Below are 57,321 nucleotides of genomic sequence, written 5' to 3' on the forward strand. Positions count from 1 at the left end.
GTGGTAGTTTCCCCCAATGGTTCCAAACAGGCTAAGCAATATCTGCCTTTTGGGTCAGACCAGAGTCAATATCCAGAGGAATTATGGCGTTGGTTGGATGAAACGTCAGAGCGAACTGGTAGCGAGTTCATTGCTATCCCCCATAACTCCAATGTGTCCAAAGGGTACATGTTTGCAGAAACCACTCTGCGTGGTGAGCCGATCGACACACAGTATGCACGAACGCGCATGCGCTGGGAGCCCCTGGTTGAGATGACGCAAATAAAAGGGGATTCCGAGACGCACTCACAGCTTTCACCTATGGATCCCTTTGCTGACTTCGAAAATTATCCTTTCTACTTACAAGCTGATCCAGAAGCTTATCGTGTAGCTAAAGGCGACTATGTGCGCTCTGGCTTAAGGGCTGGTTTGGAGATTGGAGAGAAAATAGGGATGAATCCCTATAAGTTTGGATTGATTGGGTCCACCGATTCTCATACCGGTATATCGAGTGCTGAAGAGGGAAACTTCTGGGGTAAATTTGCTCATGATTCAATTCCGGAGGGCAAGCGGAAAAATACTGTCATAGGCGGAACCAAAGCAACTGGTTGGAATATGTCAGCTTCTGGTCTTGCTGCAGTTTGGGCCGAGGAAAATACACGAGAAAGCCTGTTTGCCGCTTTTAAGCGTCGTGAGGTTTATGCAACTACAGGGCCGAGAATTCAAGTGCGTGTTTTTGCAGGTTGGAGTTTCCCAAAGCATGCAATAGATGCAGAAAATATTGCTGAATTGGGTTATTCCCATGGAGTGCCTATGGGGGGGGATTTAACCAGGCCCCAAGCTTCAGATAAGTCGATACAATTACTGATACGTGCTGTTAAAGATCCCAAAGGAGCAAATCTTGATAGAGTCCAAGTTGTAAAGTCATGGCTCGACGAGGGAGGGCACAGCCATGAGCAGATCTTTAACGTAGCCTGGTCTGGCCAGCGGTCCCTGGATAACAGAGGTCAATTACCTCCGGTGGGTGATACTGTTGACCGCGAGACAGGCCTTTATACCAATACCCTGGGTTCTATCGAGTTGTCCACGTTATGGCAGGATCCAGGCTTTGATATGAACCAGAGGGCTTTTTATTATGTTCGTGTTTTACAGATTCCAACGCCGCGACACTCCCTTTACGATGCGGTGGCAGCAAAAGAAATCAACCATGGAAGAGTTCAGATACCCTCTGAAGGCCCGGCAATTATTCAGGAGCGTGCCTATACCTCACCTATTTGGTATACGCCGTAGCTAATCAATGAATAAAGTCTGATGGTACAGTGAGGCGATCATTGCTTAACCTTATTAGTTTAGTAGTTGTAGAGGTTTTTAGTGGGAGGCTTAAATGCTGAAGAATTTGGGAGGACTGGGTAGAGATCCATTGGTACATTTTTTGGCTATCGCTTTGTTTCTATTTGTTGGTATTGAGCTGGTGGATCCAAAGGCAGGAGCATCGGATCAAACGAATATTCTACATTTGAATGAAGATTTGTTAATTGAATATATTCAATATCAAAAAAAAACATTCAACCCGAGGTTTGCCAGGACTTACTGGCAGAGCTTGGCCCCCTCTGATCGATCAGACTTGATTCATGACTATATTAGGGAGGAAGTGCTTTACCGCGAGGCTATGAATCTTGGCCTTCAGGATAATGATCAGATCATACGTCGTCGCCTTATTCAAAAGCTTGAGTATGTTACAGATGGCTTTGTTGGTGATATTAATGTTTCCCGGCAGGATTTAGAGCAGTACTTTTGGCTTCATCAGGAAGAGTACCGGATTGAAGCTTCTGTGACTTTCACTCATGTTTTTTTTGATTTCAGGAATCAATTTAATAACAGTCTAGAGGAGGTAGCTTTACAGACCTTGGATCACCTTTTGGAAAAGTCAGTGGCTTTTGAAAAATCCGCAGGGTATGGAGATAGATTTATATTTCACCGAAATTATGTGGCGCGAACGCGTCAACTGGTAGCTAGTCATATGGGGGAGGATATGACCCGGAAAATATTTCAGTTGCCAATAAACACTTGGTCCGGGCCTTATCAATCCCCTTATGGATTGCATTTAGTATTGGTGGTTGAGAATAATCCCAGTCGCCTGCCAAATTTTCAAGAGGTTGCTCCTCTGGTATTAGAAGACTATCGCCGTCAAAGAATGGATGATATGAGGCGACGTAAGATACAGGAATTGATTGCTCAATATCGAGTTGAATGGGATCTTTCAATACAGGATTTGTCTGCGGATTTTACCTATGTTAAATAGATATTCCTGCAGGTTAAGATTAATTATTTTAATTTTTCTGGTGGGTGGAATCTATGGTCGTCCTGGCTTTGCCCATGAAGGGAGGCCAATTTATATTCAATTGCAGGAGGTCTCAGAAAAAGTCTATAGTTTACGATGGAAGATCCCTCCCGTGATGGAGCCGGGTACTGAGCCCGATATTTACTTAAAGGGTGCAGGCTGTCAAAAAATCTCTGGAGTTGAGGTTCCTCGTCATTCTGCTGTAAAAATGTATCAGTGCCAATCTCTAAGCTTCAATACTATTAAAAGCCCTACTACCGATTTACAAATATATCTTGTATACCCTGTTGCAAATCCAGTGCTATCTACCTTGATTCACTTTGAAAGGATAAATGGGGATGCTGTCCACCTTTTTAATGGCCCAGGTGTATTGGAAGTAAATCTGCCTGCTGATTTGTCTGCCTGGGAATGTGTGAGGCAGTATATTAAAGCAGGATTTTTACACATTTTAGAAGGTTACGATCACCTGCTTTTTGTTTTGTGTCTGGTTTTTATTGCAAGGGGGCTTCGGGGTGTTTTGATAGCGGTAACTGGCTTTACGCTAGGTCACTCGATCACACTGGGGCTCGCAAGCTTGAATTTCTTTACCATAAGGGTGGATGTTGTAGAAGTATTAATCCCATTAAGTATTATGGTCCTAGCGGCTGAGATTATTAATGCAGGGCATTCTCGTGATAGGAATACTTTGTCTTGGCGATTCCCGGCTATTGTTGCTAGCGGTTTTGGGTTGTTACATGGATTTGGGTTTGCCAGTGCATTGACAGGGCTGGGCCTTCCTCACGACCAAAAATTAGTAGCCTTGATTAGCTTTAATGCTGGTGTCGAGCTTGGTCAATTGGTATTTGTTTTATTTGTGCTTCTTTTGACATATATGGTTAAGTTGATATTTTTAAGATGGGGTTTTTCAGTATACTCACTTCGTGGTTTGATGCCGTCTACATCAGCTGTTTACCCAGTAGGTGTGGTGAGTGGGTATTGGCTGATTGAAAGATCTTTAGAATTGGTTTCTTAGAATTTAAGAATTTTAATTTACATTAAATGTAAGATTTCTATTCGGTTATCCACTTATAGCAAAATTCAGCAATATTTATCCATTTGGATTCTAGCATTAAGTAGTGGCCATAGCCTTCCGCAACATGCAAGGTAGTTTGTGAATTGCATTTCTTGGCGATGAGCCGTGCTGTAGAGGGTGGTATTGCGAGATCTTCAGAGCCTGAGATCATTAGAATAGGGCACTTTATTTTTTCATATTCAATTTTGGTGGTTTTATTTTCATCAAAGATCCAGAAGAATAGTTCAAAAAGCACTCTGCCTGATTCCGGTCCTAAACGATTAAATACAAGGTGCTGGTCAGATAAGTTTAGTTTGTTGAGCCCGAATTTTGCCATTGTTTCAAAGTCGGGTAATAGTATATCCTCCCAGAACTTCCCCGATGCCATAAACATTTTGCCAAGACTGCATTCCTGGCTGGTTGTGGGTGGAATTCCCCAGTTAGTGCTTCCATTCAATAAGATTATTTTTTGCGCTAGGCCCATGGAGGCTATTTTTTGTGCAATAACTCCACCTAAGGAATGTCCAATTAGAATTGGTTTTCTATTCAAATGTATAACAAATTTTGCTATATCCTCTACATAGTCTGTAATGCTTGTTCCGACAAGGAGTCGATGAGCCGCTTCTGATTTTGGGGTTTCATGGTACCGATAGGCGGGACTATGGCAGTTAAATCCTTTTTGAATAAAGTAGTTATGAAAATTCTCTAAAGTCCAAGGGCCAGCATTAGTACCGTGAATTAGAACAATGGGAGTGTCTATGGCTATTCTCCTGTTTTCTGTTACCGGGAATGTTGAAAGCTTAGCAAGGGAGTATGCTTTTTATTGGATTTTGGATGAGGTAATGTGGCTGTTGGTCAATTGATGTACGTATCGATTGACGTCTATAACCACAAGGAGAGTTTTTAGCTGTTTCGTCATTGAGAACCTAAAAGTACGTAATTTTATTTGTGGGATATTTAGATGATTTCGCATATATCATTGGGCACTAATGACCTTCAGAGAGCTGAGCGCTTTTATGATGCAATTTTAATTGTCATACAGGCTACAAAAACCTATTCATCTGAACGGGTTATATTTTGGGGGTTTCCGAACTCAACAGTAAAGTTATCAATTACGGTTCCTTTTGATGGTGAGCCAGCGTTTCATGGCAATGGCACTATGGTGGCTCTTAAGGTGGAAGATGCAGGACTGGTGGATGCCATATTTACTAGGGCAATAGAATTGGGTGCTATTAGTGAGGGCGAACCTGGAGAGAGAAATCAGGGGGCTTACTATGGTGCATATTTCAGAGATTTGGATGGAAACAAAGTTGCTATCTTTTCGCGTTAGTAATTTTTTGAGACACAAAGACGGCCTCTACTCCGACAAAAGTTATATATGGATTTTTTTAAGGATTATTGTTAATGAGCAAAGGGATGTTTCATAAAATGTTGGATGGCAATTTACCTATGCCTAATGCGGCACAAACTCTTGGTGCAAAAATACTGTAGATAGATTGCAAAAACGGAAAGGTAAAGGTTGAGTTTGAGGCGAAAGAGGCTTTTACCAATCCTGTGGGGAATATCCAGGGAGGATTTCTATCCGCCATGCTCGACGATACTATGGGGCCGGCGCTTGCTGTAACCCTTGAAGATAATGAGTTTGCGCCAACTTTAGAGCTGAAAATAAACTTTATTGCACCTGCTGTAATCGGTAAGCTATATGGATGGGGGAGGGTTGTTTCCAAGGGGGCTAGTGTTTGTTTCCTTGAGGGAGAACTTTTCCAGGAGGGAACCTTGATTGCCAGGTCTACTGCTACCGCTCTTATTCGGAATTTCTCTTCCTCCGCCAAAAAACAAGATCACTAGTGTGTGTATCAGGTGAGCTTGTGCCCAGAAAAAGGGGTAGGTATAGATCCGCTAATATATTTTTCTAAACTAGCTGCAGGCTTCGATCTCTGCGATTAAAGTTGTCATTAATTCACTTGCAGGTAAGGCTCTGGCTAATGGGGCGCCCTGGCCTGCCCATTGGACTGAAAAGTCCTCGCTGCCAGCATTGGCTGCTGCGGCGGCAAGTGCTTTACCTGCACTGTAGCATATAGGGTAGTCCGGGCGGGCAGGGGCATTTATATCCAGCTCTCGATAAAAGCGATTGCTGATTCCCCGGGCAGGGCGCCCGGAAATGTTAATGGTAATTGCGGTGTTGTGTGCCCGCTCACTCTGAAGGGATTTGCGAAAGGTATCATTAGCGGCGGATTCAGGGCATAGAACAAAAGCTGTCCCCATCTGCACCGCACTGGCACCCAGGGAAAAAGCTGCCTGGATACCGGCTCCATCCATTATGCCTCCTGCGGCAATAACCGGTAGGCGGTGTTGGCAGCTCAGTAGCCTTACTAGTGCCAAAGTGCCTAGCTCCTCATCAAGCTCTGGTTCGAATACACCTCTGTGACCACCGGCTTCTATACCTTGTGCAATTACGGCGTCAATGCCGGCTTCTTCAATAAGTTGTGCCTCTATAAGATTTGTGGCGGTAGCTAGAAGAGTAATACCTGCATCTTTCAGGGTGTCGATAGTGGATTGCTCTGGTAAGCCAAAATGAAAGCTGACTACGGCTGGCCTCTCTTCCAGAATTACTGACAGCATTTTACTATTACCGATAAAGCTATAGTAGGGCTCATGGAGTTCTTTAGGTGGTGTCGCCTTCAGGGCGGCAAAGTAAGGAGCGAGGTGGGCAAGCCAATCTGCTTCGCGTTTAGCGTCTGCAATAGCTGGCTGATGGCAGAAGAGGTTTACGTTAAATGGGGCGCAGGTTAGTGCCCGGGTTTGGCGGATTTGCTCTGCTGCTTTTTGTGGTGAACTTGCTCCGAGGCCAAGAGCGCCCAGGCCGCCTGCATTAGAAACAGCAGCGGCCAGTTCTGGGCTAGAAACACCTGCCATGGGTGCCTGGAGTATTGGGTGCGGAACTCCCAGTCTTTCCAATAGTGCTTGCGCCATCCCACCGGCCTCTCTGATATTTGTCTTACTACATTAAGGTAGTTTGCGCGCGGTAACTATACCGCGCTGCGGTTATTTCGAGTAGGTGGGGCAGGGCTATTTACAGGTGCAGGTTGAGTCCAATATAGGGACCTTTAATTTCGATATCGCTCTGCAGGTCGTCCAACTCTTCCAGGTCAAGGCTCATTACCCGATAGCCTGCCTCGATAGCCAAATCAATTGCCGGTACGAAATCCCAGCGTACTTTTGCGGTGAGGTCTGTGTGGGTATCACCTCGGTAGGCCGTACCATTACCTTGAGCAATAACCGACCAGCCGGTAAATGGCAGGTCGAAACGCGCCATAGCGTAGGCCATTGGCAAGTAACCGGTGAGGTCGACAGTTTCTGCCTGGGTTTCGCTTACCGCAGTAAATTCTCCGTCATACATGCGCGCAGTCAGGCCTATGTCTAAATTCACCCAGTTATCCAGCACTTCATAGTAGAAGGTGGCATCGGTGTGTGTAAGGGTGAGGTCAGTGGTGATCTCTGAGCCTACCAGGAAGGTTTCATCGTCGAAGGTTACAGAGCCCTCCAATAGTGCGGCACCATCGGTGTCAATCTTGCTGTGGGCTAACAGGATATTGGGGACCAGTGGTATCGGGTGCTCCAGAGCCGCCTGAATAAAGGTAATGTTGTCTTCACTGAGGGAGAGATTGTCCAAATCATAGTCATCATTGCCAATGCCACCGGTGTAACCTGGGAGCCAGACGCCTGCTGTGGCATCAAAACCAAGTATGGTATCTGCGCTGGCAGTAGTGCAGGCGAGGAGGGCACTGAAAGCAATTGCGGTTTTTTTCATGGACTTCTCTCCGTGATGAATTTGTCGCGGAGTGTACAGATATATTTTTTATGTGCCGCTGTAAGTTGCACATTTTTGCAAATCTTTTTGAACGGATAAGCAAAACTGGCGTGTAAAAGCGTCGTGCTGTTGGGGTTCAGCTCTCCGCCTCATTTAATGTATTGCGATTGGCTCCGTATTCGTCAGCCAAGTCTCACTAAATGAGCTTGTGATATTTTTCCTTTTGCGCTGGTTTAATTGGCTGCTTCAAATAACATTTCTTGTAGGGCACTGGCGGCATTGCTCAAGGTGCGACCGCGATGACTGATGACACCCAGGTTGCGCAGCACCTGCAGTTTCTTCACTGGTAATACAGCGAGGCTTTCATCGACCAGCGTGTGGGGCAGTACACTCCAGCCAAGGCCCACACAGGCCATCATCTTGATAGTCTCCAGGAAGTTGGTCGCTAATTTGGCGCTGAGTTTTAGCCCTTGCGCATCAAACTCGCGTTTAATCAGGCGCCCGGTATAGGTATTGAGGTCCGGCAGTATGGCGGGATAGTCGGCCAGGTCGGCCAGTTCCAGCGCGGGAATTTTTGTCAGGGGGTGTTCTGGAGCGGCTACCACCACACAGGGGTCGGGCCAGATAACCTGTGCATTGAGGTGCGGGTATTCTTTCAGGGCCAGAGTTACAACTGCCAGCTCATACTTGGCTGCCATCAGTGCCTCATAAGCCTGTTCGGAATCCAGGAAATCGATATCGAGGGCCACTTCTGGATAGCGGTTACTGAACTCTCTAAGCACCGGTGGCAAGTGGTGCAGTCCCACATGGTGACTGGTAGCAATGCGCAAGCTGCCGCTCACCGAGTTGCTGAGGGCGCGTAACTCCCGCTCTGCATCACTGATTTCGTTGAGAATATGTCGGGCGCGGGGCAGTAGCACGCGGCCGGCATCAGTCAGCTGTAGGCGCCGGCCGATGCGGTTGAATAATGTCGCGCCAAGTTGCTGTTCGAGGGCGGCGAGGCGCTTGCTTACCGCGGGCTGCGTCAGGTGAAGCTGAGTCGCCCCCTCGGAGACAGAGCCTCTCTCAGCAATTGCTAAAAATGCTTTAAGCCATTGAATTTCCAAATTTTTTAGCCTCGTTTTATGGGTTGCGGGAATATTGTTGGCGGTGTATGAAGCGACCCAGCTTACATGCTACTTCAGGATGAGCTATGAATTCCATTATGGAATACTTGTGATAATAAATATAAATTGGTGTTATTTGTTGCTGCTGGGTAGACTCGTTCTCTAAACAATTGAGAGGACTGGCTGTGGCAGGGCAAACACTCTACGACAAACTGTGGCAAGACCATCTGGTCAAGACCAGTGATGATGGCTCGGCGCTTATTTACATCGACCGTCACTTGATTCACGAAGTGACTTCCCCACAGGCATTTGAGGGCCTTCGACTGGCAGGGCGCAGACCCTGGCGCAAGGATTCCCTAGTGGCGACACCGGATCACAATGTGCCTTCCGAGAGCACGGAGCGCGCCGCAGGCGTGAGCGGTATCCGTGACGATATTTCCCGCATTCAGGTACAAACTTTGGATGAGAACTGCCGGGATTTCGATGTGGTGCAGTTTGGCATTAACGAACCGGGTCAGGGCATTGTGCATGTTATTGGTCCTGAGACCGGGGCGACTCTGCCCGGTATGACCGTGGTATGTGGTGACTCACACACCTCTACCCATGGTGCTCTGGGCGCGCTGGCCCACGGCATAGGCACTTCTGAAGTGGAGCATGTCATGGCCACCCAGTGCCTGACCCAGAAGAAGATGAAAAATATGCTGGTGCGCGTAGACGGCGAACTCCGTCCAGGCGTTACCGCCAAAGATGTGGTGCTGGCGATTATCGGTAAGATCGGCACCGCCGGGGGCACTGGCTATGCGATTGAGTTCGGCGGTGAGGTTATCCGCAACATGTCCATGGAAGGTCGTATGACCGTTTGTAACATGGCGATTGAGGGCGGTGCCCGTGCCGGCATGGTCTCGGTTGACCAGATCACTCTCGATTATGTGAAAGGCAAACCCTACGCGCCAAAAGGTGGGCAGTGGGACAGAGCGGTTGAGGCCTGGAGTCACCTGCATTCCGATGACGACGCCGAGTTTGATGCGGTGGTGGAATTGCGCGGTGAAGATATCGAACCCCAGGTGAGTTGGGGTACTTCGCCGGAAATGGTGGCCTCGATCAGTGCCAAAGTGCCAGATCCCTCTGCCGAAAATGATAGTACCAAGCGTACTGGAATGGAGCGCGCTCTCGACTATATGGGCCTTGAGGCCGGGCAAAAGATTAGTGATATTCGCCTGGATCGGGTATTTATCGGCTCCTGTACAAATTCCCGGATCGAAGATCTGCGCGCTGCTGCTGAAGTGGTCCAAGGCCGGTACAAAGCAGATAGCGTCAAGCAGGTATTGGTTGTACCCGGTTCTCAGGCGGTGAAGGCTCAGGCGGAACAGGAAGGGTTACATGCAATCTTTGAGCAGGCAGGCTTTGAGTGGCGAGAGCCCTCCTGCTCTATGTGCCTTGCTATGAATGCAGATAAGTTGGGGGCTGGTGAACACTGTGCCTCAACCTCTAATCGCAACTTTGAAGGACGTCAGGGCTATGGTGGGCGCACCCACTTGGTGAGCCCCAGTATGGCGGCAGCCGCAGCAATTGCGGGACACTTTGTCGATGTGCGTGAAATGGCGACGGTGCGAGCGGAAGAGGAGATGGCCTGATGAAAGCGTTTACCCAACATGAAGGTCTTGTGGTGCCGATGGACCGGGCCAACGTGGACACCGACCTGATAATTCCCAAGCAATTTCTTAAGTCCATCAAGCGCACCGGGTTTGGCCCCAATTTGTTTGATGAGCTGCGCTACCTGGACGAGGGATTCCCTGGGCAGGACTGCTCAAACCGCCCTGTTAATCCAGATTTCCCACTAAATTTCCCGCGTTACCAGGGTGGTTCGGTATTACTTGCGCGCGAGAATTTCGGTTGTGGTTCCAGTCGTGAGCATGCGCCTTGGGCGCTGGATGATCACGGTTTTCGTGCAGTTATCGCCCCCAGTTTCGCCGATATCTTCTTCAATAACTGTTTTAAAAACGGCCTGTTGCCGATTGTATTACCGGAGGAGGTAGTACATCAGTTGTTTGAAGAAACTCATGGGCAGGAAGGATATTCACTGACCATTGATCTGGAGCAGCAGCATGTGCGCAAACCCTGCGGTGAAGTGATTCCCTTTGAGGTAGATGCGTTCCACAAGCACTGCTTGCTTAATGGCCTTGATCACATCGGCCTGACATTGGAGCACTCAGAAGATATTCGTGCTTATGAAGAGGTGCGACGTGAAAAAGCCCCATGGCTTTTTGATGCGGTTCAGTAATTAAAGGAAATTCCTGTGACAAAGAAAGTAATGATTTTGCCGGGCGACGGCATTGGCCCGGAAATTGTTGAGCAGGCGATGGCGGTACTGGAAGTCGCGTCTGGAAAATTTAATTTGGGGCTTAGTTTTGAACAGGGGCTGATTGGGGGTTCCTCAATTGATGCCCATGGTGAGCCCCTCACCGATGAGACGCTCAAGGCTGCTGGCGAGTGTGATGCAGTATTACTCGGTGCTGTTGGTGGTCCCCAGTGGGATACCCTGGAGAGAGAAATTCGTCCGGAGAAAGGCCTGTTGAAAATCCGCAGTGGCCTCGGTTTATACGCCAATTTGCGCCCGGCAATTCTTTACCCCCAATTAGCAGATGCTTCCTCCCTGAAACCGGAGGTGGTTTCAGGGCTGGATATTTTGATTGTACGTGAGCTGACTGGCGGCATTTACTTTGGTGAGCCTCGGGGTATCCAGACTCTGGAAAATGGCGAACGCCAGGGCTTTAACACCTATGTCTACAGTGAGTCGGAAATTGAGCGTATTGCGCGCAGTGCCTTTGAGGCGGCGCAAAAACGCAGCGGTAAACTCTGCTCTGTGGATAAGGCTAATGTGCTCGAAGTCACTGTACTTTGGAGAGAGGTATTGGATCGTCTGGCACCGGAATACCCCGATGTTGAACTGTCCCATATGTACGTGGACAACGCTGCGATGCAATTGGTGCGTGCGCCCAAGCAGTTCGACGTAATGGTCACCGGTAATATGTTCGGCGATATTCTCTCAGATGCCGCCGCCATGCTTACAGGCTCCATTGGTATGTTGCCTTCTGCCTCCTTGAATGAAAGTGGTTTTGGCCTTTATGAGCCCTGCCACGGTTCCGCGCCGGATATCGCAGGGCAGGGTATTGCCAATCCATTGGCAACGATTCTGTCCGCTGCGATGATGCTGCGTTACTCCCTCAATATGAGTGAGGCAGCAGAAGCCATTGAGGCCGCGGTGAGCAAGGTGTTGGAGCAGGGGTTGCGCACCGCGGATATTTATACTGAGGGCAGCCAGAAAGTCACCACCGCAGAAATGGGGGCTGCCGTCGTCGCTGCACTTTAATCCCCGATTTCACTATCGCGCCGCTTTCCCGGCGGCGCACTTTGATCACATCACACACAGGATATCGCAATGCAAAAAATTGGTTTTATCGGCTGGCGCGGCATGGTCGGTTCGGTATTACTGGAGCGCATGCGCTCAGAGGATGACTTTGCCCATATCGTTGAACCGGTTTTTTTTTCCACTTCCAATGCGGGTGGAAAGGCACCGGATATTGACCGTGAACTGCCGCCTTTGGGCGATGCCTACGATATCAATGCATTGGCAGAGTCAGATGCGATTGTCAGCTGTCAGGGTGGTGACTATACAAAGGAGGTTTTCTCCCGCCTTCGTGACGCAGGCTGGAATGGCTACTGGATAGATGCCGCCTCGAGTTTACGTATGCAGGACGATGCCGTAATCGTTCTGGATCCGGTTAACCGCGATGTTATCGATCGCGCCATAGAAGCCGGGCAAAAGAATTTTATTGGTGGCAACTGCACCGTTAGCCTGATGTTGATGGCTCTCGGTGGTTTGTTTAAAGCCGGTATGGTGGAGTGGGTTACAGCCATGACCTACCAGGCCGCCAGTGGTGCCGGTGCCCGCAATATGCGGGAGCTCATTGGGCAGATGGGCGCTATTCGCGACGGTGTTAGCGATGAGCTCGCCGACCCCGCCAGCGCGATTCTGGAAATTGATCGCAAGGTGGCTGCGGATATGCGGTCGGTTGAATTTCCCACTGCCGAGTTCGGTGCCCCCCTGGCTGGCAGCCTTCTGCCATGGATTGATACCCAGCTTGAAAATGGCCAAAGCCGTGAAGAGTGGAAAGCTCAGGTTGAAGCGAACAAAATTCTGCAGACAACTGCTCCAATTCCGGTGGATGGTACCTGTGTACGTATTGGTGCGATGCGCTGCCACAGTCAGGCTTTCACTGTGAAGCTGAAGAAAGACCTGCCTATGGCAGATATTGATCAGTTGATAGGTGCGGCAAATGAATGGGTCAGCGTCGTGCCCAATGATCGCGAGGCTACTTTACAGTCGCTGACTCCCACTGCCGTGACTGGCAAACTGGATATCCCGGTGGGGCGTCTGCGCAAGTTGAGTATGGGGCCTGAGTACTTGAACGCTTTCACTGTGGGGGACCAACTGCTGTGGGGTGCTGCAGAGCCCCTCCGCCGCATACTTCTGATTTTGCTCGGCAAGCTTTAATTGGTACGGCCCTGGATAAGTCCTCAAATGGCAATCTTTTTTGTGCCTATTAATGGAGGACTTTTCGCCAAGCTGTGAACCCCATCGCGTAAAAAGCCGCTACTGGTTGTCATAGCGGCTTTTTCGATTTTCACTCACAGGTATAATCGCCCCTCATTTTTTCCTTTCCAATTTCAACGAAGTGAATAGCCATGTCCGAAGCCGCCCGCGAACTGGTCATCGTCGGTGTCGATAACGCCGCCTTTGCCCCTCTGCTGGAAATACTGGAGGAGCGGGAAATTATTACCGCTGAACAGCTGAGTTTGCTGGAGACCGAAGACCGGGAAGTGGACCCGCAGGTGTTTGCTAACCGCAATATTCCTGTGCAGTCCCTGGAAAAATTCGCTTTTAATGACCAGCAGGTGGTTCTCCTATTGAGCGCCGGTGATGCTGTTCAAGCCGCCATGGCTGCGGCCGAGCAAAATGATGCCTGGATAGTGGATGCGGCTGCCAATACCCGAGGCGATGAAAGTGCTGTTTTGATCCACCCGATGTTTAACAGTGGGGATCTGGCGAATGCAGATCGTCGCCTAGTTACCCTACCCTGTGCTGGTGCCGCCATGGTCGCGGAGGCCTTGGCCCCCCTGAAGGATAAGTTGCAGGCTATCGAAGTTCAGTTGAGCCAGCCGGTATCTGCGCTGGGGAAGGCTGCGATTGATTCAATGGCCGCACAGACGGCGCGTATGTTTAGTGGCCAGGAGGCAGAAATTGATCCGGCGATCGGCCACCGCTTGGCTTTTAATTTGCTAAGCGCTAGCGAGGGGCTGCTCGCCAGTGGTCACACTGTGAGTGAGCTGACCCTGATCCATGATTTGCGCCGCCTGCTTGGCGAGAATGTTGCGGTGGACGCCAACATCAGCACGGTTTCCGTATTTCACGGTCAGCTGGCTAACTTGGGTGTTTCCCTGTTGGAAGATGTTGATTTGGAAAATGCGCGCGCATTGTTGGGCAATGGCGCTCGCCTGCAGTTGGCGGAACAGCCATCAGCAGAAAACGCAGTCGGCAGCGATGTGACAATCATCGGACGCTTGCGCCAAAGTCTACTTAATAAGCGTCAGCTAAATCTTTGTGCAGTATCAGACAACCTGCGAAAAGATGTAGCAATGAACTGTGCACAAATTGCTCACTTGTTGCTAAAAAACTACTGATATTTAATACTTAGCGGCCATAGTGAAGGTGTAATCTTAACTTTGGTCCGGCTGAGAGTGGCGAAATATTCACCACAGTTGGTGGCCGCTTGAAAGGCGGTCAATTAGTCGAACGATTACCGTTCAGTAATGGGGATTTTCTGAAGGCGCGCTTTTCGGAAGCCCTGGGAAGATTCTAACAATAAAGGGAATCGGATATGCGTGTGCGTAAGCTGGCACTTGCAGTTGGTCTAGTCGGTGCACTGGGAAGCAACGCGGCTCTAGCGCTCGGATTGGGTGAGATCAAACTCAACTCCACCCTTAATCAGCCACTTAATGCGGAGATCGGACTGCTGCAAACGCGCGGTCTGAACGACACAGAGATTAAAGTACGCCTCGCGGGGCCGGATGAATTCAATCGTGCCGGGGTGGAGCGCGCCTATTTACTCACTTCACTGCGCTTTGATGTGGATTATTCGGGTGCCAAGCCGGTTATTCGCATAACAAGCCGCGAGCCTATCCGTGAGCCTTTCTTGAATTTCCTGGTGGAGACTCGCTGGCCCAGCGGCCGCCTGCTGCGCGAGTATACCCTGTTGATGGATCTGCCGGCATTTTCGCCGAACACAGCCCAGCAACCGGTGCGTGCTGCTGAACGTGAACGCCAACAAGTCCGTCGGGATACTCCGGTACAGCGTCCCGCTCAACGTCCCCTCCAGCCGGCTCAACAGCCGACGGTTGAGCCGGACAGTGAGTTGGTTGGTGAACCTGCGACGGCGCAGCAGTCTGAGCCGGTTCGGCGCCAGCCGCAACGCGCTTCTTCTGTGGAAGACGCGGGCAGCAACAGCCAGGTTTATGGCCCGGTTTCCTCCGCCGATACTCTGTGGGAGATCGCCCTGGAAAATCGCGTTGACCGCGAGTTTTCAGTGCAGCAGACCATGCTGGCGATCCAGCGCCTGAACCCTGAAGCCTTTATTAATGACAATATCAACCTGCTGAAAAAGGGCGCTGTTCTGCGCTTGCCCAATGCTGATGACCTGCGCAGCCTAAGCCTTACCGAGGCGATCTCCGAGGTTGCCCAGCAAAATGATTCCTGGCGCCAGCGTGCAGGTGTGGAAGACATTGCCGCAGCTGCGCCCCTGGATGCCCGCGCTGTGGTCGAAGAGACCGTAGCCAATGATGTTGTTGAAGGGCGGGTAAGCTTGGCCGCTCCAGATGATAACGAATCCGTTACTTCCGGCTCTGGCAGTGGAGCAGAAGACAGCGAAGCGCTGGATGGCGACCTGACAGTGGCAGAGGAAGAACTGGATAAATCGCAGCTGGAAAACACCGAGCTGCGCGAGCGCATCGCAGAGCTCGATGAACAGATTGACACCATGGAGGCTCTGGTCGATGTCTCCAATGAAGAGATGCGCGCGGTACAGGCAGCTGCAGAGCAGTCTGATCCTCTGCTTGATCCCAGTGAAATTGACTCTGCAGAAATCGATACCGTGCAGGAAGAGATGCTTGCCGCGAGTGAAGGTGAATCTCTCGATACAGCCGAGCAGCCTGAGGTGGAAGCGGCTGCTGTAGAGCCGGAAGCGCGCAATCGCGTAGTTTCGGTCCAGACCAAGTCAGAGCCCACTCTCATGGAGAGGCTCGGCGATAATATGCAGTTCATCGGTATTGGGGCTGCCGGCTTGCTGGTCGGTATTTTTGGCTTCTTTACTTGGCGCCGCCGTAAAGCTGAGCAAGAGGCCGAGCAGCAGCTGGAGCAGGAAATGGCTGCCGAGCGGGCGCCAATAGAGATTCCGATGGAAAACGCGGAACCGGATGAAACCCTGGCCGCTGTTGAAAGCATGGAGGCGGATGATACTTTTGACCTTGGCGATCTTGGGGATGTGGGAACCGATGACCCTATTTCCGAGGCGGAAATTCATTTGTCGCTGGGACAGTATGAAGAGGCTGAGGCCAAGCTGTTACAGGGCCTGGAAAAAGACCCACAAGTGGTGGATGCGCGCCTGATGCTGATGGAGGTGTATGCCCATCATCAGGATGTAGAGAAATTTGACGAGCACTATCTGCAGTTGCTCAGTATTAGCGATGGCCCTGTGGCTGACCGCGCAGCGCGTTTGCGCGAAACCATTGCCGGGGCGCCGGATTTTGAAGCACCGTCAATGGATTTTTCCAGTGAATCCCTGGAAGCGGCGCAGTTGGATGATATCGGTGCAGCCCTGGACCAGGATTTTTCCAGTGCTGAACCGTCAACCCTCCCCGCTGATGATTTCAGCAGTGACACGTCGCTTCTCGATGATCTGACCATGGATCTGTCCCTGGGCGATGAAAAGCCTGTCGGCGCCGATTCCGAACAGGAGTTGTCCCTGGATCTCGACCTGGACACCTCTTTTGATGAGTCGGTTTCTGGTACTGACCAAGCTTCGGACCTGGAAAGCGAATTCAACCTGGATGACCTTGATCTCAATGGCGCACTGGAAAATGATGCGCAGTTGGCTGATAGCGAAACCCCATTGCAGGCAGATAATGATCTAAGCCTCGATGATCTGGATCTGGGTGAGCTGGACCTCGGCGATCTCAATTCAGAAGCTGGTGACCTTGGTGAGCCAACAGTGAAGGAGGCCTCTGGGGATGAGTTAGCGATAGATGCCTTCGATAGCGCTGAGTTGGACCTTGACTCCCTGGAGCTTGAAAGTGACAGTGCGGAGCCAGCCATTGAAAGTGCGGCTGCCGAGGCCTCTGAAGCCAAGGCCGGCGGGTCTATAGGTGGCTTGGACTTCGAGCTGGACCTCTCCATGATGGATGGTGAGGATGAGGTAAAATCGATTATTGAGGAGCCTCAGGCTGAAGAGCCAGCTGCTGAATTGGATCAGGGCCTGGATCTTGATGCTATCGATATGGATCTCGCAGACTTGCAGAGCCCCGCAGGTGAAGCCGATTTGTCCCTGGAGGAGTTCTCTGAGGGTGAGCTTGAAATGATTGGTGGAGAGCTCGATTCCGAGTTGGATCTCGACAATATCGATCTCGATGATATTGCCGCGGATCTTTCCTCTCCTGATGAATTGGCAGTGGAAGCTGAAGCGGTTTCCAGTGAATCGGCTGAACTCGATAATAGTGGTGATTTGTCTCTGGAGACGGATCTTGAGCTGGATATGGCCTCGTTGGAAGCAACCGGTGAGGAGTTGTCTCTGGGCGAGGAGTCTATTGAGGAGGAGTTCTCTCTAGAGGATGAGCTTGCCCTGATTGATGAGTCTACTGATGGCGACCTTACTCTTGAGACTGGCGCGGATCTTGGCGAGGGGGCTATAGCCGATGAGCCTGGGCAGCTTGAGGCTATGGCTGAAAAAGAGCAATCTGGAGGAGAGTCTGAGTTTGCCGACTTGGATTTCAACCTGGAAAGTGACCTCAACTCGGAATTGAGCCTGCTCGAAGGCGGCGACGAGATGGGTACCAAGCTGGAATTGGCCCAGGCTTACCTGGATATGGGGGATAAAGAGGGCGCCAAGGATATCCTCAAGGAAGTGGCCCAGGATGGAGGCGGTGAGCATAGGAATCGCGCTGAGGAAATGCTGGAGCGTATGGTGTAAATTTTCTTGGTATTTCGCCTTAGGAAACCTCGCACAGGCTGCGAGGTTTTTTTATTGGGCTGGAGCATTATTTTCCTGTCCGTTAGGGGCATTAATCTGATTGATGTTGCTGTCGCTCTGATATCGGGAGGGGCAAAGAGTGGTTTTTCAATATGATGCAGGCCAGAGAACGCGAGTACATTTATAAAACCAATGGCGAGGTTCCAGCGGGTGAGCAGTTGCCGGATGGGCTGCGTAGATTCGCTCTGGGGGTTGAGTATTGCGGTGCGCGATTGCACGGTTTTCAGAAGCAAAAATCAGCTGCGGAGACAGTGCAGGCTCACCTTGAGCGGGCTTTGTCCATTATCGCTGCAGAGCCCATAACGCTGGTCTGTGCTGGGCGTACTGACGCGGGCGTTCACGCCACCAATCAGGTTATTCACTTTGATACTCACGCCCAGCGCCCAGAACGGGCCTGGATACAGGGAGTGAATACCAAGCTGCCAGATTCTGTGCGTGTGCGCTGGTGTCGCAAAATGCTCCCGCAATTCCATGCACGTTTCTCCGCCCATGCGCGCAGTTACCGCTATTTGATCCACAGCGCGCCGACTCGTTCTGCCCACAGCGCAGCGGAAGTTACCTGGACCCAGCACTCCCTGGATCTCGGTGCTATGCGCGAGGGGGCAAACTACCTGATTGGCCGCCATGATTTTACCAGCTTTCGGGCCTCCCAGTGCCAAGCCAAGAGCCCGGTTAGAGAAATTACCCGCCTGGACGTTGCTCGTGTAGGGCAGCTGATCGTTCTGGAAGTAAGTGCCAATGCCTTCCTGCATCATATGGTGCGCAATATAACTGGGGTACTAATGGCTGTGGGGCGCGGAGAGCGGGCACCGATATGGGTAAAAGAGGTGCTGGACCAGCGCGACCGCTCGGCAGGAGGGGTTACAGCACCGCCATTTGGCCTTTATTTGGTGGATGTGCAATACCCGCGGGAGTTCCAACTACCCCAGTGTGAGCCTGGGCCACTTCTGGTGCCTTTGTCTCTGGGAGAGTTACCGGTTGTATGACTGGAATAGTTGAGTAGTAGTCAGAATGGCCTTATAGGTTACGGTGGCACGCGTTTCACACCTTGCACCAATCTGCTAGTATCGGGAATTCCCTCGTTTTTGCTGGTCGGTCGGCTGGCTTCAGGTTTAGCAATGCAAGTGAAGATTTGTGGCATCACCCGTGCTGAAGATGCCCTTATGGCTGTTGATGCTGGCGCTGATGCGCTGGGACTGGTGTTCTACAAGGCGAGCCCCCGCTATATCGATCCCAAGGCTGCTGCCGCTATCGCCGCTGTAGTTCCTCCCTTTGTTACCTTAACAGGGCTCTTTGTGAATGCTGCACAGGGTGAGGTGGATCAGGCACTGGAGCTCGTGCCTCTTAACCTCCTGCAGTTCCATGGTGAGGAGGGAGCCCGTTACTGTGAACAGTTCCGCCGGCCCTATATAAAGGCCCTCCGAATGAAAGAGGGGTTGGATACCATTGCTGCAATGGAGGAACACCCTAAGTCGCGTGGTTTCCTACTGGACGCCTATCGCCCAGGGGTTCCCGGTGGTACTGGAGAGACCTTTGACTGGGATCGGGTGCCTCAAAGTAGCTCCAGACCCATTGTTCTGGCCGGGGGGTTGAACCCGGATAATGTCGCCAGTGCCATCAAAGCTGCGCACCCGCAAGGCGTGGATGTCAGCGGAGGTGTGGAACAGTCACCGGGTAAAAAAAACCCGCAAAAAGTAGCTGCCTTTATTCGTGCGGCGAAGGGTAGTCAGCTCGGTACCGCAGAGTAAAAATAGGTGGCACATTGAGGTGTCGCCCACCGGTGTTGGCCGGTAAATAAAAGTAGAGCGGAGTATCTACAACAGTAATGACCGGTAATGTTTAAAGTGGTTAGGAGTAGCGCTTTAATCAGTAGGTAAATAGACAGAAGAAATTTTTGTGATCGACGGAGTATGAGTGTGACTAAGCCAGGTGCTATTGATTTTTCCACCTTTCCGGATGCCAGCGGGCATTTTGGTCCGTACGGCGGTCGCTTTGTATCGGAGACACTGATCAGCGCATTGGATGAACTGCAGGCGATGTACAGCCGCTTGAAAGATGATCCGGAGTTTGTCGCTGCTTTTGACTACGATCTTGCGCACTATGTCGGACGGCCATCGCCTCTGTATCTAGCTGAGCGCCTGACAGAGCAGGCCGGTGGAGCGCGTATCTGGCTTAAGCGCGAGGATCTCAACCACACCGGGGCTCACAAGGTAAATAATACCGTAGGCCAGGCACTATTGGCCAAGCACAGCGGAAAAACCCGGGTTATTGCAGAAACCGGTGCGGGTCAGCACGGTGTAGCTTCTGCAACAGTGGCCGCACGTCTGGGATTACAGTGTACGGTTTATATGGGGGCGGAAGATGTTAAACGTCAGTCTCCCAATGTTTACCGTATGAAACTCCTGGGTGCTGAAGTAGTACCGGTGGAATCCGGCTCTAAAACCCTCAAAGACGCCATGAATGAAGCGATGCGTGATTGGGTTACTAATGTCGATAACACTTTCTACATTATTGGAACTGTTGCCGGCCCCCATCCGTATCCGCAATTGGTGCGGGACTTCAATTCCATTATTGGGCGTGAAGCGCGTCGCCAGAGCCTCGAGCATTTTGGCCAGCTGCCCGACGCACTGGTGGCCTGTGTGGGTGGGGGCTCCAATGCCATAGGCCTGTTCCACCCCTTCCTGAATGATGCCGATGTGAAGATGTTTGGTGTGGAGGCCGGTGGTGAGGGCCTGGCTTCCGGTAAGCATGCGGCGCCGCTCAACGACGGTATCCCCGGTGTCCTGCACGGCAACCGCACGTACCTGATGGAAGATGAGGATGGCCAGATTATCGAGACTCACTCTGTTTCTGCAGGCCTCGATTACCCGGGTGTTGGACCCGAACACGCCTGGCTTAAAGATATTGGCCGCGTAGAGTACGTCACTGCTGATGACAAAGAGGCGCTCGATGCCTTCCGTCGCCTTACCCGAACCGAAGGTATTCTGCCGGCCCTGGAGTCCAGCCACGCTGTTGCATACGCGATGAAATTGGCTGCCAGCATGCAGCCGGAACAGAATATTGTTGTGAACCTTTCTGGTCGTGGGGACAAGGATATTTTTACCGTTGCCGCTATTGATGGCATTGAGGTTTAACTGATTGGCGCCGGCTTGTTGAGGCGGGCAGGTGGCAGAGAATACAGACCAAGTGAGCTGGTGATAGCCAGGAGTAGCTCAGGGAATACACAGTGACAGAACAAAACAGAATTGACCGCCGCTTTTCCAGATTGCGCGGCGAGGGTCGTAAAGCCCTGGTAACTTATATTGTCGCCGGTGATGGTGGCCTGGAGAATACGGTACCGCTAATGCACCAGTTGGTAGCCAGCGGTGCCGACATGATTGAATTGGGGGTGCCTTTTTCAGACCCTATGGCTGAGGGTCCGGTAATCCAGAAGGGACATGAGCGCGCGTTGGCCAGTGGTGCCTCCCTGCGCAAGTGCCTGGCCACGGTGCGTGAATTCCGTCAGGTCGATGAGGAAACGCCAGTAATCCTGATGGGCTATGCCAACCCGATCCAGCGTATGGGGGAGCGGGAGTTTGCCGATGCAGCGCTTGATGCCGGTGTTGATGGGGCGCTTACAGTGGATCTGCCTGCGGAAGAGGCAGGTCCGCTCAATAGCTTGTTGGCAGAGCGCAACTTGCGCAATATCTTCCTGCTGACCCCCACCACTACTGAGGAGCGTATTCGCGAGATTACCGGCCTGGCGAGTGGCTTTGTTTACTATGTATCCCTGAAGGGGGTAACAGGTGCAGGCCATCTGGATCTGGATTCAGTGCGCGACAACCTCGAGCATATCCGCCGCTTCACCGACCTGCCACTATGTGTAGGCTTCGGTATTAAAGACGGGGCCTCGGCACGCTCAGTAAGTGCCCACGGAGATGGCGCTGTAGTGGGGAGTGTCCTGGTGACGGCGGTGAATGAGGCGGCAGATCTGGTGGCAGCAAAGGAGAGGGTTGGCGCAATTGTCAGTGAGATGCGCGAGGCTCTCGACCGCTAATCTAGCTTGGTGTCCCGTTACAGGGCTGGCCAGAAAGCCAAAAATAGCGGCTGATCTGGCCGAGTTTGTAATTCTGCTTAGTGTTTTAATTCGTAGCCTGAAACTCACTGGTCGGTAAAATGAGCCGGCCTATTGAAAGTATCCGGATTTGGAAACGAGATGAGCTGGTTAGAAAAAATAGTTCCCGCGGTGATTCGCACCGAGCGCCGCGCAGGTAGCAGCAAGGTTCCGGAAGGCGTCTGGAAGAAGTGCGTCAAGTGCGACGCCATGCTTTACCGCCCGGAGCTGGAGCGCAACCTGGATGTGTGCCCTAAGTGCGACCACCATATTAGGATTGGTGCACGTCGACGGCTGGATATTTTTCTGGATGAAGAGGGGCGTGAAGAGCTGGCCACCGATGTATTACCGGTCGATCGCCTCAAGTTCAAGGATGTAAAAAAATATAAAGACCGCTTGCTGCAGGCGCAAAAATCCACCGGTGAAAAAGATGCCCTTATTGCCATGCAAGGCACTTTGAGGGGTGAGCCCCTGGTGGCGGTGGCATTTGAGTTTGCTTTCCACGGCGGTTCCATGGGTTATGTTGTGGGTGAGCGCTTCACCCGTGCAGCCCAGCGCGCCCTGGAACAGCGCATCCCCCTGGTGTGTTTCTCCGCTACTGGAGGAGCTCGTATGCAGGAAGCTTTGATCTCCCTGATGCAGATGGCCAAGACCTCGGCAGTGCTGGAAAAAATGAAGATGGCCGGGGTGCCCTATATCTCGATCATGACTGACCCCGTTTACGGTGGCGTATCGGCTTCCCTGGCCTTGCTTGGCGATATCAATGCGGCTGAACCCGGTGCCCGTGCTGGTTTTGCCGGCCCCAATATTATCGAGCAGACCATTCGCCAAAAACTACCCAAAGGTTTCCAGCGCAGTGAATTCCTGCTGGAGCACGGGGCGATTGATATGATCATCCCGCGCAGGGATATGCGCTCCACAGTATCGCGCCTGCTGGGCAAACTGAGCGGTAACTGATATTCCATCCCCCGTATCGGCAGCCGGTTACAATACAATCTGGCTGCCCAATTCCTACCAATGATTTATCCAACTATGTCTTCATTGCAAGATTGGCTCTCCCGCCTTGAGCAGTTGCACCCAACTGAAATTGAGCTTGGCCTGGAACGGGTTTCCAGTGTGGCTGCTACCCTCGGTGTGCAAAAGCCGGCACCTACGGTAATTACGGTGGCAGGCACCAATGGAAAGGGCTCCTGCGTGGCGACAATGGAAACCCTTCTGTGTGCTGCCGGCCATTCCGTTGGTGCCTATAGTTCCCCACATTTGCTGCGTTTTAATGAGCGGGTACGGATCAATGGTGTCGAGGTATCTGATCTGGAATTGGTCCGCGCTTTTGAGGCGGTGGAGACTGCTCGCGGTGAAATAAGCCTGACTTATTTTGAGTTCTCGACCCTTGCGGCGCTCTGGCTGTACCAGCGCGCTGGGGTTGAGTTTGCACTATTGGAGGTCGGCCTTGGGGGGCGCCTGGATGCGGTTAACCTGGTGGATGCGGATTTGGCAATTATCACCAGCGTGGCCATTGATCATGAGGATTGGTTGGGAAGCGATAGGGAAGTGATCGGCCGGGAGAAAGCGGGTGTCCTGAGACCGGGAGCCCCGTTTGTCTGTGCAGATAAGAATCCTCCGCAATCCGTGTTGTCTGCGGCAGAAAAACAGGCAAATTCGAGCTATTTTATTGGACGGGATTTCTCTGTTACTCAAAGTGAAGGTGAAGAGAAATACCAGTTTGGCGAACTGCAGCTGACAATACCGCCGATCAGTCTGCCGCGCCCGAGTATTGCTGCAGCAATAACTGCACTGGTGCTACTGGGTGTTCTGCCGGAGGAGGGTGTAGAGAGCGCCCTGGCAAAAATAACCTTGCCGGGCCGATGCCAGCAGCTGTTATGGCACAATCGCAATCTGTTACTGGATGTCGGGCATAACCCCGCTGCGGCTGAGCATTTGGCCCGCTGGTTGGATGCGAACCCAGTATCGGGAGAGACCCACGCCCTGGTAGCGGTTATGGCGGATAAGGATCTCATTGGGCTGTTTGCCCCCCTGAGCAACCAGGTGAACCACTGGCACCCAGCGCTTTTGCCCGGAAATGATCGTGCTGCGGGAGCGGATGCACTGCTCAGTGGCCTTGCTGGTGCGGGTGTTGAAGTAACTAAAGTGGATGCCCGCTGTCCAAATGTCGCCGATGGTTTACAGCAGCTGTTAGCGACCACCGGTCCACAGGACAGGTTGCTTGTATTTGGATCCTTCTTTACTGTGGCGGAAGTTCTGCAGCAGATGCGAGATGAGGATAATGGAGAATTGCGAGGATAAGTCTCCCCTTAGGGGACGGCTGAACGATGGCTTCAAGCAGCGTATCGTCGGTGCGCTGGTGTTGGCTGCGCTCGCTGTCATTTTCCTGCCCAGTCTGCTGGACCGGGAGTCGTCAGGCTACATCAGTGAGGTGAGCCAGATTCCAGCGGAACCGGATATACGGCCTATTGAGATTGCCAAGCCTGAGCCTGTTGCCAATGTGGCACCAGCCCCGGCGCCCGGAGAGGCTTTCCAGCCGGAAGTACCTGAGCAGTTTTCCAATCCCAAGGCGGCAACTGCGACCGAAGAGACTACGGCAGCGGTCGGTGGGGTACCCGACGATAATACTGTGCCTGATATCCCCGTCCGCTCAGCCCCACAAAAAGGGTCTTCCGCCTTAGTGGATACTCAGGGTCTGCCTGTGGCTTGGGTAGTGCAAGTGGCCTCTTATCGTGATGCCTCCCGTGCGGATCAGCTGCGTATGCGTCTTATGGACGAGGGGTATCGCGCTTATACTCGGGCGGTTGAAACTGATAAGGGGCGTTATGTGAGGGTCTTTGTGGGACCTAACGTGGAGAAAGCGGAAGCCCAGGCTCTGAAATCGAAGCTGGACGCCCTGCTGGAAGCCCAAACCTTGGTACTGCGCTTCAAAGCGTAACAGCAATTGCTATTTGTAATCCCTTTTTAATGGCCCGGTGGACGTTGTTGCCACCGGTGACCCTTGACTTCCAATGCACTTTTATTCGGCAGAAATTCACAGCTGGACCGTCAATCTTCCACGGATACTTGTTCTCTGGGTATTAAATTCCAATCGGTTGGCCTACGGCTTCACGCGCCTAGCCCCTTAAGTTAGAATGCGCGCTCTTCGCGGCAGCAGCCGCCACGCAGGTAGGGTTGAATGAATTGGGCTGACTGGACCATCCTGGCTATTGTGGGTATTTCCACACTCTTCGGCCTTAGCCGGGGTTTTGTGCGTGAGACCCTGTCACTGCTCACCTGGATCGCTGCCTTTATTGTCGCAATGATGTTTCGCGACCAGCTTGCGCCTCTGCTTTCAAATCTCGTCGATACTCCTTCCCTTCAGGTGATTGCCGCTTTTGCCATCCTGTTCTTTGGCACTCTCCTGGCTGGGGCTGTCCTGAATATGATGCTTTCCGCTTTTGTTGAGGCCACCGGTTTATCCGGCACTGACCGTGTGCTGGGTATGGTGTTTGGCTTGGTGCGGGGAGCAATTGTGGTGATGGCACTTTTGATTCTGGCTCCGGCACTGGTGCCGGTGGAGCAGGACAGCTGGTGGAGTGAGTCGGTATTGATTCCCCATTTCCTCGAGTTTGAGGGCAGTGCGCGGGAGCTGGCCAAGTCCGTGAAGGACTTTTTTGTAGAGTTATTTTAATCGGGCGCTAGCACCGCCTTTTCGATCAATAGGGTCAAATATATGTGTGGTATCGTCGGTATCGTCGGTAAGAGTGATGTCAATCTACAGCTCTATGATGGACTCACTCTATTGCAACACAGGGGGCAGGATGCCGCAGGCATCGTAACCTGTGACGATGATCGCCTGAACCAGCAAAGGGCCAATGGCCTGGTGCGCGATGTATTCCGTGCGCGCCATATGGAACGCCTGAAAGGTAATTTTGGTATTGGCCATGTGCGCTACCCTACTGCGGGAGGCTCCGGCCCCGCCCTGGCGCAACCGTTCTATGTGAACTCCCCTTACGGCATTGCCATGGCTCACAATGGCAACCTCACCAATGTACGCAAGGTAATGGACGAAATCTTCCAGCAGGACCTGCGTCATATCAACACTGATTCCGACTCGGAAGTATTGTTGAATGTGTTTGCCCATGAGCTGCACAAGCAGCACAAGTTGCAGCCCAAGGCAGAAGACATCTTTACCGCTATGCGTGCAGTACACAAACGTGTGCGTGGCGCTTATGCCTGTGTGGCCTTGATTGTTGGCTACGGTATCGTCGCATTCCGCGATCCAAATGGAATTCGCCCACTGGTTTACGGCAAACGCGAGACCGAGAAGGGCACCGAATATATGGTGGCTTCTGAGTCTGTGGCCCTGGATGTACTGGGTTATACCCTGGTGCGGGATGTGGCTCCTGGTGAGGCACTGTATATTGAGCTGGATGGTACCGTGCATTCCGAGCAGTGTGCGGAAAACCCGTCCCTGACCCCCTGTATTTTCGAGCATGTGTATTTCGCCCGCCCGGATTCCATTATGGACGGCGTATCTGTGCACAAAGCGCGTCTGCGTCAGGGTGAGCACCTGGCAGATAAAATTCTGCGCCTGCGTCCGGATCACGATATCGACGTGGTGATTCCAATTCCCGATTCCGCCCGTACTGCCGGCCAGACTGTGGCGCACCGATTGGGGGTTAAATTCCGCGAGGGTATGGTAAAAAACCGCTATATCGGCCGTACCTTTATTATGCCGGGACAGAAGCAGCGCAAGAAGTCTGTGCGCCAGAAGCTGAACGCGATTGAGCTGGAATTCCGCGGCAAAAATGTACTGCTGGTGGATGACTCCATTGTACGCGGTACCACCTGTAAACAGATTATCCAGATGGCCCGTGATGCCGGTGCTGCGAAAGTGTATTTCGCCAGTGCAGCGCCTGCGGTGAAATATCCGAATGTGTACGGTATTGATATGCCATCAGCCAATGAATTGGTGGCCCACGATCGCACCACTGAGGAGATCTGCCAGGAGATCGGTGCAGATTGGTTGGTTTACCAGGATCTGGAAGACCTGGTAGTGAGTTCCAGTGGCGGCAAGCAGAAAATTGAGCAGTTCGATTGCTCTGTATTCGATGGAAACTATGTAACTGGCGATGTGGATGAGGAGTACCTCAATAACCAGCATGTGGCACGTAATGACGATGCCAAGCGCAAGAAGGCCAATACCAGCGCCTTGTAATTGACCTGGACCAGCGTCCTCTTCACGGCAGAAGAGGGCGCCATGCACGGCCGTTTCGGTTAAGATGACCGCTTCCAAAAAATACTGACCAGGAAGCGGTATATGTTTGAAGACGACGGTTACGCTCTGGAAACCCTGGCCGTGCGTGCCGGGCAGGTCCGTTCGCCGGAAGGCGAGCACTCTGAGGCCCTCTATCTTACCTCCAGTTACGTTTTCCCCTCCGCTGCGGAAGCCGCCGCACGTTTTACCGGCGAGAGTTCCGGTAACGTTTATTCCCGCTACACCAATCCCACTGTGCGTATGTTTGAAGAGCGTATTGCCGCGCTAGAGGGCGGTGAGGCAGCTGTGGCGACTTCCAGTGGTATGGCCGCGATCCTCAGTATTTGCATGGCTTTGCTGAAAAGTGGTGATCGGGTAATTTGTTCCCGCAGCGTATTTGGTACTACTACCGCACTGTTTGGACGCTATATGGAAAAGTTCGGTGTGCGCGTAAGCTACGTGGATCTCACTGATATGGATGCCTGGAAGCAGGCGGTGGACGGCTCTACCAAGCTGTTATTCATGGAGACTCCTTCCAACCCCCTGTGCGAGGTGGCAGATATTCGCGCCCTGGCGGAAGTGGCACATAGTGCCGGTGCTCTGCTGGTGGTGGATAACTGTTTCTGTACCCCGGCACTACAGCGTCCGTTGTCGCTGGGCGCTGATATCGTTGTGCACTCCGCGACAAAATTCCTTGATGGCCAGGGGCGTGCCCTTGGCGGCGTCACAGTTGGGCGCAAGGAAATTATGGATGAGTTGGTGGTATTTTTGCGCACAGCTGGCCCCAGCATGAGCCCTTTCAATGCCTGGGTATTCCTTAAGGGCTTGGAGACGCTGAAGCTGAGGATGCAGGCCCACTGTACTAATGCACTCGATTTGGCCTGGTGGTTGGATGAGCAGGAGATGGTGGAGAGAGTCAACTACACCGGTTTGCCAAAGCACCCCCAGCACCGGTTGGCTCGGGAGCAACAGGATGCCTTCGGCGCCGTGCTGAGTTTCACTGTGCGCGGTGGCAGGGAACAGGCTTGGAAGGTGATCGACAGTTGCAAAATCCTGTCTTGTACAGCCAATCTCGGTGATGCCAAGAGCACGATCGTGCATCCGGCCACCACCACCCACGGACGCCTGAGCGATGAAGACAAGGCCCGTGCGGGTATCACCGAAAACCTGATTCGCATTTCTGTGGGGCTTGAAAATGTGGAAGATCTCAAGCGCGACCTTATGCGGGGCTTGTCCCAGCTGTAGGTTGCACTTTTTGGCAGTGCCCCTTTCTACCTATGATTAATACGGGGTAGCCAGCTTATTTGCAGCAAAAAGCTGCCGGTGAGTGCTACCCATATTGAGGTTGAGGCCGTGTCCGAGGCCTGAAAAAAACAGAGCAGTAATGGATTTGCCGTGCAAAAAATAGTTTCCGCCATAGTTTCCGATATCGGCAGTGTTCTGCTGGGTAAAGAGCGTCAGGTAAAGTTGGCTTTGGCCTGCCTTTTGTCAAAAGGGCACCTGTTGATTGAGGATTTACCCGGCATGGGTAAGACCACCCTGGCTCACGCCCTGGCTCAGGTGTTGGGGCTTTCCTACAAGCGGGTGCAATTCACCAGTGATATGTTGCCGGCGGATATACTTGGCGTTTCCATTTTTGACAGGGAATCGGGTCAGTTCCATTTTCACGAGGGCCCGGTTTTTAGCCAGGTTCTTTTGGCAGATGAGATCAACCGTTCTTCGCCAAAAACCCAGAGTGCGCTGCTTGAGGCGATGGAAGAGTGCCAAGTCAGTGTGGATGGCGAGACCAGGTTATTGCCACAACCATTTTTTGTAATTGCTACCCAGAACCCACTGCAACAGTCTGGCACTTTCGCTTTACCGGAATCCCAGCTGGACCGCTTCCTGATGCGCATCAGTCTTGGTTATCCGACCAGAGAGGCCGAGCGAGCCCTGTATTTGGGCACCGATCCGCGCCAACAGCTTGCTAAATTAAAGCCGCGTATCGATCTCGCAACCCTGAAAAAGATGCAGAGCCTAGTGGGCCAGGTAAAAACTTCCGACAGTTTATTGGATTACCTTGAACGGCTTGTACTGCATACACGACAGAGCCCGGATTGCGCGGTCGGTTTGTCGCCCCGTGGTGCACTGGCGTTGTTGCGAGCGGCTAAGGCCTGGGCGCTTCTTCACAATCGCGGCCATGTGTTACCTGAGGATATCCAAGCCGTATTGCCCTCTGTGGCGGGGCACCGATTACAGGGCGAGGGTGGCAATGGCGATCAGTTGGTGGAGCGGCTGGTACGCCAAGTGGATATTATCGCGGCTTGAATGAATGAGTGTTTTACGCAACCCGGCTCGTTTTCTTACAGACCCCTTGCGTGGCGCCATGCAGCGCTGGCTCAGTCGCCGTGCGCCGCGCTCCCGCAGTATCACCCTCAATCACAGTCGTCTTTTTATCTTGCCCACCCGTGCGGGGCTAGGGTTTCTTCTGGTGATTATGCTGCTGTGGTTACTGGGTACTAATTACGAAAATAACCTGGTATTTGCCCTGACTTTCCTGCTTGTCAGTGTATTTGTAGTTTTGCCAGTGCATACCTTCGCCAACTTGACTGGCTTGCGCCTGCAGTTGCTTGGCACAAGCCCGGCTTTTGCTGGCGACTTTGCTGAAGCGCAAATCAATATAAGCCGTGAGGATAAGCGCGAAAGGGAGTGGATACGACTGTGCTGGCCTCCCGAAGAAGGTGCTTACTTGGATCTTTGTGCGCAGGCTAGCGAGGATATTCGCATTTCCATGCCTGTGGTGGAGCGCGGCCGTGTACAGGCCCCGCGTCTGCGAATTGAAAGCCGCTTCCCCCTCGGCTTATTTTGCTGTTGGAGTCGTATCGACCTAGATGTGGAGTTCCTGGTATACCCCCGACCGATATCTGCTGGTCCTCTTCCTTTTGGGGGCGTACAAACAGAGGGGGATTTCGGCGAGGTGCGCCATGGGGGTGATGATTTCAGTGCCCTTAAAGCTTATCAGCCCGGCGATTCCCTGCGGCACGTGGCCTGGAAACAATATGCCGCGGGGCGTGATCTTTACAGCAAGGATTATGAGTGCCGCACTGATGTGCGCCTCTGGCTCGATTGGGCACTGCTTGATGGGCGCGATGTGGAAACCCGTTTGAGCAACTTGTGTTACTGGTGCCTGCAAGCAGAGAAACAAGGCATTGCTTATGGGCTGCGCTTGCCCGGTGTCGCTATCGAGCCTTCCCTGGGGCCGAGCCACCAGCGGGAAGTGCTGCAGGCTCTGGCCCTGTTTCCGAAGTGGGGTAGTTAATGGCCACCACCCAGGATTTGCTGCCCCGCGAGAGCTTACTGTGGATCTTCGCTGCACAGTTTGTTGCTCTTTTACCCCAGTTTACCCAGCTGCCGCTTTGGGTGCCCTTTGCTTGGGCCTTCGCTGTCTATTGGCGCCTAGAAGTTTTTCGAGGTCGTCGAGACCTGCCTGGCCGTACTCTGAAGCTTCTGGTGATTTTTCTGATAATAGCCGGGTTGGCTATGTCCTACCGGCGCTGGTTTGCGCTGGAGCCGATGGTTGCACTGCTGACCGTGTCATTCACCCTGAAAAACCTGGAGCTGGTGAGCCGCCGTGACGCCTTTGTCAGCCTGTTATTGGCTTATTTCGTCGCCGCCACTCTTTTTGTGCGAGAGCAGACTATTCCCTACGCTCTTTACGGTTTGCTCAGTGTTGTTGTGATCACTGCAGCCCTAGCTGCTCAAATGGGTAGCTTTAGTGCTCGCCCGCGTCGGGCCCTGGGGCTTTCCCTGCGACTGCTGGCCCAGGCTACGCCGCTAATGCTGCTGCTGTTTGTGGTGATGCCGCGTCTGGGGCCCTTGTGGTCAGTTCCCCAGGACACATCTGCCGGGCGCACTGGGGTCAGCGATTCCATGGCTCCGGGCGACTTTACCCGCCTATCGAAATCCGATAAGCCGGCACTGCGGATCTCATTTGATGGACCCATACCGCCGCCAGAGCAGCGCTATTGGCGCGGTTTGGTGTATTCCGAGTTTGATGGGCGCACCTGGCGTCAGGGCTTTGGTGTCGATCCGCGCAATGGTGGGCGCGTTTACTGGAGGAGTGGTGAGCGGCCGCTGCCTCAGGTGGGGCCACGTTACCGTTATCAAGTGATTCAGGAGGCAAGCCGGACCCCGTGGTTGTTTGCCCTGGCGCGCCCGGTTTCCGATAGCACCGAAGTGGGGGAGACCGAGGATGACCGGCTGGTTAAACGGACTCCTGTTTACAGTCGCTTTGCCTATGAAGTGCGCTCCTGGCCGAGGGATACCGATAGTGTGCAGGCCCCTCTTAGCACCGCCGAACGCCGTCGCAATTTGCAGTTGCCTGTAGAGGGTAACGAGCGCACCCGTAAGTGGGTGGAGAACTTGCGTCGCAGGGGGTTGGGTGCAGAGCAAATTTCCACGCAGCTGTTAGCTCGTTACAACCGCGAATTTACTTATACATTGAGGCCCCCGGCTCTGGGTGTTGATAGTGTTGATGAATTCCTGTTTGGCAGTAAACAGGGCTTTTGTGAGCATTTTGCTGGCAGTTATGTGTTCGCAATGCGCGCTGCAGGTGTACCTGCACGGGTTGTCGCCGGTTATCAGGGTGGTGAGTGGGTAAGGGGTGAGCAATATCTGTTGGTTCGAGAGTACGATGCCCACGCGTGGGCGGAGATCTGGCTGGATGGGCGTGGCTGGCAGCGGGTGGACCCCACTGCGGCAGTAGCGCCTGAGCGGGTGCGCGATGGACTGGAGAGTGCAGCTGGAGAGGAGTTTATGCAGGACTCGCTGCTGCCCCTGCACCGTATTGATGTACTGGTAAAACTTCGACTGCAATGGGACATGATCAACTACCGTTGGTACCAGACGGTAGTGAGCTTCGATAGTGAAAGGCAGCGCGATACTTTGCAGCGTTTGCTGGGTGATGTGTCGCCACTGCGAATGGCGCTGTTGTTTGCTTTACCAACTGTACTGGCATTGCTGGGCGTATTGGCGTGGATCTGGTACAGCGGTCGCAGACGCAAGTTGCCACCGGCGGAGCGGCTATACCGCAAGTTTTGTCGTCGCATGGCGCGCGCAGGGGTAAAACGCGATGCCGGAGAGACGCCGCAGGATTATGCGGAGCGTATCGCCGCGCAAAAGCCGCGTTTGGCAACCCTGGCACAACGGGTTACCGATGCTTTTGAGCGAGCGGCTTATGCCGGTGAGAGTGCGGCTTTGAGTGAGCTGCGTCAGCTGCTGCGCTGGCGATTAGCGTCAGCTGTCAGTCCTGCCCACAAGCGGGAACTGGTGGGGAGCTGAAACTTGACTAACCTCTCACGCAAAATGCCGGCCCGGTTGCAGAAGTTTCTACTGGGTTACAGCGGAACATCGCTGGCAACTGGGTTGCAGGTCATTTTACTGCCTTGGATAGCACTGACTATTGTGGATTTGCCAGCACTGCAGTTGGGCTGGGTGCAAGCGTCGGTATTGCTTCCCAACCTGATATTCCTGTTGTTTGGTGGCGCCCTGGCTGACCGACGCGATCCGGCACTGGTGGCCACACTGGCCTGCCTGGGGCTTGCCCTGTGCCACGGTGGGCTGTTGCTCTACTACTCGTTAAACGTGGTCACACTGCCAGTATTGATGATCTATGGCGTTTGCCTGGGTATTTGCAGCGCTTTCCTGCAGCCTTCACGGGATAACTTGGTACAGCGTAGCGCGCGCAATGAGCAGGGCAGGGCATCAGAAAGCCGCGTTCAGAAAACCGTTACCTGGATGATGTTGGCCCAATATGGTGGACAGGCGGCAGGTATGTTGCTGGCGAGCCGATTTGATCAGTGGGGTTTACAGCCCTTATTAGTTGTTCAGGTAGGGGTGCTATTACTGGCAGCACTCTCCTTGCTGTCCCTGCGCGACGGTGAAACCCGCGTGACGGAGATAGAGAAGCGCCCTCACACTCTGATTCTTGATGGCCTCTCCCAGGCTTGGCGGCATCCGGTCTTACGCGAGTTGACTGCGCTGATGGCGTTCAATGGCTTCGTGCATATCGGTGTATTTCTGGTGGTATTGCCACTGCTGGCGGAGGGGTATGGCCGCGGTGCCGGATACTACGCGACCCTGCAACTGGCTTTTGTAGCGGGAACGGTGATCGCCACTGTAACCATGTTGCGCCGGGGACAGGGGCCTGAACCGGGGCGGGGGATTCTTATGTGCCTGCTCTATAGTGCGGCTCTGTTGATCGCCATTAGCCTTGGCCCCACCCAGCTGGGGCTGATCTTGCTTTGCCTGTGCTGGGGAGCAGTTGCGGCCGCCTCTGCCGGTTTGGGGCGCAGTATTGTGCAACTGTTGGCTCCGGCGGAGTACCGCAGCCGGATTATCTCAATTTACCAGTTTGCTCTATTTGGCTCGGCTGCCCTGGGTGCTCTGGCGGCGGGAGTTCTGAGCGAATATGCGGCCCCGTTCTCGACGCTCATGTGGGCCGGTATCTTAAGCCTTGTCGCCTTTGGAATGGTGGCATTGAGTGGTGCTTTACGCCAGTTAAGGGTCAGTGACCCGGAAGTTTAATGCATCGCCTGGCGCTGCCTTTGGGGCGCGATTTGGTCACCATATAGTTGGCTTAATCAGCAAGTGTAGATTTTGAGGGTGGGAGGTGAAATTTGGGTCCTGCCAAAACAGTCAACTGGTCTGAGCAGGTGACGCGAAGCAGTCGTGCCCTGGATCTGCCTGAAGGACTATTTAGCCTTGATAACCCTAAGGCTATTGCCTGTTCACTAAAGGCCGCTGCCGAGTCCAGTAAGCGGCGCAAGGCTGATCCCTATCGCTCCGCAATGTCGATGCTGACGTTCTTTATCAATCGTGCAGGGCATCGCCTGCCGGCCAAAAGGCGGCGTATTCTGGAGGCGGCTAAAGATGAATTGCGCGATCTGTATGGGCGTCCGCGCCGGCATTGAACCGGCGGCGGAGAATGGCATCAGGCTATGAAAGCTTTTAGGGCGCCTGGCAGGGCAGGCAACGCACGTAGAGGGCGCGTGGGTCGCGGTAGCTCTGCAGTTCGGCGATTGGCGCCAGCACCGGCTGTACGCTATTTAACCAGGCGCCTAAGGGCAGGTTGGCCTCAAGGCTTGCGGCGATTTGCGCGTCCACATTATCGCTCAGCGCGCGCAAGAACTTCTCACCGGGGCTCAGTTCACGCTGAATCTCTATTACGTCGTATTCTTCGATTTCAGCAAGCTGCGCGGCGTCGGCGATGGCATCGCTGAGATTGCCGAGATCGTCCACCAGTCCCAGTTTCTTGGCCGCGCGGCCAGTCCATACTTGCCCCTGCGCAATCTTGTGTACCTCTTTGGGGGTGCTGCCACGAGCCTCGGCAACAATACGCAGGAAGCGGGCATAGGTATTATCGACGCCCTGTTGCAGGATGCTGGCGGCTGCCGGTGGCAGGGCGCGATCCAGGCGCATGCTGCCAGCCAGGTCTGAGGTGCCAACTCCATCGGTGTAGACGCCGATGTGCTCGAGAGAATCCTCGAATGTTGGGAAGGCGCCAAATACTCCAATAGAGCCGGTGAGAGTGGCCGGGGAGGCCCAGATACGATCACCACCAGTGGCAATCCAGTAGCCCCCTGACGCGGCCAGGCTCCCCATGGATATAACGACAGGTATATCGGCTTCGCGGGTGGCCAGCAGTTCCTGGCGAATGGCTTCAGAAGCAAAGGCGGAGCCGCCGCCGCTGTCGATGCGCAGAACCAGGGCTTCCACTTTCTTTTCACGAGCCTGGGCGATCAACTTACCGAGGCTCTCGCTGCCAATACGCCCCGCAGGAGCCTGGCCGTCAATAATGGCGCCGCTCGCAGTGATGAGGCCAATCTTGTTGGATTCCTTGATTGGCTTTGCAGTCTCGGAAATTTTACGGCTTCGCAGGTAGGTGAGGGCGTCGATGTATTTGTAATCGCGGTCTTTGTTTTCGTCTTCGCCTATTTCTTGCTTCAGCGCTTTCAGGGCCTCAATACGGCTCGCTAGCTGGTCCACCAGTTTGTTGGCAAGTGCGGCATCAGCCCAGCTACCCTCGTTCTGTTGCAACTTTTCCGGCAGCTCACTGATGAAGATATCGAGACTTTCCGCAGGCAGGTTACGCAGACCTGTTACCTGCTCACTATATTCACTCCAGAGTTCATTCAGCCAGCGCTGGTTATTTTCACGGGAGGCTGGGGACATATCATCCCGGGTATAGGGCTCGATAAAGTCTTTGTAATCCCCCACACGAAATACATGGAAGTTTACCTTGAGTTTTTCCAGTGCACTCTTGTAGTAATTGCGGTAGACACCAAAGCCAGTGAGCATCACTGAACCCATTGGGTTCAGGTAGACCGTGTCGGCATGGCTGGCGAGGAAATACTGGGATTGGGTGTAGTTATCCCCCACTGCGTAGATGGGTTTATCGGCGGCTTTAAATCTCTGTAGTGCGGCACCGATTTCATCTAACTTGCTAAGGCTGCCCCCTACCATATGGTCCAGTTCAAGCACCAGCGAGGAGATTCGCTTATCCTTGGCGGCATTATCGATGGCGTCTACTAGATCTTTGACACGCACTTCTGCCGGGCCCCGGTTGCCGCTGAGGAAAATTGGCAGCGTAGCGGGTTGGGTGAGTTCATCCACAAGGAAGCCACTGGGTGCGACACGCAGAGCCGCACCCTGAGGTACCACCAACTGATCGTCTTTCCCAAAAATAGCAATACCGAGAAACAGCAATATCAGGAGAAATACCAAGTTGGTAAATACTCGTCGCAACCAGGTAATGGCGCCACCGATAGCACCAAAAAAACTACGGACAAATCCTTTTTGCTGGTGTAAATCAGTCAAACCTCAAAACTCCTTAGCGCGTCGGGGACCAGGGTAACCCACGCATTTGTGTCTGGAACCAATGGCGGTACGACCGCCGCGGGGTTACTGCATGCGATGCCAGCGACTGCTCATCATTGCAGAGAAGAATAGGATAAGGCTCAGGGCCGCCATTACGCCATCCTGCCAGCCGCGTGTAGGCATCATTACATCGACAATGCTGGTTGTGATGTAAAGGAGCAGGATAAAGCAGAGCCATAGGTAGCTGCGGTAACGCTGTTTGATTAAGCCCGGCAGCACTAACAGCAGTGGCACGGTCTGTATGGTCCACAACAGGATGGAGCCCCCCTCTAAAAACAGGTTTCGCACGGCAATAAGCGCTAGCAGGCCGATATAGCAAAACCAGTTAATTCGCAGCGCAATATGAAGTTTGCGCTTTACCGTATCATTCACGCGCTACCCCTTATTTGGCTGCGGCTTCTAATGTTTGGGACAGTTGGCCGACTCGGGCACCCAATGCCTTGCACAAGGTGATCTCATCATCACTGAGCACGCTACTACGCCCTTTGGCCCAGTGAGATGCACCATAGGGGGTTCCACCGGTTTGGGTACGCATCAGTGCGGCCTCGGAATATGGGATGCCGGTGATCAGCATGCCGTGGTGCAGAAGTGGCAGCATCATGGAAGTTAGGGTGGTCTCCTGGCCGCCATGGAGGCTACCTGTTGCGGTGAATACCCCCGCAGGTTTTCCGGTCAGGCTGCCCTCCAGCCAGATGTCACCAGTCTGGTCGAGGAAATAGCGCAGAGGTGAAGCCATATTGCCGAAGCGGGTAGGGCTGCCCATCAGCAGCCCGGAGCAGTTGCGTAGGTCTTCCAGGGAGCAGTAAGGGGCTCCCTCACTAGGCACTGGTGGTTGGCTGGCTTCTGTATCGGGGGAAACACTGGGCACTGTGCGGAGGCGCGCAGCCACCCCGCTGGATTCAACTCCGCGAGCCAGTTCTTTGGCCATGCGTTCGGTGGCACCGGTGCGGCTGTAGTAGAGAATCAGCACATAGGGTTCTGAATCCGAGGCCATTAAAGCAGCTCCAGCACATTTTCTGGTGGGCGGCCGATAGCGGCTTTGTCACCTTTTACAACAATTGGCCGCTGAATCAGAATTGGGTTCTGTGCCATGGCGTCGATCAGTTGGGCTTCACTCAGGTCGCGATCTTTCAGGTTGAGTTGCTTGTAGGGCTCTTCACCTGTACGTAGCAGGTCCCGTGCACTAATGCCGAGTTTGATAAGGATCTCTTTTAGGTTTTCTGCGCTGGGCGGCGTTTCCAAATAGAGAACCACTTCTGGCTCCACGCCATTTTCCTGCAACAGTTGCAGCGTTTGACGGGATTTTGAGCAGCGGGGGTTGTGGTAAATCGTCCACATTGGGTCGGCATCCTGTTAGTGTTTGGCGTATTCTAACCGAATAACGTTGCGGAGTTCTAAGTGCGGGCTGGCATTGCCTGCTTCTGCTGATAACCGCACATTGCAAGATGGAAAACGGAAACCACCATGAAGGATACGGTGATTCAATGGCGGCGCTTTGCCACTTCGCTGTGGTCGCTGTTTAGTGAAAAAGACTGCCAGAAGAGTGCTGCGGCACTCACCTATATGACCCTGTTTGGCATAGTGCCTTTGGTAACGGTCAGCTACGCGATGCTATCCCTGTTTCCAGATTTTGCCGGTTTGGAGAGCAAGTTTCAGGAACAGGTTTTTTCCCACTTTGTGCCACAAAGTGGTCGAGAGGTGCAGGAATATATCAACAGCTTCTCCGCTCAGGCCCAGCGCCTGACAGGGGTGGGCATCGCCATGTTGATTATTACCGCTGGACTGACCCTGAGAAGTATCGAAGGTACTTTCAACTCCATTTGGGATGTTTCCCGCGGGCGCAGCGGGGTCTCCAGTTTTCTGCTGTATTGGGCCATTCTTAGCCTGGGCCCTATTTTATTGGGTGCCGGCCTCGCCGCCAGTACCTATCTTCTCTCTCAAAAACTGTTTATGGGGGGGGAGGATGGTTTTGGCATGATGGCGGTGGTATTGAGGGTACTGCCTTTTATTTTCACCAGCATTATTTTTACTCTTCTGTTTATTGCCGTCCCCAACTGTTATGTGCCTCTGCGCCATGGTATTGAAGGTGGTGTAATTACCTCGATCGCCTTCGAAATAATGAAGTACTTGTTTGGGTTAATTGTTGCGCGAAGCTCGGTTCAGGCTATCTATGGGGCCTTTGCATTTGTGCCGTTATTCCTGTTATGGATTTACTTGACCTGGATGCTGGTACTGGCTGGTTGCGTACTGGTGCGCACCTTGTCGGTTTACCAGGCGGCAACCCAGGGGCGGCAGCATTCGGATTTGGTGGCAACCCTGATTGTGCTATGGCAACTTTATAAGGGCGGTCGCCATGGTAAACCTTTGCGTGAGCAAGATATTTCTTTAATGGGGATCAAGTTTGGGCAGTGGCGTCGCCTGCGCAATGTACTTCAGGGGCACCGGGTGATAACCCAGACCGAAAGGAATGATTATGTCCTGTTGCGGGACTTGAATTCCGTTTCGCTAATGGAGCTGGCTGGCTGGCTGAGTCCGCACTGGATACCCAGTAGTATCCCCCGTGATCTGGAGGGTTTCCGCTGGTACGCAGATATAGAGCACCGTTTTGCCAATGCGCGGGATTCCGCCAGGGAGCAGCTCAGTATTACGATCGGCGCCCTGTTTTGGGCGGCCCGGCAGAAAGATGAGGAGTCTTGGGCCAGGCACGGTAGCGCCCCTGCAGATACCATCGAGAATAATAATGAACGTGATAGCAATGGCCGCGAGGGAGAGAAGGATGTTTCAGGTAGTAAATCTAAAAAACGTGAAGGGAGTCCTGGGGCTGGCCTTTCTGTGCTTGGCAAGCGGAATAAGCGGCTGTGATAGTGGGGTTAATTTAAAGAGCAGCAGTGGTGCGCTTATTGAGACTGAGGGCAAAATAGTTCTGGTCAACTACTGGGCGGAATGGTGTGCACCCTGTCGAGAGGAGGTGCCTGTGCTCAACCAGCTGGCGCAGGCCAATAGCAATATAGTTGTGGTGGGAGTTAATTTTGATAATCTGCCAGATTCCGTTGTCAGCGAGCAGGCGCAAAAACTGGGAATAGAATTTCCCTTATTATCTACTGAACCAGAGGGCCGCTGGGGTCAGCCTAGGCCTGACGTTCTGCCTACAACCCTGGTTATCGGTACCGATGGCAGTTGGAAGGAAACCCTGGTGGGTCCGCAGTCTGCTGAGGACTTTAAAGCGGCACTGCAATAATATAAATCGCGGAACCTACAAATAACTGTATAAAAATATAACTAAAGCAACTATAGGGCGTTGGCGTAACGCTGATAGCATGCCGCCACTTTCCAGTTTGCCCGCTGTGGGATTTTCAGATCATGCATATCAGCTCCTTTGCTCTGCTGTTTTTCTTTGTTGCCTTGCTCTTTGCTTTACATCGCTGGCATAGAGGCCGGAAGTCTCTGGCCCCCGCAGTTTTTGCCGGCCTGCTACTCGGTGTAGTTTTTGGTGCTCTGTTGCAATTATCTCGTGGCTGGGGTGCCGCCCCCGTAGAAGTATTGCCCTGGATCCAGATGCTGGGTAAAAGTTACGTAAACCTGCTGTACATGCTGGTTATGCCGCTTGTACTTACTTCTATCCTTGTTGCGGTAGTGAAAGTTAGTCATACACAGGCGCTTGGCAGAATCAGCGTTTCCGTTTTGGGGGTATTGCTAGGCACAACAGCGATAGCAGCCTTAATCGGCGTAGCCATGGCAGAGCTCTTTGGCCTCTCCGCCGCTGGGCTGGTTGAGGGTTCCCGAGAGGCAGCACGGGTTGAAGTACTCAATGAGAGAATCGGCCGGGTGAGTGATCTCTCCATACCGGAAATTATCAGCACCTTTATTCCGCGTAATATATTTCAGGATTTGACCGGTGCCCGCTCCACCTCTGTGATTTCAGTGGTTATTTTTGCTGTGCTATTGGGTCTTGCGGCCCTGGCTGTGCGTCGAGAGTTCCCGGAAGAGGGCGCGGCAATTGAGCGCTTTGTTCACATTGCCCAAGTGTGGGTGATGAAGCTTGTGCGCCTGGTGATGGCTTTCACTCCATACGGTGTAATGGCACTGGTTGCAGGATTGATTGCAAAGTCCAGTTGGGCTGATATCGCCAATCTGTTTGGGTTTGTGGTGGCCTCTTTTTGTGCGATTGGTCTGATGTTCCTAGTTCATGGGGCACTGTTATTTATAAATGGAGTGAACCCACTGCACTATTTCGCCAAAGTATGGCCGGTGTTGATATTTGCTTTCAGCTCCCGCTCCAGTGCTGCAACAATACCGCTCAACGTGGAAACACAGGTGGAACAGTTGCGTAACTCTCCCGCGATTGCCAATTTTTCCGCATCGTTTGGGGCTACTATTGGGCAGAATGGTTGCGCCGGTATTTATCCTGCGATGCTTGCCACTATGGTGGCGGTACCCATGGGAATTGATGTGTGGGACCCGCTTTGGTTGGGTACCCTGATTGCGGTAGTGGTTATCAGTTCATTTGGGATTGCTGGCGTGGGTGGCGGTGCTACTTTTGCCGCGCTGGTGGTACTTCCAGCCATGGGGCTGCCCGTAACAATTGCCGCATTGTTGATTTCCGTGGAACCACTGATCGATATGGCGCGTACCGCACTGAACGTTAACGGTGCTATGACGGCTGGAACCCTGACACAGCGCTGGCTGGGTGATGAAGTACCCGGAGCTGAAGTGGTAGAAGGGTGAGTAAAATGCCAGTGACTACTGGCATTTGTCTTAAACAGTCTTTATTGAGGGTGAATTACCAGAAAAATCAGGGTTGACTGTCAACCATTTAGTGCAGAGGCCGTTCTAGTCAGTGTTTGGAAAATTTGTTTATTTTTGATCACGGAGCTGGAGCAACTTATGAAACAACTGATGGGACTTCCCCTTCTGGTCGCCAGCCTGGCCCTGCCAACCTCTCTATTTGCCCAAGAGGATAGTATCCGATCCCATGATCACGGCGATCATGTGGAGGAGCGCCTGGATCATAAAGGTGATCGTATTGAAAGCAAGCTGGACAACAAGGGGGATCGTATAGAGGAGCGTCTTGATAACAAGGGCGACCGAATTAATGACCGCCTCGATCAGCGTGCAGAGCGAGCAGCTTCCAATGGCAATGAAAAGTTGGCTGAGAGGCTAGACCGCAAAGGGGATCGTATTGACAACCGCCTGGATCATAAAGGTGAAAGGATCAATGAGGGCCTCGATACGAAAGGCGAGAAAATCAATAGCCGCTTAGATAATAAGGGTGAGCGAATCGATCGCCGTATGGATCAACGAGCAAAACATAAGAAACATAAAAAGAACAAAAACGACTGATGAAGCCCGGTAAAAAATCGTCTTAAAAAAATCGTGACGGGACTGGTTTCGTAAAGAGACCGTGGAAAGTATTTCTGTGCACAAGGACCTCAGCCGGCATTTATGAATCAGTTCCTCGCTCAGGTGGAAAAGCGGGCTTTTACTATGGCAAATTTTGCTGTAGGTAACCGTGATGATGCGTTAGATATTGTTCAAGACTCCATGTTGGCACTGGTCAAGAATTACAGTGGCCGTGAAAGGGCCGAGTGGCGCCCGCTTTTTTTTACCATTCTTAACAACCGCATTACTGACTGGCACCGACACAATAGGAAGTTGTCCCGCTGGCAATTAATCCGGGAAAAGCTTCCTATCAGTGGTGATGACGATGATGATGCATTTGCCACGGAATGGGTTGATATCTGGGGACCGACACCAGATAGCGCATTGATCGGCGAACGCTTATTGCTGGCTATTGATGGTGCAGTAAGCCAGCTGCCATTGCGACAACAGCAGGCATTCCTGTTGCGCTGTGTTGAAGGATTTAATGTGGCAGAAACCGCTCGCGCAATGTCTTGTAGCCAGGGCAGTGTCAAAACCCACTTATCCCGCGCTATGCATAGCCTGCGCAGCCACTTGGAGGAGTTCCAATGATACAGCCGGATAAATCTGTTCTGGAACAGGAGCGGCGGTTAGTGAAAGCTGCTCGAGTGGCGGTCACTCGCCGGGAAGAGGAAATTGATGGGGAAACCCTTTCAAGGTTGAGGCGTGCCAGGGCGGACGCCCTGAAGCAGTCAAAGACCAGGAGTATATCGGGGTATCACTGGCTATGGCTCAGTGGTGCCTGCACAGTGCTGGTGGTAGCACTGCTTTGGTCGGGCACTGATAATTCCCCGGGTAAAATAGAGCCGTTTATTGCAGGAGACTGGCTGCTGTATGAAGAAGTGGATGTAGAAATGATCGAGGATATGGAATTTTATCAGTGGCTGGCGGAGGAGCTGGATGGGCACTCCTCTTAAGGAGGGTAAGTTTCTTTTTGTTGTCCTCTTGTTGTATGGGGTGGCGGTAAAAGCTGCGGAGATGGAGCCCCTCGAGGAGGATTTTCTGTTGTTTCTCGGCGAGTGGGTGGATGAGCGGGGAGATGTACTCGTGCCTGAGGAGTCAGAATTATGGCCTGAAAGTCCGCAAAATGAGGTGCGTAGGCAGCGCCATTACGACGAGGGTGGGTATACCCGTGAGGATCAGTGGGATGAATAACTGGGGCATCTTCTACCTCGTTCAGCTGTGTGGTCTGCTGTTATGTCTCTGGGGAAATATCTCGCTGGCTCAGGAGTGGCAGACCCTCAATGAGGGTGATCGTCAGTTATTGAGGGGATATCAAGATCGCTGGCCCCAAATGAGTGAAACCCAGAGAGCTCAATTGCTGCGAGGCGCCAAACGCTGGAATACAATGAGCTTCCAGCAGCGTAGCCAGGCGCGTGAAAAGTTCGAGAGCTGGCAGGCGTTACCCGAGGATCGTCGCAACCGTCTTCGAGATTCCTACCGCCGCTTTATGGATATGCCAGAGGAGAAGCGCCAGCAAATCCGTGAGGCGCGCAAGAAATTCCGGCAGATGCCCCCGGAGCAGCGCCGCCAGTTGAGGGAGCGCTGGAATAAAGACAAAAGTGGTCAGCGCCAAGCCAGAGGCCGGGAGCTTAATGACTCAGGAGGGCAAAGTGGTCGCAGTGAACGACGTGAGCGAAATGGTCAGCAAGAGCACAGCAACCGGAGTGAGCGGCGCGAACGCAAACAGCAGCGTGAGAGAGATAATCGCCGTGAGCGTTCAGAGAGACCAGAGAGACAGATGCGGCGCGAACAGAGAGAAGGAGGGGAACGTCGCCAGAGGCGAGAGAGGTCGGGGGATTTCTGACGCTTTGTGCCTGCTATTGTGTAATTCAGCGTCTATTCAGATCGATTCGATTAATCTGCTACCCGTTGATAAATAACGGGAGACTGATTGTGCAACCTTTGAAGCAGTTTATCGCAGGCGCAGCCGTGGCCGCTTTGGTTGGCTTAAGTGCTACCGCCAAGGCGGGACCGGCTGGTTATGCAGATCCCTATGGCGCCGATAGTTACGATTTCGCTCGGGTTACGGAAGTTACACCCGTTTATACCGATGTAGAGGTTCACACTCCTCGCACCCAGTGCCGCGATGAGCAAGTGATGTACCGCGAACCTGCATCTCCGGCGGGTACCCTCGTAGGCGGTTTGATTGGTGCTGCAGTGGGCAACAGCCTCGGTGGGCACGGCCATCGCGGCCGCTATCACCACGGTGGTCACCGTGGCGGTGCCACTGTAGCTGGCGCTGTAGTTGGTGCCCTGGTGGGAAGCCAGATCAGTCGTGCCAATGCCCAGACATACTACACCACTGAATCCCGTTGTCGTGTTGTGGACGAATTCAGCTTACGTAGGGAATTAGTCGGATACGATGTGCGCTATCGGTATAATGGTCAGGTTTATCTGACTCGTACAGATTATCATCCTGGAGATAGAATCCGGGTTCGCGTCGCAGTTTCACCGGCACCTTGAGCCGGCGATAGCGCGGCCGAAGAGAGTTTAAGGTGGAAAATTTGGATATCCACAGGAGCCACACCGTGAAACTATGCCGCGCTTTAATACGGCCTTTTCTCCTTGTCTTCGCACTGTTACCCGGGCTTTGTGCCGCCTCACTGCACGGTTTACCGTCATACGAAAAAGAGGCTTTCAGGTACGAATACCGACGAGCGCAGGCTGGGGAGATTTCTCGTAAACAGGCCGCCTCCATCGTGAAGCAGCGTTATGGCGGCAAAATATTGTCAATCTCTGAGACCCGCAGGCAGGGACAGGCGGTATACCGCGTGAAGGGATTGTCGGATAAGAGTCAGGTTTATGTGGTCTATGTGGACAAGAAAAGCGGTCGCATCTCCCGTTAGCTGGCCGCACCCCCACAAAATAGATCCGCAGTGTAAAGGGATAGAAAATGCGTGCTTTATTGGTCGAAGATGAAGCTTTACTGAGACAGCAGCTGGCGGAGTCCCTGCGTGGTGCCGGGTATACGGTGGATGAAGCCCCGGATGGAGAGGAAGCCCTCTATCTGGGTCGTGAATTCCCCTACGATATCGCGGTGATGGACCTGGGATTGCCCAAAATGGATGGTATTCAGGTGATCCGTACCCTGCGCGGTGAGGAGAAACACTTTCCCATCCTGATTCTAACGGCTCGCGGCCATTGGCAGGAGCGTGTGGCCGGGCTTGAAGCCGGTGGTGATGACTACCTGGTAAAACCTTTTCATACCGAGGAACTATTGGCGCGTCTCAATGCGTTGGTGCGACGTTCCGCAGGTTTCTCCTCCCCCAGCATCAAAGCTGGCCCCATAATGCTGGATACCAGTTCACAAAGGGTCACTGTGAATGAAACGGAGCTGGAGTTGACTTCTTTCGAATACAAGGTGCTTGAGTACTTGATGTTGCACCCGGATGAAGTGGTTTCCAAAACTACCCTCACTGAACATATTTATGAACAGGATTGTGATCGAGACAGCAATGTCATTGAGGTCTTTATAGGACGCCTGCGCAAGAAATTTGATACAGCAGCGCAACTCAAGCCCATCGAAACCCTGCGTGGGCGTGGCTACCGCTTTGTTGCGCCCCAGTAACTGCCATTCTGAATGCGTTTTTTCTCATTTTGGTTGAATTCCCTCAAAGGCCGGCTTGCCCTGGTTACCAGCTTGGTGCTTGTCGGTTTTGTCTTGCTTATTTCTGGTGTGCTCGAACACGCTTATCGCACCTCTCTTGACGAGGCCAAGCAGCGGGAATTACAGCTGTATATCTACACTCTATTAGCACTGGCTGAACCTGAAGGGGAAGGTTTGGTGCTGCCGCCGGAATTACCTGAGCAGCGTTTTAATCAGCCGGACTCCGGCCTGGTTGGCGCAGTCCTGGATGGCGAGGGAGAGATTATCTGGCGCTCTGAGTCGGCATTGGCTATGCCGGATCTGCAATTCAATTCACTGCCCCAAGGGCAGCAGTCCTATATGCAGATTTCCCTGCCCGGGGATGATACAAACTACAGCAGTTTTCGCCAGGGTGTGGCCTGGGGACTTGAGAATGAAAATCCCTTTACCTTCGTTGTTTTGGAAGATGCAGGGCCTCTCAGAGCGCAGGTGGGGCAGTTTCGTTCCACTATGTGGCACTGGCTTGGTGTGGGTGCGCTTTTGTTGATCTTGGCACAGTGGTTGGTTTTGCGCTGGGGTTTTGCACCACTAAATGCACTGGCAGATGCACTGCGGGATATGCAGCAAGGTGGCAGTGACCGACTCGAAGGTAATTTCCCACGAGAACTGCGTCCTCTCACCGATAACCTCAATCTGTTGATTGAAAATGAGCGGCGCCAGCGGGAAAAGACTCGCCATACACTGGCCGATCTGGCTCACAGTCTAAAAACGCCCTTGGCTGTACTCAAGGGGTTAAGCCTGGAAAGTGACAGTAAGGCTGCAGGAAAGACTCTGGTGGATCAGGTTCAGCGCATGGACAGCATTATTAGTTACCAGCTACAGCGGGCAGTAGCCAGCTCCCCCAAATCTATCCTGCGTGGTATCCCAGTTGCGCCCCTGCTGGAAAAAATCCTGGATGCCCTGGAAAAAGTTTATCGAAGTAAACCCAGCCAGGTGCACAGCCAGTGCAGTGAGCGAGCCTTATTTTACGGGGACGAAGGGGACCTGATGGAGTTGCTAGGTAATCTATTGGATAACGCCTATAAATATGGTGAGGGTGAAGTAAAAGTTAATATTAAGAATGCCGATGATGGACGCAAGTTGACAATTCGTGTGGCAGATAACGGCCCTGGCCTTGATAGTAAAAAATGGCAGGAAGTCACCCAGCGTGGGGTGAGAGCCGATCAACAGCAGCCGGGGCAGGGTATTGGGCTTGCTGTGGTTATGGATATTGTCGAGAGTTATCAAGGGCGCATTAATGCAACGCCCTTATCCGGTGGAGGTACGGAAATTACAGTGGTGCTGTAAATTCCGTATTGAGTCCAGGGACTGTTTATTGTTTAGAACCAGCTTTCCTGCATATCAAATGGAATACTGTTACCGCTTTTAAGTAGAGCCATAGATTGCTTAATATTTGGTAGTTCCCACTCAAAGTAAAATTGAGCAGTGTGTATCTTGCCGCGATAGAAGTTTTCATCCTCCAGACTGGGGTTATTTTCCAGTGTTTTCTCTGCAATAATGGCTTGGCGCAACCAAATCCAGGCGACCAGTACACAGCCAAACACATCAAGATATAAAGTTGCGTTACTGAGGCCGCGGTCTACGTTTTCCTGCAGTTGCCCGAATAGAGCCATTCCGGTTTCATCGAGTTTTTCCAGTGACTCCTCCAGGGCGTTTGCCATGGACCCCAGGTTATCTTTATCTCGCGCTTGCATTACTGTGTTGCGGATTTCTGCCTGCATTAGCTGATAGGCGGCAAGGTTTTTGGCGGGCACTTTTCGTGCAAGCAGGTCCAGTGCGTGGATTCCCTCAGTACCCTCGTGAATAGCATTCAGGCGGTTGTCCCGATATAGCTGCTCCAGGGGGAATTCGCGGATGTAACCGGCACCACCGAGAACCTGGATCGCCAGTTCGTTGGCTTTCAAGCAATATTTTGAGGGCCAGGATTTTACCACTGGGGTAATCAAGTCCAGCAGGGTGGCCGCTGCCTGGCGTTTTTCCTCCGTAGGTGCTGTATGCTGATCCTCATACAGGGAAGTTGCATAAATACTCAATCCCAGACCACCTTCGGAATAGGCTTTCTGTAATAAGAGCATACGACGCACATCGGCGTGCTGGATAATGGGAATCTGCTTGGAACTGGGGTTGCGATCGGAGGGAAGCCGGCCCTGTGGGCGCTCTCTGGCGTATTGGAGAGAATAGGCATAGCCTTGATAGCCCAAAACCGAAGCTCCGGCACCAACACTGATGCGGGCTTCGTTCATCATTTGGAACATATATTTTAGGCCTTGGTGCGGTTGACCAATCAGGTAGCCCACTGCCCCCTCATTTTCTCCAAAGCTCAGTACAGTAGAGGTGGTATTGCGGTAGCCCATCTTGTGCAGCAGCCCAGCCAGTTTTACATCGTTGCGCTCGCCGGCCTGACCATTTTGATTGAGGAGGAATTTGGGCACTAGGAAGAGGGAGATTCCCTTCACTCCCGCCGGAGCACCTTTGATCTTCGCCAATACCAAGTGCACGATATTTTCGGTTAGGGACTGGTCGCCCCCTGAAATAAACATTTTCTGTCCGTGAATACGGTAACTACCATCTTCCGATAGTTCTGCACTGGTGCGGATATCAGCCAGGGCGGAGCCCTGATCCGGTTCTGTCAGCGCCATGGTGCCGGCAAAGCGGCCATCCATCATCTGCGGAAGAAATTGAGCTTTGAGTTCATTGCTGGCAAAAGAACGTATCAGGTTGGCAGCACCGATTGTCAGGAATGGGTAACTGGCACTGGCAATATTGGCTGCGCTGATAAAGGCGAGGGAGGTGCGCATTATGATTTCGGGAAGCTGCAAACCGCCCTCTTCGAAGTCGCAATGTGCGGCGAGAAACCCAGCCTCTGCAAAAGCATCCCAGGACTGCTTGGTTTCCTCGATCAGGTGTACCTGTTCTCCATCAAAGCTCGGCTCATTGGCATCCCCCTTAGCGTTGTGATTGGCGAAATATTTTTCTGCAATAGTACGAGCGGTTTTGAGGGTAGCGTCGAAAATCTCGCGGGAGTGCTCCCTATAGCGCGGTCTTTGCAGCAGCGCTTCAGTGTTGAGGAATTCATAGAGGAAAAAATCTGTATCACGCTCTTTGAGCAGTGGATGAGCCATACCTGCCTCGTCAATTATTTTTATAAATCATCGTTGCTTAGGTACGGCGATAGATTAGTCAAGCTACCCTACCGCCATATCAGCATATAAGTAAACGCGTAGTATTGGCACTGGACAATGACTTATTGTGTGATTGCACTTGGCGATATAGTGAGAGGATATGGTCGTGCTATTTAGAGGTGTTTTGGTAAGTGTAGTCTCGGCTTTCAGTGGGTCTCGGTACCACTTTACGCCACAGGGCATCGGCCATTTCAGCCGGTGGTTGTTTGCAACCAGCAGCAATCCATCTGGCAATTGCCTCCGCCACATTAGGCCACTGGATACGTAGTGGTGGCGGTAGGTTGTTAAGCCAGTTAATGATACTTTGAGCGTTAATACACTGAACAATTTTTGCCAGCCCTAACTGATTAAGTGCCTTGGCATTGGCCAGCTGTTCGAATTGGGAGGCCAGTGGACGGCTGAGAATTGGCTTGCCCAGAGCCAGCGTCTCGGCCAGCAGCTCGAAGCCGCTATTGCAGATAACTCCCCTGGAATTTGCCAGGTCCCGCTGGAATCCAGTGGTGGAAGGCGCTTTGAGACAGATATTCTCAGCAGCAGGCAGGTTCTCAGGTATACCGTATACGATAAACTGGTCATCTACTTTTGAAAGTTCCTCCAGCATCGGGACGGGATGCTCAAAAGGTAGATATACCAGGATATGGCTTCCCGCATCCTGATCGGGTCCTTTTTGCGGTGGAACAATTGGTGGAAGTATGGGGTGTCCAAAATGATGCCAATGTAAACCCAGGCTTTTTTGTGTCGGTGCGAAGATCCGCAATATGTTATGGACGAGCCAATTAAATCTGGGGGCAGGGATCGGGTAGAGAAATGCATACTGGTGGCCGATCCCCACGCTAGCTTTCTTTCGAATTTTAGCTGCCCAGGCAGTTACAGGCTCATAATCACTAATAATTAAATCGAACTCATCGATTGATAATTCTGAAACTTCTTTTTTAAATTGGAAGAAACCGAGCTTTTGGATTGTCTCAAAGGTTTTTAATTTCCCTTCTCGATGTATAAATGTTAAACCTCTCCGCCACCAATAATCTCCAAAAATTTCCATGCCAAATAAATTTTCTTTTGGTCTACCGGAAAATAGCCATTGGATTTCCAGCTCGGGGTATTTTTGCAGCGCCTTTGCCAATGTGCGTGAGCGGGCAATATGGCCATTACCTGTAGCTTGCACACCATAAAGTATCTTCATGAGAAAGTTACGCTCGTGGTTATTGCAACACAGGTACCGAGCAGGGCTCCAGCACAAATATCTGAGGGAAAATGCACGCCCAGGCCGACCCGCGCTACGCCGACGCCCATGGCCCAGATATAACCAAAGCCCCACAGAGGACTGAACTCAAGCGTTAAAAAAGTAATAAGCATGAAAGCAGCGGAAGTATGACCTGAGGGCAGGCTGAATTTATCGTGTGCGATGATGATGGGACGCATGCCGGGTATGGCTTGTGGGGGGCGCCTGCGCCGGGCTGTATTCTTGATGGCCCAATACAGAGATCTTTCGACTGCAACGCCGGTTAGGGCTGCAATAAAAAGCTGTGTGGCTGCATTATAAATAATGTGGCTGATGAGTACGGTTACGGATAGCCAGCCATCACCGGATTTTGACATCCACAGGTAACGCCTGCGCGAACTGGGTTGTGATGCCCTTTCCATCATATACAGGACCAGGGACACATCGACACTCTTCAGATTCATGGATAAGTCTCGCATGCAGCCAACATAGGAATTGATTATTGCACGGAGTTGACCGAATTATGTCGCAATAGTGAAATCTCAAAAATTGGAGAATCTGATGACTTGGCGACGTGCTCTTTAAATCTGGTGGGACTTTCCCTTGTGCTAAAAAACTAGAATAAATGAACGCTTAAAAGCGTAAAAAGACAGGTTTTCCCTGCAGGTAAAAGAATTACCCGCCTGAAGAGAGGTTTTTGGTTAAGAAATTTTGATTTCTATATTACTGGAACCAGGTAGGTTTTCCACTAGCTCTGGCCCACATAGCATTGATGGCGTGAAATAGCCGCCTCTTCCCGAGTAAGTGAGGAGAAACTCCATAACTGCCAGTGAACCGGATACTGTAACATCGTATCCATTGGCGGTGATGACACGCCCCACTTTTCGCTCTCCACGGCGGTCGTTGCGCACCTCACCCCAGACCCAGGTCTTCTGTTCCTTGCGGCGTTCCTCATTGGGTCCGCGCACTGATTTATCGACCTTGGATTTCAGCCAATTCTGCACCCATTGGGTGCCCAACAGCCAGCGGATACTATTCAGGCGCTTCAATTTCTTCGCCCTTTTGGGGCTCATGGGAATATATGCCTCTATATTTGGAATACCGGTAGAGTAAAAGGCGGTTGCGACATCTCCCCATGGAATGGAAACTGCAAACTTACTGCCGCGGCCAAAGTCTATCTCTCGTGTCAGCTGGCCATGGCCGACTGTCTCAATCTTCCCCTTGCGGCGTATGGCACCACCAACGCCTAGACTCTCGATTGAGGTTTTCGCAGTGCCGGGGCTCAAACCTGAATCAGAGTCGAACCCCAATGCCAGGTGCGTGGCAGAGGGCATCTTTTTGTGTAGTGCCGCCGCCAGGCAGTCGGTGGGGACTACATCAAATCCTGTGCCCGGGCAAAGCACTACTCCGGCGGCCTCAGCCTCAGCTCCTAGGCTATGGGCTGCCTCATATACCGCGATTTCGCCGGTAATATCCTGGTAGTGGGTTTTTGAGCGAATACATGCCCGCATCATCGGCTCTGCGGTTGATGAAAATGGACCGGCACAGTGAATTACCAGATATACATCCTGCAGGCTGCGCTCCAGGGTTTCAGTGGCTTCAAGGCTAACTGCTATTGCAGGCAGGTTGAGCTGGTCTGCGACGGACTGGAGCTTCTGGGGGTTGCGTCCGGCCAGGATAGGGTGATAACCCTGTGCTACGGCTGCTCTAGCGATTAGTTCGCCTGTATAACCATTAGCGCCATAGATCATGATGTTTTTATTGTCCACAGAGTATCCTTATTATGTGGCGTAGCTGGTTATTACCCAATTAACTGGCACCCCAGCGAAATAGTTTGTTATTTTGGGTTTTGGGCTTAGGCCCGGGTGACTTGAGGGTATATTGAGCGAGCTCCCTGGTGCAATTCGCGAAATTGTTCCGCCCTTCAAATAGCGGTTGCAGATTATGCGCCCGCCCGTTGACTCTCAACCAATTCGAAAGGCTTCTCCAGTGCGAATCGAGGTATGATTTTACCGTCTTTTTCCAGGGTTTCTGTGAAGATTGACAGTGGTTTTGCCCACACACCGTAGTCTCCATATAGAGCGCGGTAAGTAACCAGTTTCTCCTCAGTTTTACTGTGAGTGGCGACATATAGGGCCCCGTAAAGGTTTCCTTTGTGGTGGCGATAGAGGCCGCGCTTCATTTTGGAATTACCTGTTAACTCATATGGTGGGGAGACAGTTGCAGTTGCTCAATTCGGCTGCCATGCAGAATGGCGATGCCAGAGTAACGGTGCTCCCCAGTGGAAGTGAATTCAAATTCATAGCTGCGCTGCAGGCTGATATGGCCATGTTTGTTGCGCTTGAGGCGGGTTTTTACCAGCATAACGGTATCGTCGAGTAACTGGACACCCAGCTGCTTGCAGTGGTTGGATGCTGCGCGTTTGACTTGCTCCTTGGCTGCCATATTCGCCCAGATATACCAGACAATGGTTGCCAGAAGCAGGAACCAGAAGATATCAGTTAGTGAGTAATACATTGCTCTACAGTTGCTATGATCGCTTTGCGCAAGAATAACATCGAAGGAGTCGAAATGTCTGGAACCATACTGATTACTGGAACTAACCGCGGTATTGGCCTGGAGATTTGTGCCCAGTTTGCCAGTGATGGCTGGAAGGTTTACGCCTGTTGTAGGGATCTCGATCGGGCCAGCGAACTCAAGACCCTGCAAGGGCAGTATTCAAACCTCTATCCCATTCAGCTAGATGTGACAGATTATTCACAGATGATATCCCTGGCAAAAGCGATCGAGGGAGAGCCTATAGATATCCTGTTCAATAATGCCGGTTATTACGGTCCCAAAGGGGTGGCTTTTGGGCAGGTGGATCTCACTGAGTGGCGCCGGGTGCTGGAGTCCAACACTATCGCCCCCTATATGATGGCGGAGACTTTCTGCGACAATGTGGCGGCCAGTGAACACAAGCTGATAGCGATGATGAGCAGTAAGGTGGGCAGTATCGCCGACAATCGATCTGGCGGAGGGTATATCTATCGAACCTCCAAAACGGCCCTTAACCAGATCGTGAAAAGCTTGTCGATTGACTTGAAGGAGCGAGGTATCACGGTAGTAGCTCTGCACCCAGGATGGGTAAAAACTGCGATGGGTGGTCCAGGAGCCCTTATATCTGCTGAGGATAGTGTCAGCGGCCTAAAAAAGATCCTTTTACAGGCAAATCAGGCCGATAGTGGTCACTTCTACAATTACGATGGTAGCCAGATTCCCTGGTGATAGTTGGGTATGGGTTACTGGCCTTTCTCTCGACCCCTCCCCCGTAGATGTCCTGATGTCTACTCGCACTGAGATTTATCCCGAGCACGCTTAGAGGTGACTTAATGGCGCTTGATTTCCCTGTTTGCAAAATTAGGCAAGGATAGGGAAGGAGTTAGCTACCACCTTGTTCATTAAAACGGTAAAAATATCCACGAATATGGAGGGTGGGCGTTTCCCTCGATTTATGCGAATAGGAACGACGGCGGCATTTTAGGCAAGGACTGCGCGGTCAAATATGAGAGTGGCGGAGTGGAACTGATGAATGGGGCTGTAGATAGCATCGGCGGTGGATATACCCTTTCCCAAAAACGGCAGTTAAAAGGTATACGCCTGCTACTGGGGTTATCGTTAGCTGCTGGAGCGGCGCTTTTAGGGGGGATGCCTATTTGGGTGGCTATGTTAGGTGTCATTGCGTATCACTCACGCGGTAAGAATCTACAGGCCGGGGCTTACAACTTGGCTTGTGCGGTTACCGGACTGGGCCTGGGATTTGCTGCCCAGGTGGTAGTGGCTAAATGGCAGTTACAACCTCACTTTGCAGCCCTTCCCATAGCTTTGCTATTTGCGGCAATCGGTGCTTGGGCAATGGGTCGGGTAACGGGCGTGAGTAATATTTCCAGCTACGCGATCGGCATTTTGATTGGATTTACAGCTCAGGTGAAAATATCACTGGATAGTTACTTTATTTTGATTGCAGCGATATCGATCGGTGCCGTTATGTCGGGGGTGGTCGATAGGCTTTGGCCCGGACGCCACAGCTTGTAATGGGAAGTGGATGTGAGTACCACAGAACAAAGGTTTTATTAGCAGCTTTTTTATTTGGATCGAATGGGAGTTGGGCGAACAGGTAAGAAGCAATCATTGGTGTAATCCCGTTTTTTTAATAGTGAAGTGGGAGTATATTGCTTAGAGGTAGTTGCAATGTTCAAACGAGTTATGTTTACAGTGGCGATGGTTTTCGTTACAGCTCTGGCCTTTACTGACCCTGCAGCCTCCGGCTCTGAAGCTGACTTAAAATATCTACAATATTGATAGAATTCAGTCATTGGCATTAATCTATATGTTGCCTTAATTTGATGCACAGGGGGTGCTTAAATGGAAGAAAAATTCTGGTTGGATAAATGGCAGAAAAATGAAATAGGTTTCCACGAAAAGTCTGGTAACCCCATGCTGGCTCAATATTTTACTGCGCTATCACTGAAAAAAGGCAGTCGTATATTCCTGCCTTTATGTGGAAAAACTGGGGATATAGCTTGGCTGAGAACTCAGGGATGTGCCATCGCCGGTGCAGAACTTAGTGAAGTGGCTGTGCAGCAACTTTTCGAAGAGCTTGAACTGACTCCAAAGATAGAAAAAGAAAATAACCTCAAGTGCTACAGTGCCGAAAAAATTAAGATTTTTGTAGGTGATATATTTTCCCTGACAGGAGATGCCCTTGGCTCTGTGGAAGCGATATATGATCGAGCCGCTTTGGTAGCATTGCCCGAAGAGATGCGTAAGCGCTATACCCAGCACCTGATGACAATAACAGGGGTTGCCTCACAGCTATTAATATCCTTCGAGTATGAGCAGTCGCAGTTAGCTGGCCCTCCTTTTGCGATCGGCTCCCGGCAGATCTTTGGCTATTATGATGCAAATTATCACCTGGAGATGCTTGGCCATCGGCAGGTTCCCGGTGGCCTGAAAGGTTTGGTGCCCGCTGAAGAGGTTGCCTGGCTACTGACTCGACGCTAATGCCTGTTACAGGTGTAACTTATTGCTACTTAAGCTTTCTGCCGGAGTAAGTCGCTTAATTTCCTATCTCCTGCTCGCCCTCCTTGAATAACACCATCGGTGGAAGGGTGCCGGCGATCAGGGCTTCCTTCTTTTGCTTGGGCCATTTCTTGATGGTCATTTCCAATTTGAGTGCCGCTGACTTACCTGGCACCCCTATCTGGTACTCAAGTTTGAGAGGGCCCTTACCCCGCAAAGCTTTAGCCGCTCTGGGACCGTTGGAACTGTGCTCTGTAAATCGCCGTTGAACATCCATTGTGATCCCCGTATAAAGAGAACCTTTGGAAGTACGGATCAAATAGACATACCAACTGTTCATTTAGTGGATTACCAGAAAAAGGTATTAAAATAGTTCAAAATAGTATCTGCTGATCTCCAGGCTGAGGTGGGCGGCAGAACTGGCTGCAGTCTAGCGATAGTCGACGATGATTCAATCCCAATTTCTTGATGGCAATAATAAAGCGTTGACGGAGTAGTTGGGCAAAAATACCAGTACCAGTGCGGCGCTGGGAAAATTCACTTTGGTAGTCACGCCCACCTCGGCTTTGCTGTACCAAGCTCATGACATGCCCAGCCTTTAGTGGGTAGTGAGCAGAAAGCCACTCTCGAAAAAGGGGCGCCACTTCATGGGGCAGTCGTAAAAGGATATAGGCTGCTCGCGTTGCTCCCGCATCATGACCGGCCTTCAGGATTTTTTCCAGTTCATTATCATTGAGAGCTGGGATCATAGGTGCTGCCATTACCGCGGTAGGTATTCCTGTAGTACTTAGTTGCTCAATAATACGCAAGCGGGCTGCCGGCCCAGCGGTACGAGGCTCCAGCTTTCTCTTTAGCTCGTTATTTAAAGTGGTCACGCTTATTGCGATTTGGGCCAAGTTGTCCTGCGCCATTTCTGCAAGAATGGGAAGATCCCGAAGTATGAGCTGTCCCTTGGTGACAATAGTTACCGGTTGGTTAAACTTTTGCATAACCTCCAAAAGAGAGCGAGTGATTTTTTTATCTTTCTCCAGGGGTTGATAGGGATCTGTATTTGCTCCCAGAGCAATTGGGCTACATTGATACCCCGGCTTACGTAGAGCCTGCTCTAGTAGGTCTGCAGCATTAGGTTTGAAAAATATTTTGCTCTCAAAATCCAGTCCCGGCGACAGGTCCATATAGGCATGAGCGGGACGAGCGTAGCAATATATACAACCATGCTCACAGCCTCGGTAGGGGTTAATTGATTGAGTGAAGGGGATATCCGGTGACTGATTAGTGGCGATAATAGATTTTGCCTTCTCCTCAATAGCCGTTGTTATCAAGCGCTCTATAGGTTCCAGGTCCACTTGCCATCCGTCACTTTCATAAGTACTTGAACGGCTGGCAAATCGCCCGTTGATATTACTGGCAGCTCCGCGACCTTTGTGTAAGCGCAGAGGGTTGTTGGAATCTGTCATTTTACAATGGGAGAGGGTGCTGGATGTATGTACAGTATAGGTTGATTTGTTGGAATTGGGAATAGCCAGAAAGAAACTTGGTTTAAACAGCTTTTGTCGTTTGGCGACAATGATATAGATGATAAAAATTTTGGCCGAAATGAGCGAATTAAGGTAAATTTCTAATCAAGAGTAAGTTGAATTAAGCATGTTTATTGGTGAAATCCAAAAGTTTATTGATCCAACAATGTGGATCACCAATAAATATTAGCAGAGAATAAGCTGGCGCCCGCCCTGAAGAGTTTTACAAAGCGGGGTAGCAGATGTATCTATCCATTGGTTTCAGTAATAGTTTTGGGCATATATTTGGCAGGTACTGTAAGCCCCGGTCGCTCATCATCCCAAATCATATTCGTAATTTTCCATGATTTTCCATCATGGTAAAGCTGAATACTGTTGATCCCCCTCTTTAGAAACTGGGTTCTTTCCTCATCTTTCCAGGCTTCATACGTACTAAAGGCGTGGGCAATATTACCGAAAACTTCAATAATATTTTGAATTTCATCCTCGTAAAAGGCCCGCTCGCCTATCAGCTCCTGAAAGTTATCAGGGTAGTCTTGGATATCCATTACCAGTGATTGTGGTTCGCCATTACTGTCTGCTGAGGTGCGGATTACCTTTGCATAGGAAGTGAACAGGTTCTGTTGCCTCTTCCAATCCCGCTTATAACCCGCAGGGCCAGAAATTACCTTGTAGAGTTCCCTTAAAAGTTCTTGGATTTGAATTTTTGCGTCCATTGCTTCGTTCTCTTCATGTTATTTTTAGATATGTAAGAAAGCTATAATCCCATTTAACTTATACGAAAGTAAACCTCAATTACTGCCTTTATTTTTATAAAACACTGAGTAGTTGATTTAGGGGGGATGGTAACCAGGATAGGATTTTCCACCCCTTCTCTGTATTCGCCAGAGTGTAGGTACTACAGATATGATCAAGTAGGGAGTAATGTGAAGTGTAGCGCTTAAGTAAGGCTGAAGTAATAGTTAGGTTCTCGCCACGAAACTGAGTTTGAAAATTGACTATTTCAGACCTTGCATAATCTCTCTTCTCAAGTGCGAAACGGATATCCGCTAGGATAGCCTCCACTTCAGCTGCACTGCTTGGTGAAAATATCTTTAGGTCGAAAATAAAGTGAGAAGTTTGTACTAAGTAGCGGCTTGCTGAGCTCTCAATTTTCCGTGATGAAAAGTTGTCAATAAAACCTGTAAGGTAGTCTTCATCTGAGGTATTTGCATAAGTATGTAAACTCGTACAAAGCAGAAATATTACTAATTTCTTGAATATGTTCAACTTTCTACCTTTAGATTTTGTTGATTGAAATCTTTGCTATCTAAAAATGTATTTTTTTATGCCGGTAAGTATCGCGACATTGGTGGCTCATCGATAGAGTTG

General features: G+C 51.8%; 59 protein-coding genes (1 of these 59 cut by a window edge). 41 read left to right on the forward strand and 18 right to left on the reverse strand.

Annotation, left to right across the window (positions count from 1 at the left end; translation table 11 throughout):
- The 3 genes from ABWV76_RS00800 to ABWV76_RS00810 all read left to right on the forward strand — a co-directional run.
- Positions 1-1,269, forward strand: partial view of a DUF3604 domain-containing protein gene (locus ABWV76_RS00800; RefSeq protein ID WP_020411746.1) — the 3' portion only. It extends 648 nt beyond the left edge of the window; 1,269 of the gene's 1,917 nt are visible here — the last part of the coding sequence; its start codon lies off the left edge, out of view; it ends in the stop codon at positions 1,267-1,269.
- A 94-nt stretch (positions 1,270-1,363) separates the two neighbouring features.
- A complete protein-coding gene (locus tag ABWV76_RS00805) occupies positions 1,364-2,281 on the forward strand; it encodes a peptidylprolyl isomerase (protein WP_353374975.1) in 918 nt (305 codons plus the stop codon).
- Complete coding sequence (locus ABWV76_RS00810; protein WP_282951235.1) at positions 2,271-3,332, forward strand: HupE/UreJ family protein; 1,062 nt, start codon at positions 2,271-2,273, stop codon at positions 3,330-3,332. Before ABWV76_RS00805 ends, ABWV76_RS00810 begins: the two co-directional genes overlap by 11 nt.
- 37 nt (positions 3,333-3,369) lie before the next feature.
- Here the strand turns inward: ABWV76_RS00810 and ABWV76_RS00815 are convergent, their stop codons facing one another.
- The gene (locus ABWV76_RS00815; protein WP_353375459.1) at positions 3,370-4,137 is read right to left on the reverse strand and encodes an alpha/beta hydrolase; all 768 of its coding nucleotides are present in this window, start codon (positions 4,135-4,137) and stop codon (positions 3,370-3,372) included.
- A 195-nt stretch (positions 4,138-4,332) separates the two neighbouring features.
- Between ABWV76_RS00815 and ABWV76_RS00820 the strand changes: the two genes are divergently transcribed.
- Entirely contained in the window at positions 4,333-4,701 is a 369-nt protein-coding gene (locus ABWV76_RS00820) for a VOC family protein (RefSeq protein WP_020411751.1), read from the forward strand.
- A gap of 161 nt (positions 4,702-4,862) precedes the next feature.
- Entirely contained in the window at positions 4,863-5,219 is a 357-nt protein-coding gene (locus tag ABWV76_RS00825) for a PaaI family thioesterase (RefSeq protein WP_353375460.1), read from the forward strand.
- A 69-nt stretch (positions 5,220-5,288) separates the two neighbouring features.
- Here ABWV76_RS00825 and ABWV76_RS00830 read toward each other — a convergent pair whose 3' ends face one another.
- The 3 genes from ABWV76_RS00830 to ABWV76_RS00840 all read right to left on the reverse strand — a co-directional run bounded on the left by ABWV76_RS00830 (position 5,289) and on the right by ABWV76_RS00840 (position 8,288).
- Positions 5,289-6,344: an NAD(P)H-dependent flavin oxidoreductase gene (locus ABWV76_RS00830; RefSeq protein ID WP_020411753.1), complete on the reverse strand. Its 1,056-nt coding sequence runs from the start codon at positions 6,342-6,344 to the stop codon at positions 5,289-5,291.
- 100 nt (positions 6,345-6,444) lie between these two features.
- On the reverse strand, positions 6,445-7,182 hold the full coding sequence (locus ABWV76_RS00835) for a TIGR04219 family outer membrane beta-barrel protein (RefSeq protein WP_020411754.1): 738 nt from the start codon (positions 7,180-7,182) through the stop codon (positions 6,445-6,447).
- A gap of 233 nt (positions 7,183-7,415) precedes the next feature.
- Positions 7,416-8,288: a LysR family transcriptional regulator gene (locus ABWV76_RS00840; RefSeq protein WP_020411755.1), complete on the reverse strand. Its 873-nt coding sequence runs from the start codon at positions 8,286-8,288 to the stop codon at positions 7,416-7,418.
- Positions 8,289-8,473: 185 nt separating this feature from the next.
- On the opposite strand from ABWV76_RS00840, the gene leuC reads away from it, so the two are divergent.
- From leuC to ABWV76_RS00945, 21 genes are all read left to right on the forward strand, one after another.
- The gene (gene leuC / locus ABWV76_RS00845; RefSeq protein WP_282951230.1) at positions 8,474-9,922 is read left to right on the forward strand and encodes a 3-isopropylmalate dehydratase large subunit; all 1,449 of its coding nucleotides are present in this window, start codon (positions 8,474-8,476) and stop codon (positions 9,920-9,922) included.
- Positions 9,922-10,569: a 3-isopropylmalate dehydratase small subunit gene (gene leuD / locus ABWV76_RS00850; protein WP_020411757.1), complete on the forward strand. Its 648-nt coding sequence runs from the start codon at positions 9,922-9,924 to the stop codon at positions 10,567-10,569. The genes leuC and leuD overlap by 1 nt, the downstream gene beginning before the upstream one ends.
- 30 nt (positions 10,570-10,599) lie before the next feature.
- Positions 10,600-11,658, forward strand: a complete 1,059-nt coding sequence (gene leuB, locus ABWV76_RS00855) for a 3-isopropylmalate dehydrogenase (RefSeq protein ID WP_502867337.1) — start codon at positions 10,600-10,602, stop codon at positions 11,656-11,658.
- Positions 11,659-11,727: 69 nt separating this feature from the next.
- Positions 11,728-12,843, forward strand: coding sequence for an aspartate-semialdehyde dehydrogenase (gene asd / locus ABWV76_RS00860; protein WP_353374976.1), 1,116 nt, complete (start codon positions 11,728-11,730; stop codon positions 12,841-12,843).
- Positions 12,844-13,034: 191 nt separating this feature from the next.
- Positions 13,035-14,030: an Asd/ArgC dimerization domain-containing protein gene (locus tag ABWV76_RS00865; RefSeq protein WP_020411760.1), complete on the forward strand. Its 996-nt coding sequence runs from the start codon at positions 13,035-13,037 to the stop codon at positions 14,028-14,030.
- A gap of 197 nt (positions 14,031-14,227) precedes the next feature.
- Positions 14,228-17,587: a motility hub landmark protein FimV gene (locus ABWV76_RS00870; RefSeq protein WP_353374977.1), complete on the forward strand. Its 3,360-nt coding sequence runs from the start codon at positions 14,228-14,230 to the stop codon at positions 17,585-17,587.
- A gap of 152 nt (positions 17,588-17,739) precedes the next feature.
- On the forward strand, positions 17,740-18,633 hold the full coding sequence (gene truA / locus ABWV76_RS00875; RefSeq protein ID WP_353374978.1) for a tRNA pseudouridine(38-40) synthase TruA: 894 nt from the start codon (positions 17,740-17,742) through the stop codon (positions 18,631-18,633).
- Between the two features lie 132 nt (positions 18,634-18,765).
- A complete protein-coding gene (locus tag ABWV76_RS00880) occupies positions 18,766-19,395 on the forward strand; it encodes a phosphoribosylanthranilate isomerase (protein ID WP_040628161.1) in 630 nt (209 codons plus the stop codon).
- Between the two features lie 162 nt (positions 19,396-19,557).
- Entirely contained in the window at positions 19,558-20,781 is a 1,224-nt protein-coding gene (gene trpB / locus ABWV76_RS00885) for a tryptophan synthase subunit beta (RefSeq protein ID WP_282951223.1), read from the forward strand.
- A 92-nt stretch (positions 20,782-20,873) separates the two neighbouring features.
- Positions 20,874-21,683, forward strand: coding sequence for a tryptophan synthase subunit alpha (gene trpA, locus ABWV76_RS00890; RefSeq protein ID WP_020411765.1), 810 nt, complete (start codon positions 20,874-20,876; stop codon positions 21,681-21,683).
- Between the two features lie 159 nt (positions 21,684-21,842).
- Positions 21,843-22,697 (forward strand): acetyl-CoA carboxylase, carboxyltransferase subunit beta, encoded by an 855-nt coding sequence (gene accD, locus ABWV76_RS00895; RefSeq protein WP_020411766.1) that lies wholly within the window; start codon positions 21,843-21,845, stop codon positions 22,695-22,697.
- 75 nt (positions 22,698-22,772) lie between these two features.
- On the forward strand, positions 22,773-24,044 hold the full coding sequence (folC, locus tag ABWV76_RS00900) for a bifunctional tetrahydrofolate synthase/dihydrofolate synthase (RefSeq protein ID WP_353374979.1): 1,272 nt from the start codon (positions 22,773-22,775) through the stop codon (positions 24,042-24,044).
- Positions 24,025-24,681 carry an SPOR domain-containing protein gene (locus tag ABWV76_RS00905; RefSeq protein WP_353374980.1) on the forward strand — a complete coding sequence of 219 codons (657 nt, stop codon included), beginning with the start codon at positions 24,025-24,027 and terminating at the stop codon, positions 24,679-24,681. The genes folC and ABWV76_RS00905 overlap by 20 nt, the downstream gene beginning before the upstream one ends.
- A 240-nt stretch (positions 24,682-24,921) precedes the next feature.
- Positions 24,922-25,416 (forward strand): CvpA family protein, encoded by a 495-nt coding sequence (locus tag ABWV76_RS00910; protein ID WP_020411769.1) that lies wholly within the window; start codon positions 24,922-24,924, stop codon positions 25,414-25,416.
- A gap of 42 nt (positions 25,417-25,458) precedes the next feature.
- Entirely contained in the window at positions 25,459-26,946 is a 1,488-nt protein-coding gene (purF, locus tag ABWV76_RS00915) for an amidophosphoribosyltransferase (protein WP_020411770.1), read from the forward strand.
- 102 nt (positions 26,947-27,048) lie between these two features.
- Positions 27,049-28,230, forward strand: a complete 1,182-nt coding sequence (locus ABWV76_RS00920) for an O-succinylhomoserine sulfhydrylase (RefSeq protein WP_353374981.1) — start codon at positions 27,049-27,051, stop codon at positions 28,228-28,230.
- Between the two features lie 150 nt (positions 28,231-28,380).
- Complete coding sequence (locus ABWV76_RS00925) at positions 28,381-29,292, forward strand: AAA family ATPase (RefSeq protein ID WP_353374982.1); 912 nt, start codon at positions 28,381-28,383, stop codon at positions 29,290-29,292.
- Between the two features lie 4 nt (positions 29,293-29,296).
- Positions 29,297-30,283, forward strand: coding sequence for a DUF58 domain-containing protein (locus ABWV76_RS00930; RefSeq protein WP_353374983.1), 987 nt, complete (start codon positions 29,297-29,299; stop codon positions 30,281-30,283).
- Positions 30,283-32,304 (forward strand): transglutaminase TgpA family protein, encoded by a 2,022-nt coding sequence (locus ABWV76_RS00935; protein WP_353374984.1) that lies wholly within the window; start codon positions 30,283-30,285, stop codon positions 32,302-32,304. Before ABWV76_RS00930 ends, ABWV76_RS00935 begins: the two co-directional genes overlap by 1 nt.
- A 3-nt stretch (positions 32,305-32,307) precedes the next feature.
- Positions 32,308-33,549 (forward strand): MFS transporter, encoded by a 1,242-nt coding sequence (locus ABWV76_RS00940; protein WP_245556651.1) that lies wholly within the window; start codon positions 32,308-32,310, stop codon positions 33,547-33,549.
- A 92-nt stretch (positions 33,550-33,641) separates the two neighbouring features.
- Positions 33,642-33,935, forward strand: coding sequence for a DUF3175 domain-containing protein (locus ABWV76_RS00945; RefSeq protein ID WP_020411777.1), 294 nt, complete (start codon positions 33,642-33,644; stop codon positions 33,933-33,935).
- A 37-nt stretch (positions 33,936-33,972) separates the two neighbouring features.
- Here the strand turns inward: ABWV76_RS00945 and sppA are convergent, their stop codons facing one another.
- From sppA to arsC, 4 genes are all read right to left on the reverse strand, one after another.
- On the reverse strand, positions 33,973-35,841 hold the full coding sequence (gene sppA / locus ABWV76_RS00950; protein WP_020411778.1) for a signal peptide peptidase SppA: 1,869 nt from the start codon (positions 35,839-35,841) through the stop codon (positions 33,973-33,975).
- A gap of 84 nt (positions 35,842-35,925) precedes the next feature.
- Complete coding sequence (locus tag ABWV76_RS00955) at positions 35,926-36,273, reverse strand: DUF2069 domain-containing protein (protein WP_020411779.1); 348 nt, start codon at positions 36,271-36,273, stop codon at positions 35,926-35,928.
- A gap of 10 nt (positions 36,274-36,283) precedes the next feature.
- On the reverse strand, positions 36,284-36,895 hold the full coding sequence (gene wrbA, locus ABWV76_RS00960; RefSeq protein WP_020411780.1) for an NAD(P)H:quinone oxidoreductase: 612 nt from the start codon (positions 36,893-36,895) through the stop codon (positions 36,284-36,286).
- Entirely contained in the window at positions 36,895-37,239 is a 345-nt protein-coding gene (gene arsC, locus ABWV76_RS00965) for an arsenate reductase (glutaredoxin) (protein WP_020411781.1), read from the reverse strand. Before arsC ends, wrbA begins: the two co-directional genes overlap by 1 nt.
- A gap of 126 nt (positions 37,240-37,365) precedes the next feature.
- Here arsC and ABWV76_RS00970 point away from each other — a divergent pair, with 126 nt between their 5' ends.
- The 12 genes from ABWV76_RS00970 to ABWV76_RS01025 all read left to right on the forward strand — a co-directional run bounded on the left by ABWV76_RS00970 (position 37,366) and on the right by ABWV76_RS01025 (position 46,255).
- Positions 37,366-38,763, forward strand: a complete 1,398-nt coding sequence (locus ABWV76_RS00970) for a YihY family inner membrane protein (protein WP_020411782.1) — start codon at positions 37,366-37,368, stop codon at positions 38,761-38,763.
- Positions 38,738-39,139: a TlpA family protein disulfide reductase gene (locus ABWV76_RS00975; RefSeq protein WP_020411783.1), complete on the forward strand. Its 402-nt coding sequence runs from the start codon at positions 38,738-38,740 to the stop codon at positions 39,137-39,139. Before ABWV76_RS00970 ends, ABWV76_RS00975 begins: the two co-directional genes overlap by 26 nt.
- Positions 39,140-39,261: 122 nt before the next feature.
- Positions 39,262-40,626: an L-cystine transporter gene (locus tag ABWV76_RS00980; RefSeq protein WP_020411784.1), complete on the forward strand. Its 1,365-nt coding sequence runs from the start codon at positions 39,262-39,264 to the stop codon at positions 40,624-40,626.
- A gap of 159 nt (positions 40,627-40,785) precedes the next feature.
- A complete protein-coding gene (locus tag ABWV76_RS00985; RefSeq protein ID WP_353374985.1) occupies positions 40,786-41,241 on the forward strand; it encodes a hypothetical protein in 456 nt (151 codons plus the stop codon).
- A gap of 102 nt (positions 41,242-41,343) precedes the next feature.
- Positions 41,344-41,871, forward strand: coding sequence for an RNA polymerase sigma factor (locus ABWV76_RS00990; protein ID WP_020411786.1), 528 nt, complete (start codon positions 41,344-41,346; stop codon positions 41,869-41,871).
- A complete protein-coding gene (locus tag ABWV76_RS00995; RefSeq protein ID WP_353374986.1) occupies positions 41,868-42,236 on the forward strand; it encodes a hypothetical protein in 369 nt (122 codons plus the stop codon). The genes ABWV76_RS00990 and ABWV76_RS00995 overlap by 4 nt, the downstream gene beginning before the upstream one ends.
- Positions 42,220-42,474, forward strand: coding sequence for a hypothetical protein (locus ABWV76_RS01000; RefSeq protein WP_282951208.1), 255 nt, complete (start codon positions 42,220-42,222; stop codon positions 42,472-42,474). Before ABWV76_RS00995 ends, ABWV76_RS01000 begins: the two co-directional genes overlap by 17 nt.
- Positions 42,467-43,126, forward strand: coding sequence for a DUF3106 domain-containing protein (locus ABWV76_RS01005; RefSeq protein ID WP_353374987.1), 660 nt, complete (start codon positions 42,467-42,469; stop codon positions 43,124-43,126). The genes ABWV76_RS01000 and ABWV76_RS01005 overlap by 8 nt, the downstream gene beginning before the upstream one ends.
- Before the next feature lie 89 nt (positions 43,127-43,215).
- Entirely contained in the window at positions 43,216-43,785 is a 570-nt protein-coding gene (locus ABWV76_RS01010) for a glycine zipper 2TM domain-containing protein (RefSeq protein WP_020411790.1), read from the forward strand.
- A gap of 65 nt (positions 43,786-43,850) precedes the next feature.
- On the forward strand, positions 43,851-44,168 hold the full coding sequence (locus ABWV76_RS01015; RefSeq protein ID WP_353374988.1) for a PepSY domain-containing protein: 318 nt from the start codon (positions 43,851-43,853) through the stop codon (positions 44,166-44,168).
- 47 nt (positions 44,169-44,215) lie between these two features.
- Positions 44,216-44,890 (forward strand): response regulator transcription factor, encoded by a 675-nt coding sequence (locus ABWV76_RS01020; protein WP_020411792.1) that lies wholly within the window; start codon positions 44,216-44,218, stop codon positions 44,888-44,890.
- Between the two features lie 12 nt (positions 44,891-44,902).
- Complete coding sequence (locus tag ABWV76_RS01025) at positions 44,903-46,255, forward strand: ATP-binding protein (RefSeq protein ID WP_020411793.1); 1,353 nt, start codon at positions 44,903-44,905, stop codon at positions 46,253-46,255.
- 32 nt (positions 46,256-46,287) lie between these two features.
- Here the strand turns inward: ABWV76_RS01025 and ABWV76_RS01030 are convergent, their stop codons facing one another.
- The 6 genes from ABWV76_RS01030 to ABWV76_RS01055 all read right to left on the reverse strand — a co-directional run bounded on the left by ABWV76_RS01030 (position 46,288) and on the right by ABWV76_RS01055 (position 51,889).
- On the reverse strand, positions 46,288-48,090 hold the full coding sequence (locus ABWV76_RS01030) for an acyl-CoA dehydrogenase (protein ID WP_353374989.1): 1,803 nt from the start codon (positions 48,088-48,090) through the stop codon (positions 46,288-46,290).
- A gap of 169 nt (positions 48,091-48,259) precedes the next feature.
- Positions 48,260-49,333, reverse strand: a complete 1,074-nt coding sequence (locus tag ABWV76_RS01035; RefSeq protein WP_353374990.1) for an MJ1255/VC2487 family glycosyltransferase — start codon at positions 49,331-49,333, stop codon at positions 48,260-48,262.
- The gene (locus ABWV76_RS01040; RefSeq protein WP_282951203.1) at positions 49,330-49,836 is read right to left on the reverse strand and encodes a phosphatase PAP2 family protein; all 507 of its coding nucleotides are present in this window, start codon (positions 49,834-49,836) and stop codon (positions 49,330-49,332) included. Before ABWV76_RS01040 ends, ABWV76_RS01035 begins: the two co-directional genes overlap by 4 nt.
- 237 nt (positions 49,837-50,073) lie before the next feature.
- Complete coding sequence (locus ABWV76_RS01045) at positions 50,074-51,141, reverse strand: saccharopine dehydrogenase family protein (protein ID WP_282951202.1); 1,068 nt, start codon at positions 51,139-51,141, stop codon at positions 50,074-50,076.
- Between the two features lie 173 nt (positions 51,142-51,314).
- The gene (locus tag ABWV76_RS01050) at positions 51,315-51,554 is read right to left on the reverse strand and encodes a DUF1653 domain-containing protein (RefSeq protein ID WP_282951201.1); all 240 of its coding nucleotides are present in this window, start codon (positions 51,552-51,554) and stop codon (positions 51,315-51,317) included.
- Positions 51,555-51,568: 14 nt separating this feature from the next.
- A complete protein-coding gene (locus tag ABWV76_RS01055; RefSeq protein WP_020411799.1) occupies positions 51,569-51,889 on the reverse strand; it encodes a DUF3301 domain-containing protein in 321 nt (106 codons plus the stop codon).
- A 54-nt stretch (positions 51,890-51,943) separates the two neighbouring features.
- Here ABWV76_RS01055 and ABWV76_RS01060 point away from each other — a divergent pair, with 54 nt between their 5' ends.
- The 3 genes from ABWV76_RS01060 (at position 51,944) to tmpT (ending at position 54,415) form a co-directional block, all read left to right on the forward strand.
- Positions 51,944-52,639, forward strand: coding sequence for an SDR family oxidoreductase (locus tag ABWV76_RS01060; RefSeq protein WP_282951200.1), 696 nt, complete (start codon positions 51,944-51,946; stop codon positions 52,637-52,639).
- Positions 52,640-52,939: 300 nt separating this feature from the next.
- Positions 52,940-53,446: a DUF1097 family protein gene (locus ABWV76_RS01065; protein ID WP_353375461.1), complete on the forward strand. Its 507-nt coding sequence runs from the start codon at positions 52,940-52,942 to the stop codon at positions 53,444-53,446.
- A gap of 330 nt (positions 53,447-53,776) precedes the next feature.
- Positions 53,777-54,415, forward strand: coding sequence for a thiopurine S-methyltransferase (gene tmpT, locus ABWV76_RS01070; RefSeq protein ID WP_282951199.1), 639 nt, complete (start codon positions 53,777-53,779; stop codon positions 54,413-54,415).
- A 55-nt stretch (positions 54,416-54,470) separates the two neighbouring features.
- Here tmpT and ABWV76_RS01075 read toward each other — a convergent pair whose 3' ends face one another.
- From ABWV76_RS01075 to ABWV76_RS22015, 4 genes are all read right to left on the reverse strand, one after another.
- Positions 54,471-54,773 carry a GIY-YIG nuclease family protein gene (locus ABWV76_RS01075; RefSeq protein ID WP_051089466.1) on the reverse strand — a complete coding sequence of 101 codons (303 nt, stop codon included), beginning with the start codon at positions 54,771-54,773 and terminating at the stop codon, positions 54,471-54,473.
- A gap of 34 nt (positions 54,774-54,807) precedes the next feature.
- Entirely contained in the window at positions 54,808-55,890 is a 1,083-nt protein-coding gene (locus ABWV76_RS01080; RefSeq protein WP_353374991.1) for a PA0069 family radical SAM protein, read from the reverse strand.
- A 308-nt stretch (positions 55,891-56,198) separates the two neighbouring features.
- Positions 56,199-56,666, reverse strand: a complete 468-nt coding sequence (locus tag ABWV76_RS01085; protein WP_282951196.1) for a hypothetical protein — start codon at positions 56,664-56,666, stop codon at positions 56,199-56,201.
- Positions 56,667-56,760: 94 nt separating this feature from the next.
- Positions 56,761-57,219: a DUF6841 family protein gene (locus ABWV76_RS22015; protein WP_502914734.1), complete on the reverse strand. Its 459-nt coding sequence runs from the start codon at positions 57,217-57,219 to the stop codon at positions 56,761-56,763.
- Positions 57,220-57,321: the final 102 nt, after the last annotated feature.

Source organism: Microbulbifer sp. NBRC 101763, assembly GCF_040371615.1.
Classification (GTDB): Bacteria; Pseudomonadota; Gammaproteobacteria; order Pseudomonadales; family Cellvibrionaceae; genus Microbulbifer; species Microbulbifer variabilis.

Coding starts and splice junctions, on each gene's coding strand:
- ABWV76_RS00805 (WP_353374975.1), top strand. CDS start 1,364: ATGCTGAAGAATTTGGGAGGACTGGGTAGAGATCCATTGGTACATTTT.
- ABWV76_RS00810 (WP_282951235.1), top strand. CDS start 2,271: ATGTTAAATAGATATTCCTGCAGGTTAAGATTAATTATTTTAATTTTT.
- ABWV76_RS00820 (WP_020411751.1), top strand. CDS start 4,333: ATGATTTCGCATATATCATTGGGCACTAATGACCTTCAGAGAGCTGAG.
- ABWV76_RS00830 (WP_020411753.1), bottom strand. CDS start 6,344: ATGGCGCAAGCACTATTGGAAAGACTGGGAGTTCCGCACCCAATACTC.
- ABWV76_RS00835 (WP_020411754.1), bottom strand. CDS start 7,182: ATGAAAAAAACCGCAATTGCTTTCAGTGCCCTCCTCGCCTGCACTACT.
- leuD (WP_020411757.1), top strand. CDS start 9,922: ATGAAAGCGTTTACCCAACATGAAGGTCTTGTGGTGCCGATGGACCGG.
- leuB (WP_502867337.1), top strand. CDS start 10,600: ATGATTTTGCCGGGCGACGGCATTGGCCCGGAAATTGTTGAGCAGGCG.
- asd (WP_353374976.1), top strand. CDS start 11,728: ATGCAAAAAATTGGTTTTATCGGCTGGCGCGGCATGGTCGGTTCGGTA.
- ABWV76_RS00865 (WP_020411760.1), top strand. CDS start 13,035: ATGTCCGAAGCCGCCCGCGAACTGGTCATCGTCGGTGTCGATAACGCC.
- ABWV76_RS00870 (WP_353374977.1), top strand. CDS start 14,228: ATGCGTGTGCGTAAGCTGGCACTTGCAGTTGGTCTAGTCGGTGCACTG.
- truA (WP_353374978.1), top strand. CDS start 17,740: ATGATGCAGGCCAGAGAACGCGAGTACATTTATAAAACCAATGGCGAG.
- ABWV76_RS00880 (WP_040628161.1), top strand. CDS start 18,766: ATGCAAGTGAAGATTTGTGGCATCACCCGTGCTGAAGATGCCCTTATG.
- trpB (WP_282951223.1), top strand. CDS start 19,558: ATGAGTGTGACTAAGCCAGGTGCTATTGATTTTTCCACCTTTCCGGAT.
- accD (WP_020411766.1), top strand. CDS start 21,843: ATGAGCTGGTTAGAAAAAATAGTTCCCGCGGTGATTCGCACCGAGCGC.
- folC (WP_353374979.1), top strand. CDS start 22,773: ATGTCTTCATTGCAAGATTGGCTCTCCCGCCTTGAGCAGTTGCACCCA.
- ABWV76_RS00905 (WP_353374980.1), top strand. CDS start 24,025: ATGGAGAATTGCGAGGATAAGTCTCCCCTTAGGGGACGGCTGAACGAT.
- ABWV76_RS00910 (WP_020411769.1), top strand. CDS start 24,922: ATGAATTGGGCTGACTGGACCATCCTGGCTATTGTGGGTATTTCCACA.
- purF (WP_020411770.1), top strand. CDS start 25,459: ATGTGTGGTATCGTCGGTATCGTCGGTAAGAGTGATGTCAATCTACAG.
- ABWV76_RS00920 (WP_353374981.1), top strand. CDS start 27,049: ATGTTTGAAGACGACGGTTACGCTCTGGAAACCCTGGCCGTGCGTGCC.
- ABWV76_RS00930 (WP_353374983.1), top strand. CDS start 29,297: ATGAGTGTTTTACGCAACCCGGCTCGTTTTCTTACAGACCCCTTGCGT.
- ABWV76_RS00935 (WP_353374984.1), top strand. CDS start 30,283: ATGGCCACCACCCAGGATTTGCTGCCCCGCGAGAGCTTACTGTGGATC.
- wrbA (WP_020411780.1), bottom strand. CDS start 36,895: ATGGCCTCGGATTCAGAACCCTATGTGCTGATTCTCTACTACAGCCGC.
- arsC (WP_020411781.1), bottom strand. CDS start 37,239: ATGTGGACGATTTACCACAACCCCCGCTGCTCAAAATCCCGTCAAACG.
- ABWV76_RS00970 (WP_020411782.1), top strand. CDS start 37,366: ATGAAGGATACGGTGATTCAATGGCGGCGCTTTGCCACTTCGCTGTGG.
- ABWV76_RS00980 (WP_020411784.1), top strand. CDS start 39,262: ATGCATATCAGCTCCTTTGCTCTGCTGTTTTTCTTTGTTGCCTTGCTC.
- ABWV76_RS00985 (WP_353374985.1), top strand. CDS start 40,786: ATGAAACAACTGATGGGACTTCCCCTTCTGGTCGCCAGCCTGGCCCTG.
- ABWV76_RS00990 (WP_020411786.1), top strand. CDS start 41,344: ATGAATCAGTTCCTCGCTCAGGTGGAAAAGCGGGCTTTTACTATGGCA.
- ABWV76_RS00995 (WP_353374986.1), top strand. CDS start 41,868: ATGATACAGCCGGATAAATCTGTTCTGGAACAGGAGCGGCGGTTAGTG.
- ABWV76_RS01000 (WP_282951208.1), top strand. CDS start 42,220: ATGGGCACTCCTCTTAAGGAGGGTAAGTTTCTTTTTGTTGTCCTCTTG.
- ABWV76_RS01005 (WP_353374987.1), top strand. CDS start 42,467: ATGAATAACTGGGGCATCTTCTACCTCGTTCAGCTGTGTGGTCTGCTG.
- ABWV76_RS01020 (WP_020411792.1), top strand. CDS start 44,216: ATGCGTGCTTTATTGGTCGAAGATGAAGCTTTACTGAGACAGCAGCTG.
- ABWV76_RS01025 (WP_020411793.1), top strand. CDS start 44,903: ATGCGTTTTTTCTCATTTTGGTTGAATTCCCTCAAAGGCCGGCTTGCC.
- ABWV76_RS01030 (WP_353374989.1), bottom strand. CDS start 48,090: ATGGCTCATCCACTGCTCAAAGAGCGTGATACAGATTTTTTCCTCTAT.
- ABWV76_RS01035 (WP_353374990.1), bottom strand. CDS start 49,333: ATGAAGATACTTTATGGTGTGCAAGCTACAGGTAATGGCCATATTGCC.
- ABWV76_RS01040 (WP_282951203.1), bottom strand. CDS start 49,836: ATGAATCTGAAGAGTGTCGATGTGTCCCTGGTCCTGTATATGATGGAA.
- ABWV76_RS01050 (WP_282951201.1), bottom strand. CDS start 51,554: ATGAAGCGCGGCCTCTATCGCCACCACAAAGGAAACCTTTACGGGGCC.
- ABWV76_RS01055 (WP_020411799.1), bottom strand. CDS start 51,889: ATGTATTACTCACTAACTGATATCTTCTGGTTCCTGCTTCTGGCAACC.
- ABWV76_RS01060 (WP_282951200.1), top strand. CDS start 51,944: ATGTCTGGAACCATACTGATTACTGGAACTAACCGCGGTATTGGCCTG.
- ABWV76_RS01065 (WP_353375461.1), top strand. CDS start 52,940: ATGAATGGGGCTGTAGATAGCATCGGCGGTGGATATACCCTTTCCCAA.
- tmpT (WP_282951199.1), top strand. CDS start 53,777: ATGGAAGAAAAATTCTGGTTGGATAAATGGCAGAAAAATGAAATAGGT.
- ABWV76_RS01075 (WP_051089466.1), bottom strand. CDS start 54,773: ATGAACAGTTGGTATGTCTATTTGATCCGTACTTCCAAAGGTTCTCTT.
- ABWV76_RS01080 (WP_353374991.1), bottom strand. CDS start 55,890: ATGACAGATTCCAACAACCCTCTGCGCTTACACAAAGGTCGCGGAGCT.
- ABWV76_RS01085 (WP_282951196.1), bottom strand. CDS start 56,666: ATGGACGCAAAAATTCAAATCCAAGAACTTTTAAGGGAACTCTACAAG.